Source organism: Dyadobacter sp. HNCC25DJ187, assembly GCF_056895255.1.
Genome location: NZ_JBXHAT010000003.1, coordinates 346,030 through 403,700 on the forward strand (window position 1 = coordinate 346,030; position 57,671 = coordinate 403,700).

Consider the following 57,671-nt stretch of genomic DNA (forward strand, 5'->3'; position numbering starts at 1 on the left):
AAGTTCTGAGGGATTTTACCTATCGAAGAACATATTGCTTCCTGCTGCTTTACTGGTGACAGAAGAGCTGATTTCCTGATAAACCGGTGTGCTTTCAGTAACTCGGCCTCGGGCCAGGGGACTACCTGTGATCATAGATAAAGCTTTGTTCAACAGCGGATCACGTAAACTCCCGTAAGCATATAGTTTTGATCCTTCAATCACAGATGCAGTAGGGGTAAAGCCCACGGAATAGTCAGACTGTTTGAGGCTATTGAAAGATTTTGTAACAATTGGTTGCATGCCCCACTTGATTCCCTTGTCTTTACCAGTAATCGTAATAGATCCCACATTTTTACCATATGTTACGTCACCCACCAGCGTTACGTTCATAAAAGGCTTAAGACCATTGATCAGTAATTCGCTCGCTGATGCAGAGTTTTTGGAAGTGATAATAACCAGATTATTAAGGCTCTGACCTATATTCTGAGATTTAGTCTGAAATTTCTCATAGAAGAAACTAGCGCCGTATTGCTTCTCTAGAGCGGGCGTCACCGTAGCATTATATTCTTTATAATAAAATATATCGTTGTTGGTTACTTTCCCGATCAAACTTGCAAGATTGGTAGCAGAACTCACATAACCTCCTCCATTGTAACGCAAATCCAGGATGAGAGAATTGACACCGGAGCTTTTGAATTTGGCAAAAATGCCATCCAGTTTCTGATCATAAGCCTTGGAACCACTGACGCTGTCAGGACCGGGTACAAACTGATGGTAAACGATGTAGCCGATTTTGTCGGAGCCGTATTGGTAAGTCGTGTCATAGTGTATAGGATCCTCCTGTAAGTCGAGCTTGGCTGCCTCTTTTTGAGTTGTACCCTCCGTAATCACGCCGGCATCACTGATAGAACCGACCGTGAATTTCAGTGGTCCGTCTCCCCTGAGAAGACTATTGTAGTTGGTTGTGGTCAACTTCTGCCCATCAATATGTGTAAAAATATCTCCTCTTTTGAAGCCGGCTTTGGCAGCAGGGGAGCCAGGAAGTGTGTAGAGGACTATTCCGACGACATTGGAGCTGCCGGAAGGATAAATAACTAACCGGTAATCAAGACCAGTTGTTTTTGTATTTCCGTTCAATGATGATGTGAGTTCATCAGCACTTTCCTGTATCCATGAGAAGCGGTCGCCATTCGGGTTTGACGTACGGTCGTATTTAAATAACAGTGAACTGAAAAACGCCGAAGGTCCCTGCGACATATCAGGGCTAGCCGGGATTTTATCGTTCCAGTAATACCAATACTTCATATTTGAAAGGATCCAGTCATTTGTTTGACTGTCAGTAGCCGGCTCTACTGTCTTGTCTTTACATGCATACAGCAGTGGCAATAGTACCAGTGATATAATAATTCTTTTCAATAGCATTTTTCTATGCATTATAATTTATAAAAACCTCAGAAATAATATCGCATGCGTGGTTCATCTGTGCTTCATTGATGACAAGCGGAGGTGCAAATCGGATTTTATTGCCGTGGGTGGGTTTACATAGTAAACCCTGTTCCATCATTTTGTAACATAGATTCATAGCTGTGGGGCTATCTTCTGTATCCCTGATCACGATGGCGTTCAGCAAACCTTTGCCTCTGACCAGTTCAATCAGGTCACATTGCGCCTGAAGTGCCTCCATGCGCGACCTGAAAAGAGTACCCATTGCTTCAGCGTTTTCAGCCAGCTTCTCTTCTTCTACGACTTGCAAAGCAGCTATGGTAACTGCACACGCAAGTGGATTGCCTCCATAGGTTGAGCCGTGCTCGCCGGGCGCGATAGTCAGCATGATCTCGTTATCTGCAAGAGCCGCAGATACAGGCATGGTTCCCCCCGAAAGCGCTTTTCCTAATACCAATATGTCCGGTTTTACATCTTCCCAGTCGCATGCCAGCCTTTTGCCCGTTCTGCCGATTCCGGTCTGTACCTCATCAGCAATAAAAAGGACATTGTATTTTGTGCAAAGTTCACGTACCCCTCTCAGGTAACCTTCCTTTGGAACGACTACTCCGGCTTCTCCCTGGATAGGCTCGACCATGAAACCGGCAATGTCGGGATCGGTACGAAATGCATTTTCCAGCGCATCAAGATCGTCATACGGAATGATCACTACACCGGGTAAAAAGGGGCCATAGTCATCAGTACTGGATGGATCGGTAGAAGATGAAATGGCAGCCAGCGTTCTGCCCCAGAAATTGCCGGAAGCGTATACTGTCTTTGCCTTATCAGGTTCAATACCTTTTACTTTATAAGCCCATTTACGGGTTAGTTTCAGAGCCGTTTCGCCTCCTTCAACCCCGCTGTTCATCATCAGTACCTTATCATAACCAAAATACTTGCAGAGAAACTCTTCACATTCACCAAGCTTGTCGTTATAAAAAGCACGTGACGTCAGCGTCAGTTTTTGCGCCTGGGTTATCATTGCCTGCACAATTTTCGGATGGCAATGTCCCTGGCTCACGGCACTGTATGCAGAAAGGAAATCCAGATATTGCTTTCCATCAACATCCCATACATACACGCCGAGTCCCTTGGAAAGAACCACCGGCATGGGCTTATAATTATGAGCGCCATATCGGTATTCAAGTTCTATTGCCTGTTGAGATGTGTTCATGAATGTATCGGTAGGATGAGCCATTAAATATACGCTTTTGAAATGAAGTTGGATTTGCTAAGTAAAAATACGGAAAAGTTAACGGTTTGAAATGTATGAAAGGTTTTCTAAATCATATAACGAAGCTTCAATATATACAATATCAATTTCAGTGTTGATTCCTCAGCTAATGTAATCTACCTTTGCAACAGAATCTCATAGGGGTGCCCAACCGAACGGGCTGAGATCATACCCATAACACCTGATCCGGGTAATGCCGGCGTAGGGAGAGAAAGCTTAAATGAACAGAAAAAGAAGGTTAAAAACTTTCAGATCAGTACCATTCTTAGCTGTTATCGAATCTTTATTTTAATCATCGAGGATAGGTGGCCCCTGCCTGTTCGTAACCATTATGATCGCTATGCGAAACGTTACGGCCTGTCTGTTTGTGCTGTTATTGACTACAACTACCATTTCACGGGTTTACGCCCAAAAAACCATTGCCGGTAGAATCACTGATGCTGCCGATGGCAAGCCGCTGCCCGGTGCTACCGTTCGTGCAGGAGAGATCCGCGGTACGGCTACAGACAAGCAGGGGAATTTTTCTTTGAAGGATATAGCTGAGAACATTGCAGAACTTCAGGTATCCTATGTAGGGTATCAGTCTGTGAAGCTTGCATTGGAAACAGGGAGCAGAAGTATTGAAATTAAACTAGACAAAAGTACATACCAGGCGGATGAGGTGATCGTCAGTGCTACCCGTGTAAATGACAAGACAGGGATGGCTTACACCAACGTAAGTACAGAATCGATAGAGAAGCAAAACCTCGGTCAGGATTTACCTGTATTGCTGAATTTCACTCCTTCACTGGTCAGTACAAGCGATGCCGGAGCAGGAATAGGATATACGGGAATTCGTATCCGTGGTTCGGATGCGACCCGGATCAACGTTACTGTCAATGGTATTCCTTATAATGATGCAGAAAGTCAGGGTGTATTCTGGGTGAATATGCCTGATTTTGCTTCTTCTGTAAATAGTGTTCAGATACAGCGCGGGGTAGGTACATCTACCAACGGAGCGGGCGCATTCGGTGCCAGTGTTAATATCAGTACCAATACTTTCAGAGAGGAATCCTATGCTGAGCTGAACAACTCTTTCGGTTCGTTCAATACTTTTCGGAATACCATCAAACTGGGCACCGGATTGATGAATAATAAATTTTCCGTAGATGGCAGATTGTCTCGTATTTCATCGGATGGCTTTGTGGACAGGGCATCTTCTAATCTTCATTCGTACTACCTTTCAGGTGCATATTACGGTAAAAAGAGTTTTGTCAGAGCGAATGTGTTTTCCGGAAGAGAAAGAACATATCAGTCCTGGAATGGAGTGCCTGAAGCAAAGCTGAGAGGCGATCGTCAGGGAATTCTGGATTTCATAGAACGTAACGGATTAGGTGAAGCGGATGCTGAAAACCTGCTTACTTCCGGTGATCGGACCTACAATTCCTACACTTATAAAAATGAGGTAGACAATTACCGTCAGGATCATTATCAGCTTGTAACTTCACATACATTGAGTGACAAGGTTACGCTGAACCTGAACGCATTTCTGGTAAGAGGTCTTGGACATTATGAGCAGTTCAGAGCCAATGACGAATACAGTAAATATAATCTGCCTAATGTCATAATCGGAGCCGATACATTGGAAAGTACGGATATCATCAGAAGAAGATGGCTTGATAACTACTTTTATGGGACTACATTCTCCCTGGATTATAACAGTTTCAAAAAGCTGACTGCCAGCTTTGGCGGAGGCCTGAATCACTATGACGGAGATCACTACGGACAGATTATCTGGGCCCGTAATGCAGGTAATGTATCCAGTGAACATCAGTATTATGAAAATAAGGGCATAAAGAAAGACTTTAACCTTTACGGGAAAGTGTACTATCAGTTTACCGATAAGCTGAATGCCTTTGCTGATATCCAGTTCCGTGCTGTAAGTCACTCTATTCATGGCAGAGACAACGATCAACTCTTGCACGATGTGGATCAGCAATATCATTTCCTGAATCCCAAAGCTGGACTTACCTATCAGCTGGCTCCTCAGGCATCGGTATATGCGTCATATAGCCTGGGTAACAGAGAGCCAAACCGGGACGATTTTACATTTGCAACTGCTAATCTTTTTCCGGAGCATGAAACGATGCATAATATAGAAGCAGGTGTGCGTACACAAAAAGGCAAGTGGGCTTTTGCTGCGAATTATTATCTGATGAGCTATAACAATCAGTTGGTGCTCACTGGACAAATTAATGACGTGGGTAATGCAATTCGTGTTAATGTTCCGAAAAGTTACCGTATGGGCCTTGAGCTGGAAGGTGCAGTAGTTTTTAATCAATACCTGAAATGGAATGCCAATGCTACTTTCAGCAGAAATAAGATTAAAGATTTTACCGAATACGTGATTGACTACGATACCTATGAGTACCGCACGATCAGTCATGGTCAGACAGATATTTCTTTTTCTCCGAATGTGATCGTGGGCAGTCAGTTTACTCTCAGTCCCAAAAAGAATGTGGAGCTGGCTTTATTGACTAAATATGTGAGCAAACAATACCTGGATAATACATCGGACGAAACCAGGAAACTGGATGGCTATTTCACCAATGATCTGCGGTTGACCTGGTCGGTTCAGCCGAGCTGGATGAAGGAAATATCTTTCAATTTGCTGGTCAATAATATTTTCAACGAAAGATATGAGTCCAACGGATATACCTACGGATTCTTTTCCGGAGGTGTACAGACCCGGGAAAACTTCTACTTCCCACAGGCCGGGACCAACTTTTTGGTAGGGGTTAATTTTAAATTTTGATTTTTTGGGGTTGAACGCAGAGTAAAGGAGTTTGGCACAGAGTTTCGCAGAGTTTATCATGTATAATTCTGCTGAATTTTAATGTGACTCTGTGTTGTTAAAAACATTTGTGATTCCAACGTATTTTGACTTTTAAGTGTCTGATTGGAAGTATAAGATCAGGCACTTAAATGGATCCAAATGAAAAATCTATTCTTATTTACAGTTTTATTGACTATACTCTCAGCTTGCAAAAAAGATGCAGAACCAGAGGTGGCGAAGTTTGATTCAGAAAAATTTCCACAAAAGTGGCGATTGTATTCTGCACAAGGTAGAAGCATAGCAAATAGTCCGATATTGAAAGGCTCTGATTTAAATATGCAGGAGTTTTACATTCTTTATGCAGATGGTACGGCAAGTAAGACGAGGGAAGCGAATGGAACTGCGAAAACGATACAAGGGAAATTTAGATTTACAGAAGTCGATTCACAGAAATTTTTGGAAGTCACCTACGAAACCAGGGGTGAATTAGTTGATAATTGTTATGCTACGCCCGTTGAACAGTTATATGTCAAATCCAAAAGCGAAATACAAGGAATAACAGCCATGTGTGATAGGGCTCACCTTGTGTATACCCGAACCGAATAAAGCAATAATCTAAATCAGCGAAACTCCGCGCCAAACTCCCTAGAACTCTGCGTTTAAATAAGACACACACTCATTCAAAAAACTTCCTGAACTCTGCGTTTAAATTTTTTCAGCCTACCTTTGCGGCATGAATCTGAAAAATGACCTTTTATTACGTGCTGCACGGGGTGAGAAAACCGAGCGCACTCCTGTTTGGATGATGCGTCAGGCAGGCCGTATTTTGGCTGAATACCGCGCAGTTCGTGAAAAAGCAGGTAGTTTTATCAAACTGGCCACTACACCGGAAATGGCGGCAGAAGTTACCCTTCAGCCTGTAGATTTGCTGGGTGTGGATGCGGCTATTATCTTTTCTGATATCCTGGTGATACCCGAAGCCATGGGATTGCCGTATGAGATGATTGAGCAGCGTGGACCGGTTTTTCCAAGGACGGTACATACGCTTTCTGATCTGGATTCGCTGCATGTGGCCGAGCCGGAAGTGGATCTGAAGTATGTCATTGATGCAATCAAGCTGACCAAACAAGGTCTGGAAAACCGCGTTCCTCTAATTGGTTTCGCCGGAGCACCTTTCACTATTTTCTGTTATATGACAGAAGGAAAGGGATCCAAGACTTTCTCGGTTGCTAAAAAGCATCTGTATGCAGATCCTGAATTCTCGCATTTGCTACTTCAGAAAATAACAGATAGTACGATTGCTTACCTTAAAGCGCAGATTATTGCGGGTGCTGATCTTGTACAGATCTTTGATTCATGGGCAGGTATCCTGTCTCCTGAACAATACAAAATTTTCTCCTTACCCTACATCAAGCAGATCTGTGATGCCATCACAGAAGTACCTGTTACTGTTTTTGCTAAAGGAGCATTCTTCGCCAGAGAAGAGATCGGGCAATTAAGCTGCTCGGTAGTGGGGCTTGACTGGAACATGGATATTGCTGAATCCAGAAAACTGATCCCAAACAAGACACTTCAGGGAAATCTTGATCCGTGCGTATTGTATGCATCTTATGATCAGATCAAGCTGGAAGTGAAGAAGATGGTGAATCAGTTTGGTACACAACGGTACATCGCAAACCTTGGTCACGGAGTATATCCTGATACCGATCCGGATAAAGTACGCTGCTTCATTGAATCTGTGAAGGAGTATTCTTCATAGAGAAAAGGGGACACAGAGAGCCACGGAGTTTAAGGTGAGTTGCACAGAGTATTATTTCTGTATATAATACAACGAAAAAACAACTTTCTCTGTGGCTCTCTTTTTAATAACTCTGTGCTCCTCTGTGTAACCTCAAATTCCAGCCCATGCCCAACTCCCCATCCCCCCAAACAAAATGCGTCTTTCTTGACAGAGATGGCGTATTAAACGAAGAGCTTGGAAATTATATAACCAAAATAGATGACCTCATCATTCCGGAAGGTGTACCTGGGGCATTAAAAGCATTGAAGGCTGCCGGGTATCTGCTTATTGTCATTACCAATCAGGCGGGTATTGCCAAAGGGCTATATGGCCCCGAGCTGGTATATGCCATTCACGAGAAGATGCAGGAAGCTGCGGATTATGTTATGGACGATTTATATTTCTGTCCTTACCATCCCGAATTTTCGGGTAAATCCTTATCCAGGAAACCGGATTCACTGCTGATTGAGAAGGCGATTGCAAAATACAATATAGATGCATCCCAATCCTGGATGGTGGGTGACCGTGGAAGGGATATGCTTGCAGGTAAAAAAGTGGAATTGCACACCATACAGATCTTGTCAGAGCATGAAACGCTGGTTGGAGATCATGGTGTTGCCAATCTGGCCGAAGCCGCTGCAATGATTCTGAAACAGGCTTCTTAAACCCTTTCCGCCTGAGTAGGTGCCGCTTTTTGAACAGACCCGTATGCAGGGCACGCATGTTTTGTACATGAAGCAAAAGCGAAAGTACCAGCAACTGCAAGAAGGAAGAATAATTTTCTCATCAGGTATCAATTGTTAGATGTGACTGTAAAGTTATTAAAAAAGTTCTTTGAATGAGCGTTTTCGCATGACTAATAACGAACTCATTCAAAGAACTTTATATAAGATATCAGATTTTTGTTTCGATCAACTCTTCCTCCTGCTGTTCCGCCTCTTGTTCGGTTCTGTTACGATTTTCTTCTGCTGAAACATACGATTCGTCTTTAAAACCCAAAAGTCTTAGCATTGAATCACTGTTTTGCTCAGTTGCAAAAACACGTGTGGTAATGCGTCCTTCCTCATCACGGTCCACAAGAACATGTTTCGGAGCCGGAATAAGACAATGCTGAATACCACCATATCCACCCAGCGACTCCTGATAAGCACCTGTATGGAAAAACCCAATGTATTGTGGCTCATCATCTTCATAAATCGGAAGATACAAGTCGGCACTGTGCATTTCACTGTTATAGAAATCCTGAGAATCACAGGTTAATCCCCCAAGATTGACTTTCTGATAAGGACTATCCCAGTTGTTGATCGGCATCATGATATACTTCTGATTCATACCCCATGAGTCAGGAAGTTGTGTAATAAATGAGCCGTTGATCATGTACCAAAGCTCTTTATCATTCTGAAGTTTCTTATCGATTACTTCATAAATCACCGCTCCGCTTTCGCCAACCGTATAGCTGCCAAACTCTGTAAAGATGTGAGGAGCCGGCACATTGTTCTTGTTACAGATCCACTGAATATTTTCAACAATCTCATCAATCATCTGTTGATAATCATATCCTGTAGACAAGGATGTCTGAATAGGAAGACCACCACCGATATCAATTGAATCCAGATCCGGACAGATCTTTTTCATTTCACAGTACTTGAACATGAAGCGTGTTAATTCACTCCAGTAATAAGCACTGTCTTTGATACCTGTATTGATAAAGAAGTGAAGCATTTTTAGCTTAAACTTCGGATTAGGCGCTATTTTTTCCTTGTAGAGTTCGTTTACATCGTTGTAGCGGATACCAAGGCGTGATGTATAGAAAGCAAAATTAGGCTCTTCGTCCGTGGCGATGCGGATACCCAAATTCATGGAATCAGCGGTTACCAGGTTTTCATACGCTTCGATTTCCCGAAGGTTATCCAGGATAGGAATGCAATTGAACCCTTCGTTGATCAGTTCACTCAGATATTGCGTATAAAGCGGACGTTTATATCCGTTGGCAAGAATATAAGTCGATTTGCTCACCTTCCCACGCCTGTACAACTCACGAATAATAGGTATGTCGAAAGAAGAAGAAGTTTCCAGGTGGATGTTATGCTTCAGTGCTTCTTCCAGAACAAAACTAAAGTGGGATGACTTGGTACAATAGCAGTAGGTGTAGCTCCCTTTGTAATTATGCCTTTTGAAGGCATTCTTGAAAAACATATTCGCATTTCCGATATGCTCTCCGATTTTGGGGAGATAGTTTAATTTTAACGGCGTACCATGCTCCTTGATGATGTCCATCAATGGTACATTGTTGAACAGCAATTCATTATTGTCAACGTTAAACTCCATAGTCGGGAACTCGAACGTTTGCTGAATCAGGTCAATGTAGCTTTTCATCTATTGTTGTTTGCGGACTGTTTAAAATGGTGAGTTACTGAATACAATATGCCTAGAACTTTTTTTCACTGCTTTTTAGTGCCCTTATACAGTCGATTTATTGAAATGATAATATATGATGGGCCATTTGAGAAAAAGACTGGAAAATTGCTTAGAATATGTGTCAATTCCAAACACCAATTTTTTATAAATCATTCCGAAAAATAAAAGGTTTGTGCAAGGTAGCAACGCACTTATCCCTGAAAACACATGGCTCATCATTTTTCGGTTGTGCCAGATATTCATTCCAAATTACTTTGGCTGTGGCTATCCGATGTTGGTCGAAGTCCGGCTATAGATTTTAAACTTTTCTATAGATGATTATTGACTTATAAATTCTTTATAAAATTATATTTACCTGCTTTTGTATTTGTGAATTGAGTCTTTTCTGTTTTTGCAGATAATACGGTTTATATAAATTTGTTGTCTCAGGAGCAGTCTGTTTCACAGGAGTTTATCTTGTAATAGACGGTAATTTGAGGTTTATGCTTTTGGAATCACATCGCCATTTCAGAAAACTTAAAATATTTTGAAAGTTTCCATAGTTTTTATCATTCGAAAACTACAACTTTGCGAGGTGAAAGAGAGAATTGTAAAATCAGCATTGAACCTGTTTTGGCGTTACGGGATACGCAGCGTAACGATGGATGATATTGCCAAAGATCTGGGCATATCAAAAAGAACCATTTATCAACATTATTCTGACAAGGAAGCTATTCTTAAAGTAGTGATTCAGGAGGAACTCAGCTCGCAAAAATGTGATATGGAACAACTCGATGATATCGGGAATCCCATTGAGCAGATGATCGAGGGTACCAACCAGATGAGAGTAGCCATGGCCAATATGAATCCGGCTTTAATTTATGATTTGAAGAAATATTATCCTGAATCCTGGGCTCTTTTCGAAAGTCATAAAGACGAATTTATTATCAAAGGTATCAGAGATAATATGCAGCAGGGAATGGCGGAAGGTTATTACAGAGCAGATATTGATGTAGATGTGCTTTCTCTTTTACGCATTCAGGAATTTGAAATTGCCTTTGACCCAACCATTTTTCCTCCGGATAAATTTCATATGATGCGTGTACAGATGCAGTTCGTACACCATTTTCTGAGAGGAATTATGACAGAAAAAGGATTTGCTTATTACAACACCATTAAAGAAAAATCAGTAATCGAATTTTAACACCCATGAAAAATGAACAATTAATACGCAGCTGTTTATTCATGCTGGCGATCTGTCTGAGTATCGTCCCATCGCGGGCTCAGGACAACGATTTTACCCTGGAAGAAGCGGTGGATTATGCGATAAAAAACAATATCAACATCAAAAATGCACAGCTGGATGCCGTTTCGGCCGAAGCCAGGATTGGGGAGATCAGGGCTGCGGGGTTGCCCCAGCTGAGTGCCAATGCTAATATTACGGACAATATTATCATTCAGCGCTTCTTCCTTCCCCCCGGTGGTTTTGGTGATCCGTCCGTTCCTGCTACAGGAGAACCTGTTGCTATTGAATTCGGTGTAAAGAAGCAGGGATCTGTATCTGCTACATTGAATCAGCTGATCTTTAATGGCTCCTACTTTATAGGTTTGAAGGCAGCAGCTACCTATCGTGAACTGGCTCAGAAAAGTACGGTTCAATCAAAGGTAAACGTAGCAGAAGCAGTCACAAAAGCTTATTATTCCGTGCAGGTCGCTGTTGAAAAAGCGAAAGTGTTGGATTATAACATCAGTCGGATAGATACCCTGATGCGTGAAACCAAAGCAATGAATGAGAGCGGTTTTGTCGAACTTTTAGATGTGAACAGGCTGGAAGTACAACAGAATAATTTGCTGACAGAACGCCAGAAGGTGCAGAACCTCATTGAACTCAGCTATACACTACTGAAGTATCAGATGGGCATGGCTTTGGATCAGCCTCTGAAACTTTCAGATACGATTGACAGTGTAAATCTGGATCAGCTAAGATCAGAAACGGCTCAGGCAGCGGTTAATTATGAAAACAGGATAGAATACTCGCTGTTGAATACACAGGAAAAGCTGGCAGGCCTGGATATAAGGAATATCCGCGCTGGTTATTTGCCTAGTCTTTCTGCATCTGTAGGGTATGGACACAATGCCGGTGCAAACACCTATGCAGATCTTTTTACTATGAAATGGTTCAATAATTCTGTCGTTGCTCTGAATCTGAACATTCCGATCTTCGATGGCTTTACTAAGCGCTATCAGGTAGAGCAAAAGAAAATAGCATTAGACAGGGTTAAGAATGGTCAGACTTTATTAAAACAATCCATTGACCTTGAAGCAAGCCAGGCGGGAATCAATATCAAAAATGCTTTTGCAACACTGGAAACCCAGAAGCGGAACCTGGATCTGGCTCAGGAAATTGTACGTGTGTCTAAAATCAAGTACAAAGAGGGAGTGGGTTCCAACATTGAAGTGATCAATGCAGAATCTGATTTCAAGGAAGCTCAAACCAATTACTTCGCGGCTTTGTACGATCTGATGATTGCGAAAGTCGATCTGAGTAAAGCAAAAGGAGAACTCTATAATGATTAATTATTAAGGGTTAATTATTAATTCATCATTTACCATTAACACTTAACAATTAAGAAAAGACACTACATATCTATATCATGAAAAGAAATATTCTATTAATCACCACAATAGCTGCTTTTCTGGCGGCATGCTCAGGAGAAAAAAAAGAAGGGCTGGAAGGGAAAAGAGAAGAACTGACCAAGCTTAAAGCGGAACAGAGCGAGAACGATCAGAAGATAAAGGCACTCGAATCTGAAATCGCCAAACTGGATACGACAAAAAGACAAGAAACGAATATTAAGATCGTCACTGTTCAGCCGCTTGCAAAAGGTACGTTGAGCCATTATGTAGAACTGCAAGGATCTATTGATGCCAAAAACAGTGTTTTGGTTACACCAAAATCGGGTGGTTCGGTGACTGCGGTATATGTGCGTGAAGGCGACCAGGTGAAGGCCGGAAGTGTATTGGCGAAAGTGGACGACAGCATTCTGCGTGAAACGATCGAGGAACTTAACAGTTCACTGGCTCTGGCGAACACGGTTTATAACAAACAGAAAAACCTTTGGGATCAGAAAATAGGTACTGAACTGCAGTTCCTGCAGGCACAAAACAACAAAGAAGGACTTGAAAGAAAGCTGGCAACGCTGAATGCACAACTTTCTCAATCCAAAATTGTATCACCTATTTCAGGTGTTGTGGATCAGGTGAATATCAAAATCGGCGAATCGGCTGCGCCGGGAGTTGGGGTGTTCAGGGTTGTCAATCTTGGAAATCTGAAAGTCGTTGCAAAAGTATCGGATACCTACGCGGCGAGTGTGAAACGTGGAGACGAGATTCTGATCGGCTTTCCTGACCTGCAGAAGGATTATAAGGCAAAGGTCTCTTTCGTGAGTACTACGGTTGATCCGCTCAGCCGCACCTTTACCATTGAAGCCAATCTTCCTTCCAATCCTGCTTTGAAACCAAATATGGTTGCCAAAGTGCAGATCAACGATGCAACCAAAAAGGATGCGCTTATTGTGGATCAGAATATCATTCAAGGTACTGAAAAAGGACAAGTGGTATACGTGGCTGTGGAAGAAGGTGGTAAAAAAGTGGCCAAATCGAAGCTGGTTAAAACAGGTTTGATCTACAACGGGAAAATAGAAATTACGGAAGGCTTACAAGAAGGAGACCAAATCATTACTACCGGATATCAGGAAGTTTCTGATGGTCAGACGATCTCGTATTAACGTATAGGGCTTGGGGCACAGGGCAGGGGACCACCTCAGCCCACAGCTCTCTGCACATTCAAACATTTAACTTTCAGTATACTCATGAAATTTGAAGATCATAAAACCCTCAGTTTTACCAACTGGTGCGTAGAGAATCGGACGACGATTTACATCTTTACGTTTATCATCACGTTGACAGGCTTTGTGGTATACAACAACCTGCCCAAGGAGCAGTTTCCGGATATCAAAATACCGCAGATCTATATCAATACGGTGTATTTTGGTACGGCTCCTGCGGATGTGGAGAATACGATTAATAAACCCATTGAAAAGCAGTTAAAATCGATCAATGGTGTCAAGCATATCAAATCCAATGCATTACAGGATGTATCAGTAATTCTGGTAGAATTTACGCCGGATGTGGAGGTCTCGGATGCCTTGCAAAGGGTACGTGATGCCATTGATAAAGCCAAGCAGGATTTGCCGCAGGAACTGGATTCAGGGCCAACAGCTCAGGATGTAAACTTTTCGGAATTCCCGATCATGAACATCAACCTGGCAGGTAATTACTCGCTGAAGCAATTGAAGGAATATGCGGAAGATTTACAGGATGCGATTGAAGCCATGCCGGAGATCAGCCGTGTCGATATTGTGGGAGCGTTGAACCGCGAAATTCAGATCAACCTGGATTTGCCACGTATGCAGTCAACCGGACTTACTTTTTATGACATTCAGACAGCCGTTCAAAGTGAAAACATCAACGTTTCCGGCGGTGATCTAAAAGTGGGTCAGGTGCGTCGTACACTTCGTGTAAAAGGAGAGTTTCTGGACATGACGCAATTGTCAAATCTGCGTATCCGTACGTCTACGGGAGCCGTCGTAAGGCTTGGTGATGTGGCGGAAGTTGTAGACAGCTTTGAGGAACAACTCGACTTTGCCCGTTTGGATGACAAGTCCGTTATCACACTCAATGTGATCAAAAGAGCCGGTGCCAACCTGGTGAAGGCTGCCGACGATATTGAGGTGATTATTGATAAAATGAAAGAAACCGAATTGCCATCCGGACTGGATATTCGGATCACAGCCGATCAGTCGGAGCGTACCCGTGCGGATCTGCACGAGTTGATCAATACCGTTATCATCGGTTTCATCTTTGTGGTATTGGTTCTGATGTTCTTCATGGGTATCCGTGATGCTATTTTCATCGGACTATCGGTGCCCCTTTCTGCCTTGGTGGCCTTTATGCTTATGCCGGTATTAGGTCCTGCGATCGGAACGGCATTTACCTTGAATACAATCGTGCTTTTTGCCTTCCTGCTCGGAATTGGTCTCGTGGTGGATGATGCCATTGTGGTCATTGAAAACACCCACAGGCTATTTAACAATCACAAAGACTGGACAATCCAGCAAGCTGTGAAAGCAGCGGCAGGAGAGGTGTTTGTGCCGGTACTGTCCGGTACGCTTACGACCATTGCACCGTTTTTCCCGTTGTTATTCTGGCCGGGTATCGTAGGGGACTTTATGAAGTTCCTGCCGCTTACGCTGATCCTGACTCTGATGTCGTCTCTTTTCGTGGCTTATGTGATCAATCCGGTTTTTGCGGTATCGTTCATGGGACGTCATGAGGATGAAAAGGAGAAACACGACACCAGTATTAAAGCCATCATGCGGCCTCTCATTATCTTGGGAGTACTGGCGGTGATCGGTTATTTTATAGATCGTGGCGTCGGTAACTTCTTCGTTATCCTGCTTGCTCTGTACGTGTTCAACCATTATATCCTTACACCCAAAATATTGGTTCCTTTCCAGGATAGATTGTTGCCTGCACTTAAGCGCAACTATAAAGGGTTGATTACCTGGCTGATTAAGGGTTACAGACCCGTGGCGGCGATCATATCGATGGTAGTGCTCTTGTTTGCCACTTTTGTGATTGTGGGTATTGCCAAGCCGGAAGTTACTTTCTTCCCAAGCGGAGATCCCGATTACATTTATGTGTACAATAAACTGCCTGCAGGCACCGATGCGCTTACAACAGATTCAGTAACGAGAATCATTGAAAAAAGGGTTTTTACGGTATTGAAAAATGAAAAAGCGATGAATATCGTGAACTCCGTGATTGCCAATGTGGGTAAAAACGCGGGTGATCCTAATAACCCTGACCGTTCTGCTACACCTCACAAATCAAAAGTGACAGTTGCTTTTGTGAAGAGTGAGGACCGTGACGGGCGCTCTACCCAGGAACTGCTTACCAAAGTACGGAATGCTGTGAGCGGCATACCGGGAACGGAAATTTCCGTTGAACGTGAGAGCACAGGTCCGCCAACGGGAAAACCGATTTCGATAGAAATTTCGGGTGACGAATTTGAGACTTTGCAGACACTTGAAAAAGATCTTCTGCAGAAAGTACAGCAGTCGGGTATACAAGGTATTGATCAGCTGAAATCAGATTTGGTAACCAATAAGCCGGAAATCACGATTGATATTGACCGTGAGAAAGCGCAGCGTGAAGGGATTAGTTCTTCACAGATCGCACTCGCCATCCGGACAGCCCTGTTTGGTTTGGAAGTGTCAAAGTTCCGTGACGTGAAAGATGAGTATCCGATCATGGTCCGTTTGAAAAAAGATGACCGTCAGCAGATCGAACAACTATTGAGTTTGAATATTGTGTACCGCGATATGAACTCCGGCGGAGCGTTGCGCCAGGTACCGATTACGTCAGTAGCTAATATCTCCTATACATCTACGTTCAGTCAGATTAACCGGAAAGACCAGCAGCGGATCGTCATTTTGAGCTCAGATGTCTTGCCTGGCTACAATGCCAACGAAATTGTTGCCCAGATACAGACTTTGCTAACTGATGTGAAAGTGCCAAGTGGCTACACTGTTAAAATGGGTGGAGAGCAGGAAGACCAGGCGGAATCTATGAACTTCCTTACCGGTGCATTCGGAGCAGCCATTTTGCTGATCTATCTGATCCTGGCGACACAGTTCAACTCCGTTGTAAAACCGCTTATTATATTCTTTACCATTGTACTGTCGCTGATCGGGGTATTGCTGGGCTTTGTGATTTTTGACAAAACCTTCTCCGTGATCATGTCCGGTGTTGGTATTATTGCCCTGGCTGGTATCGTTGTGAAGAACGGGATTCTGCTCATCGAATTTATTGACGAGCTTCGTGAGCGTGGTTATCCCTTGCGTGACGCCATCATTGAAGGCGGAGCGATACGTCTGACTCCGGTGTTACTTACCGCATCGGCAGCTGTATTGGGACTGATACCACTGGCATTCGGTCTGACGCTTGACTTTGTAGGACTGTTCAGGTATTTTGAGCCGAATTTTGTTACCGGCGGAGCCAGTTCCGTATTCTGGAACATCCTCGCCTGGACTATCATCATGGGTCTTACTTTCTCAACGGTACTGACATTGCTGCTTGTGCCGTGTATGTACTACGTCAACGAGCGGATCAGAGACAAGTGGTTCCGTAAAGGAAAGCAGGAAGTGATTAATCCTAATTGGAGAAACGAGAGTATCTGATGCGGTTTATTGTCTAAACGCAGAGTTTTATGAGCGACCCGGTCTGCGCGACCCGGTCTAGGCGACCCCGTCTAGGCGACGCGGTCTGCATGGCGCAGCCAGGCTGAACGCTAAGCAGAAACCAGATCAGAAATACAGTAAATATCAAAAACGGGAGTTGCTTTATACAGAGCAATTCCCGTTTTTACTTGAACCCTATTTTGTAGCCAAATTTGTGTCAGGAAAATCTTTCGCACAAATAGTCATTTTTCCAAAAGATCATTAGATTTGCAGCCCGGAAGAGAGGAAGCATCTTCTTATCGTTTCTGCTCCTTCAAAATACCACGGGATGTGGCGCAGCTGGGGGCGCCTAGTCGGGGACACCTAGTCCGGTAGCGTGCTTGCATGGGGTGCATGGAATATAATTAGTTAACACGGGATGTGGCGCAGCTCGGTAGCGTGCTTGCATGGGGTGCAAGAGGTCGCAGGTTCAAATCCTGTCATCCCGACACTGATTATCAGACACTTACAAGTTAATTGTAAGTGTCTTTTTTTGTAGTGGGGTTAAAATTACACTTAGCTGCAAGTAAGTACAGATCAAAAAAGTTAACTTGTTTATTTTGCGATTCTGCTATATTTTTGAACAGCCTGATTAAAAACCCGTTTGTACCCTCTAACTTGTCGAATGAGACTTGGTTCATCTAAAATTAAGCTTGCCTTCTTAATATAAGAAATATAATTACTGCGTAAGCTTTTTTCTGATCGTTTAATCTTTATCCGATGATTTCCCAACTGACTTTTAATTAAGAATTTTTTATTCCGTTGGACTTTCGTCTTTTTTAAAGATACCTGCGAGTACAATTTTTTTAACTGGCTTCTGTATAAAATAAAATGCTCATTAGGATTTTCAGTCATTGCATTCTTCGCTCTTCTCGCTTTCCTTTTAACAGAGAATATCATTCTGCGGTAAAATCTGGCAAGGTTCGCTGACTTCACTAATGTCTTATCGCCATAAAACTCAAATCCTAAATAACTTATTGGATAATTCAGTCTAGATCTATCCTTATCAAGTTTAATTGAAGTTAATTTGTTAGTTCCTTGTATGTCAGGCATATAACGAAACATGAATCTGTCAGTTTTTTCTGGGCTAATTTCAACTTTACTTTCTTTGATTGCATCCAAAATGAATTGTTCTAAAAATTCTGCATCAGCAGGTTTACAAACAACAACTATATCATCCGAATACCTCCTGTAAAAACCAGATAATTCACTAACAACCTTTTCTTTCAATTTTAAATCAAAATCCAGAAGATACAGATTTGCTAAAGTAGCACTTATTGGCAGACCTTGTGGGATACCAACTGGTTTGCCTTGCTTATTCCGAAATGGGTACTTGTGAATCTTTAATTTTCCAGACTTTATGTGATCTCGAAATTCCTTTGGTGACTCGTAAAAAGCAAAAACACCATTGTTATTACGAATTTCACTAAGCCTCTTCTCATCGAAACCTTTTCTTTGACCGTTTACTCGACCCTTTAAACGGAGATCATCTAATAAAATATACGAGAAACGCGTAGAAGCTGTAAAAACATTATAATGATCAGATGGAAGCTGAGAAACGCCTATTAAAGTCGCCCATTTCTTTTTCAACAACTCGTGATCGATCGAACTGAAATAACTCTTTATATCAAACATTAAAACAACACACGATTCGGCCCCTGCTTGTTTGATGTGGTCGAAAACCTCTCCAGCAAAGTGTATGGTACTTTTGTTTGTATTGCTAGTTTCAGATTTTATCCGTCTGTAAGCGATTATGCATTTAGATAAACTTAGATCATTTTGTAAGCGACTTTCATATAATGCCTGCAAGCTATCCGCATAATAACCAAAAATTAAAGAGTCGAAATGCGAAGCATAATGCAAAGGCCTAACTTTCTCACTTCGTTTATGCTGGCCTTCCGGTGTGCGATAAGAGTGATAGCGTCCAGCTAAATCATTAATTTTCTTAAATCGCCTTTCCTTTATAACTGAATGGATTAAAGGGAAAAATGCATACTTAGCCACAAACCTAGGGTTCATAACTTTTCCAACTAGCACATGGCGATTAGCAACCACATCGAGTTGTGGGGTAAGGTGGAGATAACCACGCGCCTTTAGCCAAGGAATTTCAGCGCCCTTTTTTAGAAAATAAGGTCTTGCAATCACGGTGTAACAGAGTTTACGACAACATACGCTCCAAAGGAGTTAGACCATTACCCAAGTTCTTGAGTCACACATATTTTGAATTCTGTAACAAAGCTGAAATCAACCAGAAACAAATCATCTAAATCAATGACACATCTCTTATCTTTCGTTATCTTTGCTACCTTTACAATATTCCTCACAGGTTATATTCCTTTAACAGGGATAAATCAATCCGTGCTCAACGCAATACTCACTTTCGTGGTAAACGCTGCTCGGGTGTTCCTTAACCGTTCAGAGTGTAACTGTAATCGGAATTTGTTGCCTGATCAATCTACCACAATTGGCAATTGCCAGTAGCTTTCTACTTCTTAAGCAAATCGCTTTATAGTCCAAACTAGTTGTTGCCTTCTTCATGATTTGCAAGACCAATTACAAATATATTATTTTTTGGATTATATTTGATATGTAACTCATCTATCAGAATAAAATGACTAATACCAGCGGTATACAAAACAGCGATGCTACAGATATCACTATTGGCTCAATAGTAGCTTTACAGACACATCCTTACACCAATTCGGATAGTAGTATTATCATTAGTGGTGATACTACTCACATCTCACCTTTAATGGTTGTGATCGAAATACAAAAGACCTGGAAAACTACGCATGATGAGCATACCGGTGTCAAGCAAGATGAATTGCAGCTTAAATGTCTATACTACTCTAACAAAGATCAGTTAGAAGAGATATGGTTATCTTCTAATTTGCTTAAAGTAATAAAAAAAGAAGAGTGTAAAAACTTTATCGAGGAAAAAAGTAGTAGCGACCTTAAAATACTCAATGGCCTATTTGTGGGGCGACAGGCGGTAATAAGCACTTTGCACTTTGAACTTAAAAAAAGAAAAAGTTATCTACGAACGGAAAGTGATAATCTGGATAGTAAAAAGATTAGCATTGAAGGTCTGCTCACATATCTAAGTCCAGTTATGCAAATAACAGAAATACGAAGGTATGATCATAAAGACGCATTATATGATGCGAGATCTGGAAAGCAAAAACGTTATGTATCAAGTTGGGTTGCAAAATGTAAGTGGTTTAATTCTGAATCCGGTAAATTTCATGAGAAATTCATTTCCGTAGACGCATTACAACTATTACCAGTAATAAATCCGTCCACGATAGAAAATTTACAATTTGATATTTTGGATGGGCTCTATCTCCCTGTTACAAAGGAAAGTGGATCTACACGCGTTATAAAGCCTAAGAACATATACTATCGAAGTGGATTTTATTATTTGGAGTACTATGATTTTATTTCAAATCGTATTAGGGAGTCAAAAATTGAAAAGAATGAACAATACGCGACTAATATGAATACCTACTTTTTAGAGCGCCATCCTGAATTTAGTTTTGCGGACGGAGTGGTTATAACATCTTCACAGCGGAAAGAAAATATGATAAGCTCCATATCGCGGGCAAAGACTAATAAGAACTTTATTAGATTAGAATATAAAAATCACCACGAGATTCTCACCATTCGAACCTTGGATGAATTTGAAGTAATTACAATCGAGGATGATGGTAATCAGATACAGTATTTAACTGGATATTGCTATTTAAGAAAAGAGACAAGAACATTTCGAATCGATAGAATCCAAAAATTAGAAGTCTTAGATGCCAAGTATGTTTAGATAACATTAATCGTTACTCCTTCGTTGGGCGTAGCCTTTAAATTACGTCTGGGGAGCATTGTTACTTTCACAGTTGTGCTTAGTTTTCACACTGGTCACAAGAAATATCTTACCATCTGCGAAAGTAATTCAGAGTAAAATGGATTGTTGAAAACATACTGTAAAATAGGGTTTTAGAAAGATAAAACCAGGCCTACCGCCACAGACTTTAAATTATTCTGATTGGCAGTTTTGCAAACTACGAATAACGGTGTTTCATCTCAATTTTGCTTGCCTGTAAGTATACAATCTGTCTTTTTTAACAGTAGTTTCCTGCTCCTTCTTCTTTTCAGTAGTTCTGTTATTTGTAGCACTAGTAATGTAATTCAGATAAGCTGCAGACAGAAATATAAGCACCAGATTACCAATAACTTTCATATCTCATGTCCAGATTCCTATTGCCCATTATATCACTCTTCATCACGTTCACATCATTCTCCCAAAGCAAAAAATCCACCAACTTTCCTGATGGAACCAAAATTCCGGCCTGGTTTTTGGATTCTACAAAGCTCAAACTGGCCGATCTGGGAGAGCAGTTTGATATTACAAAACATGGTGTTTCCGGTGATAGCAATGTGGTGCAGACCGCCGCGATCCAGAAAGTGATTGATCAGGCGCATGCGCGTGGGGGCGGGGTGATCGTGGTGCCGAAGGGTACTTTTCTGAGCGGAGCCTTGTTCTTTAAACCGAATACACATCTGTATGTTTCGGAAGGTGCGGTGCTGAAGGGCTCGGATAACATCGCCGATTACCCGATCATGCCTTCACGCATGGAAGGGCAAAATCTGGATTATTTCCCTGCTTTGGTGAATGCGTATGGCGTGAATAAGTTTTCTATCTCGGGCACTGGGACGATTGACGGAAACGGATTGAATTACTGGAAGGCGTTCTGGCAGCGTAGAAAAGAAAATCCGAAATGTACCAACCTGGAAGTGTCACGACCGCGACTGGTATTTATCTGGAAAAGCGACGATGTACAGGTACAGGATGTGCGGCTGCAGAACTCCGGTTTCTGGACCAGCCATTACTATCAGTGTAACAATATCAAAATCCTGAATGTACGCATCACTGCCCCACATGAACCGATCAAAGCACCCAGTACGGATGCGATAGACCTGGACGTATGTAACAATGTACTGATTAAGGGTTGCTACCTGGCGGTCAATGACGATGCGATTGCGCTGAAAGGCGGGAAAGGACCTTATGCCGATAAAGATCCGGGTAACGGAGGTAATTCCAATATTATCATTGAAGATTCGGAATTCGGATTTTGCCATGCTGCCCTCACCAGCGGCAGCGAGGCCATTCATAACAAGAACGTGGTGATGCGCGACTGCCATATTACCAATGCAGTACGGGTTCTGTGGCTTAAAATGCGCCCGGATACACCTCAGAAATATGAATATATCAGTGTTGAAAACGTAGATGGTTATGCACAAAGTCTCATTTACGTGAAACCATGGACTCAGTTTTTCGATCTGAAAGGCAGAAAGGATGCACCCCTTTCTTATAGCGATAATATTACGCTAAAGAACATCAAACTTACATGTGATGTATTTTTTGACGTAAAGCCTGGTGAGTACGACCGGTTGTCGAAATTTAACTTTGAAAACCTGGACATTACAGCCAAAAATGATGCGTTCGATAAAGAGGTCGTGCAGGGTTTTAAGGTGAAGAATGTGAAGGTCAATAATAAGCACTTACAGTAGCAGCGAAAGCATGCCCGGAAACACGAAAGCCCCGGATCTGTCATCAAGGACGGCTTCGGGGCTTTTCAATATTGTACGATATGGAATATTATACCAGGGTCACACCTTCAGGTACGGGTGGATCGCCGGCTGCTACCGATGTATATTCGAGCTGCAGTTTCTTTCCGGAAGCCTCTGCTTCTTCCAGCAATTCAAAAGTTTTTCGTTCTCCCAAAATCAACAATGCCTGAAACAACACGCCGGCATAGTTGTACTCTTCGCTTCCGGGACCTTTTTCTTTTCCCAGGTCATTGTAGTGTCCAAACAGGTCTTTTCCTTTTCCCATAGTTGTTCAGGTGATGTTAAAGGTGGATGTATAACTTTCGCTGCTTCAGTCAGTAAAGCAAATCAGCGTGTGGGTTCTACTGCTAACAATGCCTTTTGGCTGCATTCTCCGTTGAGATAGTCAACCGCCATTTTTGCAATGGAGAGCGATTGCCCGGCTTCCAGCATCAGGTCAATCTTTTCATAGCTCTTTACATTTCCTGTGAGAATCTTGATCGCCTCCCGATAACCGTTTTTCATGCCGAGGTTATCCTTATTACTGGTAGTCGGGTGCTGTAATTTGCGAGAAATCATCTGTATGGTTTCCTCGATCTGGTCTTCCGACGGAGTGGTATGTTCGTAATCTTTTTGCTCTGATGAGTTCATAATGCAAAATATCAAAACCGCTGTTATTTCTTCTATAAATCGTAAAAATTCATGCCGTTAAGCTGATTGGCGCAACGAAGGAGCTCAGGGAGAATGGAATTGCTGAAAAATTTAATTTTGTCTAAAAATTGTTTTATTCTATTTATCCGGAATTTTATTTGGTAAATCTTACATTGTCTGATAGTTGTGTTTGATAGAAGTTGGAAGTGAAAAATAGTTACATTTGAGATATTAATTATTTCAACAACTATAGTATTGTATGAAAAGACTTTGTTACGCTTTACTCTTCCTTTATCCCTCCTTATTATTGGCGCAGGATGTCGATCAGGCTGCTCTTGCTAAAATTAAAAAAGAAGGACTTGAAAACTCAAAAGTAAAAGAAATTGCCCACCAGCTCACGGATGTAACAGGCCCAAGGCTTACTAATTCTCCCGGTTTCCAGCGTGCTGCGGAATGGTCTGTCAAACAGCTAAAAGACTGGGGGCTGAAAAATGCAAGTCTTCAGGAATGGGGCGAATTCGGAAAGGGATGGCAGGTGGAGAAAAGTTACCTGGCCATGACCAAACCCTACTACATGCCCTTTATTGGCATTCCGAAAGCGTGGACGGCTGGTACAAACGGTGCGCTTACAGGTGAGGTAGTGGTGGTCGATATCCAGAATGAGGATGACCTGAAAAAGTACGCAGGCGGCAACTTGAAAGGCAAGGTGGTTTTGACCAGAAGTACGGCCGATACCGATCCTACGTTTAGACCTGATGCAACCCGTTACACGGCGGAGGATCTTGAAAAAATGACCAATTCTCAACCTTTTGGGCAAAGTAGTTTCAATCCGGAGCAAATGGAGCGGTTGCTGAAAATGCGTTCGTTCAGAAGCAAGGTGGATAGCACTTTGAAAACGCAGGGAATCAAACTGGAACTGGCTGGTCGTACGGGCAAGCACGGAACCTTCTTTACCAGTAACGGTGCATCGTACAAAGGTGATTCACCCATTGCCGGTCCCGCTTTTGAAATCGCACCTGAACATGCAGGACTGATTGCCCGCCTGGCAGAAAGTGGTATTCCTGTGACGATTGAGGCGGAATCAAAAACCACTTTTTACGATAAAAACCTGAAAACGGGAAATGTGATTGCTGAAATTCCGGGATCAGATCCGAAATTAAAAGATGAAATCGTAATGCTGGGTGGTCATCTCGATTCATGGCATAGTGCTACCGGCGCTACGGACAATGCGGCTGGCTGTACCGTCATGATGGAAGCAGTACGTATTCTTCAGGCATCAGGTCTTAAACCAAAAAGAACCATCCGCATTGCGCTATGGTCTGGCGAAGAGCAAGGTTTGCATGGCTCACGTAATTATGTGAAAAATACGTTTGGCGACCCGCAAACGATGAAATTGCTACCGGCTCACGAAAAGTTGTCGGCTTATTACAATATTGATAACGGTACAGGTCGAATCCGCGGGATTTATCTTCAGGGCAATGAAGGGCCTCGCGCTGTTTTCGAAAAGTGGCTTGGAGAGTTCAAAGATATTATTGACAACCCGACTGTTACTTCGCGCAATACCGGAGGTACCGATCACCAGAGCTTTGATGCAGTAGGATTACCTGGTTTCCAGTTTATTCAGGATGGTATAGAGTACAATACCCGTACACACCATACCAACGTGGATACTTACGAAAGACTCGTTATGGATGACCTGAAACAGATGGCGACAGTAGTAGCAGCGTTTGTTTACAATACTGCACAGATGGATCAGAAAATTCCAAGAAAAGAACTTCCGAAGCCACGCACGGCAACGGGTGTAAGCAGATAAATGATTTTGTTCAACAAAAGAAAAATGGCAACCGGGGTTTTATCTCTCGTTGCCATTTTTTTGTTTTAGGTATTCAGTTTGATTACCTAAATATCCTTCTCAAAATACAAGTGAAAGTAAATCGCAGCACCAAAATTGGTCGAATCGGTTGAAACAAGCCTGTAGCCTGCTGCTGCGTATTCATCCAGCTTGATCTGTATTTCTTCCTTCGATTTCTTTGCAATGTGCTCCGAATCGAGCGTTAATTTGGAATAGAAAATCAGTGACTCTACTTTGTATTCTTTCATTGGTTGGATTGTATGTGGGATATGTAAGTCTATGCTTCTGTTTGGGGTTCTTTTTAGCTCATTACCTCAGCGCCTCAATTTCAGCCACTGATTTTGGCAGATGTTTGCCCAGAATCCTGTGGCCGGTTTCTGTGATGACGATATCATCTTCGATCCTGATGCCCGTAAAATCACGGAATGATTCCAGTTTGTTGTAGTCGATAAACTGAGCAAGTTTATTCTCCGCTTTCCAGCGGTCAATCAGCGTAGGGATAAAGTACAATCCGGGTTCTACGGTAACTACAAAACCAGGTTCTAAGGCGCGACCCAAACGAAGTGATTTCCATCCGAATGTGGTTCCTTTTTTCAGCTCATCGGTATAACCCACATATTGTTCTCCCAGATTCTCCATATCATGTACGTCCATACCCATCATATGTCCGAGTCCGCATTGGAAGAAAAGTGTATGTACATCGTGGGCTACCGCTTCTGCCGGATCTCCCTTAATAATACCCACAGCTTTTAGTCCTTCCAATAATTTGGTAGATGCCAGTGTATGCAGATCTTTGAACAGAACTCCTGGTTTAGCAGCAGCTATCGCCGATTCTTCAGCATTCAGTACAATTTCGTACATCTCTTTCTGAAGTGTCGTAAACGTTTTGCCTGTTGGGATGGTTCTCGTCAGGTCTCCGCAATAGCGCAATGCTGTTTCGGCGCCGGCATCGCACAACGACAATTGTCCGTCGAACATGGCAAGGTCACGCGTATGCGTGTGCAAAATTTCTCCGTTCACCGTCAGGATAATAGGATAGGATATATCTCCGCCTTGGCCGATAGCGATGCTTTGTAGCTGTCCGGCAACTTGTTTTTCAGTCAGGCCTGGTTGGGTGATACGCATGAATTCCAGATGCATATCCACGGAGGTATTCACTGCCTTTTCAATTTCAGCAATTTCTTCCTCCGATTTGTACGAGCGCATTGCTACAACCGCCTTGATAAAAGTCACAGAAGCTTTTTCACTCGCAGCTGCTGGCACAACTCCAAGCCATTCCTGTAATTTCAGATAATGTTCTCCGCGATAGGGGGGGAGGAAATGAACCTGCACAGATTTGGATTTTAGATACCCACCTGTAGCTGCCGAAGGTTTTACCTGGCTGATTCCAACTTTGGCCGCTTTCTCTGCCAGAGGCTCCTTTGGACCTGTCCACACGATATCATCAATGGTCAGTTCGTCACCGAAAATAATCTCCTGATCGTTGTCGATATCAATGACTGCCGTCAGTCCGGCTACATCCAGTCCGAAATAATACAGGAAAGTGCTATCCTGTCTGAAAGGATACACATTGTCGCGGTAGTTCATACCGGATTCATCATTGCCCAGGAAAAGCAGCACGCCGCTGCCTGCTTTTTGTTTTAATAGCCTGCGTCTCTGGATATAGGTTTCAGTTGAAAACATATAGGTTAAATGTTGAAATTCAGTTTAATTAATTTTTGTGTAATACGATGGTCGTCATAGAACGAGCCGGAATCTGAATTCCTTTTGCCACATTCTGCCCTTTTGTATATAACATATTTACATTTTTGTCTGCGGTGGTCAGGTAAGAATCGTATTCTTTACCAACTTTAGAATGGCTGATTTCAGGTTTCAGTTCCCTTGCGTCCGATGTATAGTTAATCGCTACAAGTACAATTTCCTTTTCGCCGTTATAAGCTGTCAGCATCACATCCTGCGCAATGTCAACAGGTTTTAAACTGTCATTTCTATCGATATTCAGCCTGTGCATACCCGGACGAACAAACCGGCTGTAGTGGCCCAGAGCCCATAGGTTCTTTGTGGCTGTTACGGTGCCATCGGTGTATTCTTTGTTGGCCGGATTGAGCGCGATTACATAGTAACGGGTATCAAACTCTGCGCTGCCAGGCTCCCAGCTATTCCAGAGCTGCCACGCTGCAGCATTGCCATACACCAAATCATCGTGGATCACCTTAGACAGGAAAAGTGCGCAATCAATCGCAGGGATTTTGTCTTTTTTACCTTCTTTGTAACCATCAGCAAGCATGGAATATTCGCTTTGCCAGAATGTAACGCCGTATCTGGAAGTGGTATCCGCCACATGTTGACGGACCGCAATACGGGCGCTATCCCCTTTGTCGGTGAAGTAACTGTGACCGGCCATAATCGGAGGAAGGTTTTTGAGATTACCCAAATAAGTTGGGCTGTTTTTTCCAAAGAAGGCCTGTATTTGTTTTGATGCTCCACCTGTTTTTCCATACATATAATCCAGCTGCGCAGCCTCTGATATCAGGATTTTGGATTTAGAATTGATGGCCGTCAAGGCACTGTCGAGCTTGGTAACAACCTGTGCCATTTCTTCATTGCGCCATGGAGACCCTTCCTGTTTGGCAGGTGCTCCTACAGGATGCGACCAGTCCCATTGGGGTTCATTGATCGGGCTAATGTACTTGAAATGAAGCCCTTCTTCATCGAAGTGTTTCAATACCGTTGCCAGAAATCCTGCATAAGCGGCATATTTATCGGGACGAAGATTAGATACATAATCTTTATCCGTTTTATAGCCCAATCCGTTTTTAGTAAACTGAACGGGAGGGGTATTGGAAAATGCAATCAGGTTTTCGACGCCATAAGCTTTTGCCTTTTTGGTAAACCATAAATAACCAGATTGTTTGGTCCAGTCATACCTACCGTCAGGATTCAGAAAGCTTTCAACCCGTTTCCGGAAATCGGAAATACCACTGCTATCGCCTTGCTCGGCGGTACCACCACCGATATTGAAACGCCAGGCCGATAATCCTATACCTTTAGGATTTCCTTTTGGATCCAGCTCCTTGCTGAATAGCCACTCTGCCATTTGCTCCCGGTTGTGTGTCGGCCAGTCTTTACCGATTCCCTCCGAAAACCATGCTCCTGCTGCCCCGAAGTTGTCGATTTTCTGAGCCTTATTATTTACATCAATGCTGATCGTAAGCGATTTCTTATTCTGAGCAAATGAAGAAGTAGAAACAAATAAAAATAAACAGATTTTTAAGTTCTTAAACATTGTAAAGGGGTTAGTTTAAAAGAGATTAATGCCCATAGCTATTAATATAAGTACCACAGCCCAGCCGGCAACTTGCAGTAATACTGAGTGTTTGTAATTTCCCATCAATCTTGATTTTCTACTTACAACAAGAAGTATAGAAAGCGCGATCGGGAGTACAAAACCATTAAGTGTGCCGACGAAGATGAGTATACTTACAGGCTTTCCGACAAATAAGAAAACGAGGGTTGAAACCAGTATGAAAGCAATTGTAAGATAGGTGTGGTATTTTTCAAGAACCGGATGGAACGACCTCACAAATGACACTGAAGTATATGCAGCTCCAACCACCGAAGTAATTGCTGCACACCAGATCATCAATCCGAACATTTGTCGGCCTATACTGCCCGCTGCACTCTCAAAAACGGAGGCTGTGGGATTATCGGGATTTATAGCAACTCCTGACATTACTACACCAAGCGTTGCCAGAAATAGCAAGTAGCGAATGGTTGCTGTGACCAGTATTCCTGTTGAGGCACTTTTGTTCACTGCCGGTAATGCTGCTTCTCCGGTTACGCCGGAATCCAGAAGACGATGAGCGCCGGCAAATGATATATAACCACCCACTGTACCTCCCACGAGTGTCAGGGTTGCGATGGCATCAAATTGTTCAGGAATGAAAGTATGGTGAACCGCCGACAACAGTGGAGGATGCGATGTGAAAGCCACGTATAGTATCAGGATGATCATCAGCAGACCGAGGATTTTGGAAAAACTATCCATCGCTTTTCCTGCTTCTTTGAACAGAAATATTCCGATTGCCATTGCAGCACTGCCCAAAGCGCCAATATGAACGGGTACGCCTGTCATCGCTTCTATACCCAAACCTGCTCCCGCCACATTGCCAATATTAAAAGCCAGTCCGCCGATAACGATCAGGAATGCGAGCAGATAACCCAGACCCGGCAGTAAGCCATTAGCCAGATCCTGCGCGCGTTTGCCAGATACTGTCACAATCTGCCAGATGTTGTATTGCACACAAAGGTCAATGATCACCGAAATCAAAATAATGAATCCGAAACTAGTAGTGAGCTGCTGTGTGAATACGGTGGTTTGCGTCAGAAATCCGGGCCCAACAGCCGAAGTAGCCATCAGGAACGCTGCGCCGAGAAGGGTTTTGGAAGATGATTTAGGCATGGGGGTTGGTTTGGCTTGGGTTTAGGTTTTGGGACACAGAGTTTCACAGAGGTAATATGTAGGTTCACAGAGATTTAATTAAAAAAATCTCTGTGTGTCTCTTATTTAACTCTGTGGTTCTCTGTGTAATCTCCTCAGTTATATTAATAAAAATCTCAGTGTATCTCTTGTTCAACTCTGTGTCTGTCTGTGTAACCTCCTCAATTCGCTGTAACCTTAACTCTCACGACCATATCCACCGCCGCCGGGTGTTTCTATCACTAAAATATCGTTGGCTTCTGCTTCGAAACTGCATATACCGGGTAGCTGAGCAGCTTCTCCTTTGCTGATTAGCGTATGCGTACCACATTTTCCGTTGCCTCCTCCTTCCATTCCATATGGCTCGTGTTTACGGTGCTGGCCCAGAAGCGTGACCTGCAATTTTTCTAAAAACTGTATCTTCCTGCTGATCCCGTCACCTCCTCTGAATTTCCCATCTCCGCCTGATCCTTTCCTGATTCCAAATTCAAGCAAACGTACCGGATACTTTCTTTCCAGCTGTTCCGGGTCGGTGATGCGGGTGTTGGTCATATGCTGGTGAACGGCAGACCGGCCATGGAAATCTGCTCCCGCTCCGGTTCCACCTCCGATGGTCTCATAGTATCCGAAGTTTTGATTTCCGAAAAGAAAGTTATTCATCGTTCCCTGGCTGCATGCGGCCAATCCGAAGGCTTTGAGTAAGGTATCAACCAGCCGCTGGCTCACTTCCGTATTGCCTCCCACTACAGCAGGACATAATAGCGGGTCATCCGAAAATTGCGGATGCAGAAAGCTATTGTCGGGCAGTATGATCTCTACCTGCTTCATCAGGCCATCGTTCAATGGTATTTTTTTGTTGACCAATAATCTCAGTACATACAGAATAGCGCTATGTAATATGGAAATATTGGCATTCAGGTTATGGGGATGAACAGCGGAAGTTTCTGTAAAAACAAAGATTTGCTTATCCGGCTGAATGTGAATTTTGACTGAAATACAATGATCGTCGTCCAGATATTCCTTCGCGCTGAATGTTTTGCCGGAAAAAGACTCCAGTTTTGTTTTAAGTTGAAATGCAGCACTTGTTTTTAGTAATTGCATGTATTTTTTGACTGTATCCAATCCATAGGTACCGGCTAGTTTCAGTAATTGTTCACTGCCATTCCTGAGTGCTGATAAACCGGCAACAATATCTGCTTCATTGGAGAGGAAATTTCTTGTCGGGTAATCTGCTTCGATAAAAAGTCTTTCAAGATTTTCCCGTTGGAATACACCTCCTTTAACCAAATACTGCGGAAGGATTACAACGCCCTCTTCTGCCAGACAAGTTGCATCAGGCGGCATAGAACCCGGCGTTTTTCCGCCTATTTCAGCATGATGAGCGCGATTGATCACATAACCGATACATGCTCCGGCATCTGTAAATACACCGGAGATCAATGTCACATCAGGTAAATGAGAGCCTCCGTATTTTGGATGATTGGTAATGATTACATCACCCGGACCTATGTCTATATAATCCATGACAAGCCTGCCACAAATTCCCATACTACCCAAATGCACAGGTATATGCTGTGCGTTTACCAGCAGATCGCCATCAGCATCCAGCAAAGCACATGAGAAATCGAGTCTTTCTTTTACGTTTACAGAGAAAGCAGTACGCTGCAATTGCGCCCCCATCTCTTCAGCTATCGCCTCAAATCTGTTGGTAAACAATTCCAGTGCTACTTCTTCTTTTTCTTCCGTTTCAGCAGATTGAACAGATGCAATATTAAACGCCGACGCGTCATTATTTTCCTGAATTACCAGCTCCCAGTTAGCAGGTACAAAAACCGTCGATGTTGCATTAAGCAATATGGAAGGCCCGGTGATTTTGTCTCCGGTTTGCAATACATCCCAGTCGAATATACGGACAGCCGTCGTATTGGAAGAAACAAAGGAGCTGACAGCTCGGTCCGAGAAAGCTTCAATTCCATTTGTAAGCTGATGCTGGATTTCAAATGCAGGCGCTTTTTCACAAACCTTTATTTTGATACTTTCCAGCTCGACAACCATATTTTCGGGATAATAGCCAAACTGATCCGTATACAATTTGCGGAAAGCTTCTATGGTGTTTTCTCCCAGCCAGTCTACACGGATTGTATTTTCCTGGCCGGCAAAACGAAGAAACAGAGAAACAAATACTGTTTCATATGCTGTAACCTGTTGTTCTGCCAGTATGTGGATTCCTTGTCTGATCAGCTCATCATTCCATTGTTCAATTTGTTCCGTTACCTCCGTAAACGGTTGCAAAATCTGTTTTGAAACAATGGTGCTGATCAATGATTCTCCTATTCCTGCAGCACTGAACAGACCGGCATCATAAGGAATGATCACATTTCTGATATCCAGCAGATCCGCCAGCTGGCAACAATGCAGACCGCCTGCCCCTCCAAACGTAATTAATGCATAATCGCCTGGATTTACCCCCTTTTCTACTGAAATCTTGCGGATTGCGTCAGCCATTTTCTCATTGGCAATACGTTCAAGTCCGGTCAGAATTTCCAGATCACTAAGGGTATTGCCACTGTTGGACTCGATTTCGTTTTTTAACTTTTGTAATGCTTTTTCAGCATCGTCGGTGCGAATGGGTATTCCGAACCGAGAGGCGTCCAGCTTTCCGAGCAGCAGATTTACATCTGTGATTGTAAGCGGACCGCCTGCTCCGTAACATGCAGGTCCCGGGGAAGCTCCTGCACTATCCGGACCTACTTGCAAAGTGAATCCGTCGAACCAGCATACCGATCCACCGCCAGCAGCTACTGTTTCAATGGCAAGTGTAGGATTATGGAATTCGATCCCGTCAATTTCTGTAATATATTTTAGCTCCGGTTGTCCGTCAATTCTTGCTACATCGGTACTGGTTCCGCCCATATCGAAGGTGAGGGCTTTCTCAATACCCCGCATGGCAGCCAGATTGGCCGCTGCAACCATGCCTCCGGCAGGACCGCTCAGTAAACTATCTTTTGCCGTGAATGCACTTAGTTCTGCCAGGCTTCCGGTACTGGTCATGATCTTTAAATCTCCGGAAAATTTCGATCTGATATTGTTCAGGTACTGATCAAGAATCGGATCCAGATAGGCATTGATGACTGCGGTTTGAGTTCTGCGCAAATAGTGTGAGAATGGAGAAAGTGCTGCTGAGGCAGATACATATTGATGTCCGTGCTGTCTGAATAGATCTGCAATCTGATTTTCATGCTGCTGATTGCGATAGGAGTGAAGCAATGAAATGGCAACCGACTGAAAGTTAATCAGCCTGTTTTCTTGGATCGGATCGAGATCGGGAGCGGTAATCACATGGCCGTCTGCATCCATTCTTTCATCTACTTCCAAAACCTCTGTGTATAACAAGGAAGGCTCTGGTATATGAAGCTGGAAAAGGGATGGTCGTTGCTGATTACCGATGTATAGTAAATCCTTGAAACCTTTTGTAACAACTAAAAGTGTTTTGGCGCCCTTCCTTTCAAGCAGTGCATTGGTTCCGCGCGTGGTTCCAAGTCGCATTTCTAATGGAGGCAACGGCTCGGATAAGGGTGTTTTCGTTAAAAGTCGGGCTGCCAGGACGGGTGCTTCTTCATTGGCATACAATTCAAAATCTGTCGGCTGCTCTATATGGAAGTCCTCACTGGAAGTCAAAATAAAATCCTGATGGGAAAGTGAAATCAGTTTGCTTGTACTTTTCCCGATTTGAAATAGGTAGCCCGCAAGCACATCGCCGCTATAATCCCATGGCGCGCGAAACCGGAATTGGCAAGGGGCTATCTTTTCAGTAATCGTTCCACGTAAACGTGAGGAACTGAGCACTTTGATCCGTATTTTTTCGCCTGCCGGATTGGTGGCCAGGCAGTCTGTGAAAGTTCCTCCGGTATCTATATTGATTTTCCAGACCGGGGTAGTTGAAGTTGACAAAATGGTAAAAATTTAGGATTTTCAGATCAGTCTTGCACGGAAGTCGCGGTGGTATTCTCTGGGCGATTTGCCTATCGTCTTTTTAAATACCCGATTGAAGTTGGTAACGTTGTCGAAACCGGTTTGGTAAGACACTTCGGAAAAACTGTCAAATTTTCCTGAAACAATCATTTTGCATGCTTCATTAACCCTCAGTTCATTCAGGAAACTGACAAAGGTTTTGTCGGTATGTTTTTTAAAATACCGGCAGAATGCCTGGGGTGTCAGGTTCGCTACTTCTGAAATCTCGTTCAGAGAAATATGATTTTTGTAGTTCGTAACCAGGTATTGGAAAATCTGGTCCATTCTTATTCCTTCTACTTCTGAGATAATATGCTCGCTGTTGTTGGTCGAAAGCGGTTGCATATTTCGGGCAATTGAGAATTGATGCAGCAGTGTAATAAACGATGCAACCCGCAAACTGTCTTTTGCCTGCATCACTTCTTTGATGATTGTTTTGATGGACTCAGCAGATTCCTGCGGAATTTGAAATCCGTTATGTAAGCCATCTACAAACTTTCTGATGCCGTTCATTTCCGGCAGATTCAGAATGTTGTTCATCAGCTGATGCGGATTGAAGAATATGGAAACAGAGTGGATTTGCTTCCCTTCTTCCGGATCAAAATAGACTTCATCATTTTTGAAAATATGAGACTGATTGGCTCCGATGATATAGACATCACCAGAGCCAAAGCGTTGCATATAATTTCCAGCAATAAGAATACCTGTTCCTTCAATGACCCATTCAATCTGCACTTCCCTGTGCCTGTGTAAGTGATTGTAGTAGTGCGGTAGAATATCCTCCTGTACTACAATTGTATTCTCTTTGGAAACCGGTATGGTAAACTGTACTACCTTCATTTTCTGAAAGGGGTTACACGGATAGCTTGTAAATCAAGATTGGTTTGTTAAAGTAAACAGTTTGATCAAAATTTACAATGAAATGATAAAACTGGTTTCTGATATGTTAAAAAATGATAAGTAGGGGACTGAGCTTTACCTATTTTGTATCATTTGTTGGTTTGAATGTAGGGCCAGTTCTGTGCATCCCAGCTCAGTTTTTCGATCCGAAGCTTTGATTTTCCTTTGTCTTTAGCATCATATCCGTGGAATACGAGGTAGTCCATATCATCAAAGGTATATACTGAATTATGTCCCACGCCGTGCCATTGCGTGTCGCCTTGTAACAGTAGTGTTCCTCCCCCTTTTTTCATAGGGACATTCTCCTTGTCAAGATAAGGACCTGTCAGTTTTTCCGAACGACCGACACGCATTTTGTAAGTGCTTTTTTCCCCTTTGCAACAATAATCGTAAGAAGCGAAGAGGTAATAAAATTTGCCCTTTTTGAAGATAAATGGTGCCTCAATAGCACCTACACCTGCCGATGAATCTGATTTTGATATGTTGCCTGGCACACTGGCGAGGGTATACCATTTTTGTGGAACTGCGATTTCCATGGCATTCTCATTTAAAGCAACAAGCTTGAGGCCATTCCAAAATGAGCCGAACGATAGCCATGGCTGTTTGTTTTCATCAATGATGAGATTCGGATCAATGGCATTCCATTCGTCTCTTCCGGGAACGGACTCTACCACTTTTCCATGGTCAGTCCACTTAAAGTTCGGATCGAGGGGATTAAGGGTTTTATTTGTTGCCAAACCTATACAAGATCCGTTTTTGCCAAATGTAGATATGGAATAATATAAATAATATTTTCCCTGATAAAAGGAAATATCCGGCGCCCAGATATGCCCCCTGAAACCAGGAACAGCCTTTAGTGCCCATTCAGGAGGTGTACTGAATACTGACTTTTCTTTTTTCCAGCCTTTCATGTCTTTGGACGACCATACACTGATTCCTCTTCCGGTCGCAAAGAGATAGTACGTGCCATTTTGCCTGATCATGACCGGGTCGTGAACAGGGACGTCTGTTAGCAAAGAATCCTGGGCGCGGGAAAAAGTAGCGCCCAGGATTGCAATGAACAGGAGAGCAATTTGCTTCACCATATTATTTCAGCATGATTTTTTGCGGAGTGCCAAATAACATTTCGCCCACGCCGGATGTTTTCACACCTATTCTTGCATATACATACTCGCGTCCGGCCAATGCGGTTGAAAGGGTAGCCGTCAAGGTGATCGGTTGAGACAAATTGATGATCTCTGCCGCCGGCTTTTGTACAGTACCTGCGTTGTTGTTCGGATCCACGATCATCGTCGTTCCGATATACAAATTCACACGTTCCAATGTACGGGAGGCGTCTACTTGTTTCAGATTGAAAGTAGCTGAAACTTTCCCCTCACTTTTGGAATAACTATCATTTTGAAAAACAAAATAAGGCTTCACAGGGACATCCAGCTCCTGCGTTCCGCGAAGCGATACAGCAATGGTGTCCGTGTTATCTACCCATGGACCATTGCCACGAAGGCGAACCAGTTTGTAATCGCCGTCAAACAGCGAAGCAGAGAAAGTCCCATCCTGTGCGATGTAGACAGGAATCTTGGTAAACAATTGGTAACCTCGTTGCCAGATTTCCAGCTGTACGCCGTTGGAACGTACATTCACCGGCTGACCTTCATAAACAACACGTCCCTTGAGAACAGATTTAGGTTCTGCCCGGTTGTCTTTTTCACAGGACGACATCAAGCCTGCTGTGATAACCGCTGCCAGTAACAGCTTTGTCGGAAGTATGAGTTTCTTTATCATGATTCAAGAGGATTAATGGAATGGATTCCGGATAATTTTAGGGTTGTTGTCAATCACAACCTGGTCGATGGATGAATAATAATTGCCCATCTGGAAGAAACGGGGAGCACGGAACCGTGGTGCCACCAGCTTATCATATACATATTTGTTATGTGTGGGATGTCCCGGACGAATTACACGGTAAGGATACAGCGCATAAATCACAGCATCCGGATTATTTGTATTTCCATTCCAGACTTCATGCGCTATTCTCCATCTTTTCAAGTCCCAGACACGATGATCCTCAAAAGCAAGTTCTACACGCCTTTCATTTTGCAACCTTTCGATGGTGAGTGCTTTGAGACTATTGGCACCGAAACCTGCGCGTTCGCGGACAGCGTTGACATACTTTAATGCATCAGCCGTTTTTCCGGTTTCCAGAGCGGCCTCACTCGCATTCAGGTATATTTCACCTAAACGGTAACGAATCCACCACATATCGCTGCGGATACCTCTGGTACTCGACATAGCTGCCTGATCCACGTACTTTCTCAGGTAGAAACCTGTGTTGCTGACTTCCGTCTGCGCGCGCTGTGGTCCTGAAGCACCTGTTAATAATCCTCCGTCATCATAAGTGGAACCAAGCGTATTGGATTCTACATTCTGGAAACTGTTAGTAGCGGCATTCCAAACTTTTACGCCAGCCTGAATCTGAACGGGTGTACCACGGAAGGTCGTGCCAGGATAGATGATTGTCCCATATAGACGCGCATCTTTATTCGCAAATGCTCCCTGCAGATTGTCATAATAAATGTAATCTGTGTTACCTGCATTTCTTGTTTTTAGCTCACCCGAAGTTCCGTCGAGATATTCATAGTCTTCAACAAGGTTCAGGGACGGAGTAATAGACGAGGATGAAAGGTTGTCTTCGCGTACGTTACGGGCGATGTTGTCGTAAGTGAAACCGTGACGTTTGTCTTTACTGATCAAAAAATCCTGTGCAAGAATAACCTCTCTGTTGGCAGACTTCTTGGTGATGGCCTCATAAAAATTCTCTCCGGCGTTCGGGTTGGTATTGTAAAGCTGATAAACCCCGCTATTGATAATTTCTTCAGATGCAGCCAACGACTGTGCATAATATCCGGCTGCTCTGGCAGCAGGTATTCCCACCTCTCCACCCGCAGTAGAAATAGGGGAGGACATACGGTTATTATACTTTGCGATAGAGGCAGCATACAACATCGCCCGGCTTTTCAGTGCCATGGCAGTGTACTTGTTGGCCCGGGTGTTACTGGTTCCGTTGCCTAGTGTCTCTTTAATCGCATCCAGCTCGGAAGCAATGAAATCGTATACTTCCTCTTCCTTATTTCGTGGCTGCTGTAATGCCTGGGGATTCCCATCAAAATTGTATATCAATTGTTTTGTAATGATAGGCACACCGCCCATTCTTTTCACCAGGTCGAAATACACCTGTGCACGCAGAAACCGAAATTCAGACGAAAATTGTGCTTTTTGACCAGCTGACAAAGAGGTGCCAAATTTTTCTATGTTTTCCAGAGCCAGGTTGATATCTCTGATCAGTCCATAATCCCATAGTCTCCATCTTTGAAATGCATAGGAAACTATGTTGTTTCTTGCATCGTCATTGTTGGACCACATCGCTTCGTCATAGGCGGCAAAGTCCTGCCAGCCTTCTTTGTTAGGAATGGCGGGATCCGTTGTGGAACCATTATTTAGATTGGTATGGTATGGGAGACGATCGTAATAGTTGGCCAAAAGCCCCGTGATCATTTTGGAATCGTTCCAAACCTGATCTTCCAGGATGATGTTTTGCGGCTTTCTGTCGAGCCATTCCTCTGCACATCCCGAAAGTGTCAGGATGGAAAAGGCCAGAATATATTTTGAAAATTTACGCATGACTGATTCGAATTAAAAAGTGATATTGAAACCTGCGTTAAACAGACGTTGCTGTGGATATACTAGCGCGTTTCCTGAAGAAATTTCCGGATCGATCTCGTATTTCTTCACATTGTCGATAGAGAACAGATTACTCGCATTGACATAAACACGAAGTCCGTTGCTTCCCAGTTTTTTGAAAATTTTCTGGTCGAAGTTATAACCCAGTTCAATGTTACGCAGGCGGATGTAACGAACGTTGGTAATCCAGAAATCGCTCTTACGGAAGTTGGCATGGCTGGAGTTGTCTTTGCGTAGCGCCGGATAAGTTCCGGGGACCCAAGCACTGTTCGGATCATACGGATCTTCACGGTGCCAGCGGTCTTCCAACATGAAGTGTGGAGAAGTACCATTGTTCTGATAAGGTATTTTTAATTCCCAGTTACGTTGAAAGCTTTGAAGTGATGCTCCGGCAAAATCCATAAATAGTTGGAAGCCTTTATACGAGATGCTGGTATTCAATGCAAAGCTGAGGTATGGGTTTGCTCCTTCTGCATAACCGATCGGACGTTCGTCAAGGACATTGATAATACCGTCTCCGTTTACGTCCTTATAGATAAAGTCTCCCGGAAGCTGTGTACGGTTCCCCTGTTCGTCATTATTGATCGGATGGCTTTCAATTTCCTGCTGCGACTGGAATTGCCCAACCACCTGATAACCCCAGTTGATGTTACCCCAACGATCCACATAGGAATCACGGTACTCATTGTAAGAGTTACCAAAGCGAGGTTTATAGAAATCAAGATCGCGGCGACGTGAAAGTGTTGCGTTGGCTCCGATGGTATAGTCAACCTGGCCTACTGAACTTTTGTAGGTCAAAACTCCCTCTACACCACGGTGTGTATCACTGTTCAGGTTTTCGTTCGGCAAAGTATAACCCACTTCGGAAGGAAGAAGAACGTCATAGCGAGCTGCAGGGAGTCCTTCGCGTTTTCTCTCGAAAATATCAAACTGACCATTCAACTTACCATCCAGGAATCCGAAGTCGATACCGAAGTTGGTAGAAACGTTGGTAATCCACGAAAGTGTCGTGATTGGTAAACCTCTTGGCCTCACACCAATATTATACTGTCCGTCGAAAATCGCGCTTCCCTGAAGGAAGTTATAACCTGGCAGGTAGCTGAATGGGGCAACAATAAACGGATCATTAGGCAGTGTTGCATTTCTGTCACTACCAGTACGTCCATATGAAGCACGTATCTTAAGATTACTAAATACATTCTCCAGTTTGCCTTTAAAAAATTCCTCTTCAGACAGTCTCCATCCTGCGGATACACCCGGGAAAAATCCGAAGCGCTTTCCGGGTGCATACAGGAAGGACCCGTCATATCTCCCTACAGCTTCAAACAGATACTTTTGCTTATAGTTATAGTTTACCCTTCCAATATATCCTGCACGTGCTTCTGTACTCCATTCATCCAGAAGATAATCCTGGTTCGCAAATGACATCAAGGGAATATAATTATTGGGCGGTACGGTGTGCACGATCATGTATGTATTTACATTGTCGGACTGCTCGTAGGCGGCTATGGCAGATATTTCGTGGTCACCAAAACTTTTGTTGTAACTCAGCTGAAACTGGGCGAAGCGGTCTACCACATTACGCTTGCGGCGTTCTCTCCATGGATTTTGGTTTCCTCCGCCCGGCACTACGTTGTAAGTATTCTTTTCTTCGTCGTAGGTATAAGCGTCATAAGTATATTCAAAACCGTCGAAGTCAAAATTACGGAACTGATAGGAGTAAGTACCTTTTGCTTTCAAACCGAACGCGAAATCGTATTCCGCATAAAAGTTCCCTTTTACAACACGATCAATCTCGTCAACGTATCCTGTAATATCTTTTTTGTACGTAGCAGGATTAACGTTTACGTTATGCGTTTGATTGATATAGTTTGGATTATCATTGGCATAAGGGCGCTCGGTAGGCCACATGGTGAAAATACTGAGGAACGGATTGAAGTAATCATCAAGCCCGGGAACACCCGCCTGTTGGCGATCTTCCAAACGGCCACTGATCTGCGCTCCGACTTTTAACTTTTTTGTGACATTGGATTCAATATTCGCCTGAATATTGGTTCTCTTAAATTTAAAATCCTCGATCAGCGCATCCTGACTTAAATGGCCCACAGAAAGGAAATAGCTGATTTTCTCGGTGCCACCGGAAACATTAGCATTCAGTGAATACTGAGGTACATTCGGGCGCATCACCATTTTGTAATAGTCGAAGCTCTGATAACCTTTTTCTGTACCGGCTTTCCATTTGGCCAGTTCTTCAGGTGTAACAGTAGGGGTACGTCCCTGATTTACATCCGATTCTACCAGTCCGCGCATGTGCTGGTAGGCATTGGCAGGTTTTGGATAGCGGGTGAAATTTTGTAAACCATAGTACCCTGAGATATTGATACGGGCAGGGCCATCCCCTGCTTTTCCTCTTTTGGTTGTTACAAGGATTACCCCATTTGCTGCACGCAGACCATAAATGGCAGCCGAAGCATCTTTCAGAATGGAGATACTCTCGATGTCATTCTGGCCCAGGTTGTTAAAGTTGGCTGCATCAGATGGAATACCATCAATGACATACAATGGCGTACCCATGTTACGAATCTGGATGCTGGTAGCATTTCCGGGACGAGCATCTGCTTTTCTTGCTGTGATACCCTGAACCCTGCCAACAAGTGCATCAGATGTTCCGATCGCAGGAGTACGGACAAGATCCCTGGCCTGTACGTTACCGACTGCACCGGTCAGTGTCGCGCTCGACTGCGTTCCGTAACCTACAACCACCACCTCTGTCAGATCCTCAGTACTGGGAACAAGTGTAACATTAAATTGAGTTTGTGTAGCGATATTAACATCCTGCGTGGTGTAACCGATGAAAGAAAATGTCAGCACCTGCGCGTCATCGTTGACGGTAATACTGAAATTTCCTTCGGTCGTAGTAGTGGTCCCCACTGTACTGCCTTTAACAACCACACTGACTCCCGGCAGTGGGTTGTTTTTTTCATCGACCACCTGACCTGTGAGGGTCTTATCAGCGGTACGATGACGTTTTGTAAAGGCAGTTGAAGGATCGGTTGCTGCCAAAGCAGCCGGCGCTTGCGGAAGCAGCATTCCGGATACCGCAATGGCAAGGAGAGGTTTGCAAAATCTCCGTATGGAGGCTTGTCGAATTAGGATCATAAGTTAAGTTTGGTTAGAGTTGATTCATTAAATTTGGTTAGATTACTTCGTTTTATTTCATAAAATATTTATTTAGTTATATTTTAAAAATGATAAGGCAATACGAATCCCAGCCGCCTAAGCAGATGGTTATTTATTGATGGAGGGGTTAAATATTCCGTATATCAGCTTGAACTGATATACGGAATGGTAATCATCGGACTCAAAAACTGCCTTTTCGCAGTAATTTTTGAGGTGTCTTGTTATTGTTTAACGACTTTCATCACACCGGTCATCAGTCTCCAGTGACCAGGGAAAGTACAAACGTATGGATAATCGCCTGCTACATCAGGAACTACAAAACGCAGACGGTATGTCTGGCCTGGGGTTACCAGTGGTGAAGCTGCAATGATCTGAGGAATAGCAGGAACATAGTTTTTCTCTGCTCCGTCCTTCGCAGTGATCATTTTGTCAGCAGCGTTACCGATGATGTTGGTTGATTTTGGCTTTCCAACAACAATGTTATGCTGCATGGCATCCGGGTTTTCGAATACAATTTCGACTGTTTTTCCAGCTACCGCCGTGAACTCAGTGATGTCGAACTTCATTTCCTCGCGAACCGCCTTGATCTTCACAATCTGTACATTAGGATCAACTGCAGCTTCTTCTTTCAAACCGTAAGATTCAAGCAGTGTACCAAAACGTGTGTTCAAGTCTTCCGGAATGTCGCTTTTGATAGATGCCAGAATGGTCTTGTCAGCATCGGTAGGCTTCTCTTTTCTTCTTGGGTTCCATGATCCGATTATACCTTTCAGGATTGCATTACGTCCTTGTGGGTCGAGCGTCTGAGCAGTTTTCATCAGATTGACAACTTCGCTTCCGCTCGCATAAGACGAATATCCACGGATTGCACGTTCAAGAGCAAAGTCTGAAACGCGATCCAAACGAAGTACTTCAAATGATTTACTTAGCGTATTGTTTTTGAAATCGTCTTTTTCAGGAACAACATTGTCCTGATCAATCGTAGCCGTTACATTCACTTTGCCTGCTTCATCAGAAGTAAAGTTGAACATGCTTTTCCATGGGCCATTGTTACCTTCTGTCAGTTTGATGGTTTCACCAGGGGCAATACCATTGGTTAATTGACGGCTGATATAGTTACTGTTCAGAGAACGGCTTCTGATACCTACATTCACCACAGGAACAACTCCCTTAGGAACAGCAACGCTTCCCTGATTAGTAATTTCAATCGTTACACGTGCATTCTCACGTACATAAGGAGTAGCAGGATCAATGGTGATATTGGTGATTGCCAATTCAGCAGTACCCTGTACTGTTACTTTACTTGTACCATGGTTGCTATGATCCATTCCTTCATGCGAAGCAGCAGCTTTGGTATCGGCTTTTGCAGATGACTGAGCAGAACCGGCTTTGCCTGCACGCTGAGCCAGATATTTAGTAAGCAATTTGCCATCTTGTGCATTCAATACCGCAGCAAATGCATCCGGCATCCAACGATCATCAGGTTGTGCGTAGGTATCCAGCAATCCAAGAATGGCAGTTTCTACTTTCGGCGTATATGGGATCTCAGAAAGCGCAAGTAGAGAATTCAATACTACCAGAGGCTCTTTATCGTGCAGTGCGTCTGCCGCCAACAGCAACTGAGCAGAGCCCGCAGTACGTGGTAACACCTGAACTGCAGTCTTACGAACGTCGTTCGATGGGTGCTTCACTGCTTCTGTAACCGCAGCAATTACGCTTGCATCGTCCATTGCGTTCAATCCGTGCAAAGTCCATAGCGCGTGAATAGCAGCCGTATTTAATCCCACTTCGTCAACTGATTTGTCTTTTACAAGCTCAACCAATTTACCCACTACGTCTTTGTTTCCGCGTTCCACAAGCAAACGTTGCGCATGTCTTCTCCAAAGCATATTGGTGTTTTTCAAAGTCGCTACCAGTTCGTCAGGACGACTTTTACTCAGTGCAAGTGGTTTGTAGGCAGGCGCTTTTTTGTAAGCCACCCGGTACAGACGACCATGTGTGAAATCTCTCAAAGGAGTTTCGTAAGCATTTCCTTTTCCATTTTCTGAACCTTTTGGAGTAGGGTTGTGCTGGATAATGTAGCTATACCAGTCAGCGATCCAAACGGCCCCGTCGGGACCAACTTCTGCAAATACAGGAGCTACCCATTCATCAGCGCCGGCAAGAAGGTTGAAACCAAGTTTATCTTCAAAATCGGTTCCTTTTTTCTCCATGATGTTCTGGTGCAGGATGTGTCCTGTTGGTTCTGAAACGAAAGCGACTTTGTTCCAGTACTTTTTAGGATATGCACGGGCAGTGTAGAAGTTATGTCCGGCTGCAGCTGTGAAACCACCGAAAACGTCAACCTGACGCACTTTTTCAGTTATAGGCTGCATGTCTTTATGCGTATCTGTGCTGCGGCTTCCGTTGTCTACACGGCTTTTTCCAAAATAACGGTTAGGAATGGCGCTATACCAACCGTGTGAATTGTTGGCTGTAGAGCCGAACAGATCACCTGCTTCATTGAAGCCCAATCCCCATGTGTTGTTGGAAGTTTTCGCAACTACTTCCATCTCAGTTCCATCCGGTTTGAAACGGAACAATGCTTGCCCGAAATCCAGAGAATCACCTTTCGCTAATTTTCCTTTAAAACCTGAATAACCTACTGAACCATATACCCAGTTGTCAAATCCATAGTGAAGGTTAGATGGTCCTGCATGCGTATCAAAAGTGCCGAATCCGCTAAACAGAATTTTCTTTACATCCGCTTTGTCGTCACCGTCTGTATCTTGTAAGAACAACATGTGAGGAGCTTGAGAAACAATCAGACCGCCATTTGCAAACACCATACCGGTAGGAATGCTCAGGTCATCTGAAAACTTCGTGAATTTATCTGCCTTACCATCACCATTGGTATCTTCGCAAATCAGGATATAGTCACTTCCGCCGGTATCTTTTCTTTCGTTAGGGTAATCCTTTGTGATCAGTACAAATAATCTGCCGCGTTCATCCCATGTCATGGCGATCGGGTGCATTACATCAGGCTCATGGGCAAAAATATCCAGTGTGAAATCAACAGGAATCTGAATGTGCTTTACTGATTCTTCCGGTGAAAGAGGAAGCTGCTGCAACTGCTGACCAGGACGTTGTTCATAGTTGGGAAGTACAGCAGAGCGGTATTCAAATGGCTTTGGAGCCAAAGCAGCCAATGCTTTTTTAGCATCGTCGTTCACCGCCCAGAGAATCCCTTTTTCAAGTAAATCCTGGAAACCTTTTGTCGCCCATGTGCGCTCGTCGTGACCGTAGGCTGTGTAGAAGACACGACCTTTTCCATGCGTACGTACCCAGGTATAAGGTTCGTTAGCACGTCCCGGCTTGTCTTTTTCCTGATCTGCCTGTACAATACGTTCAGTAAGCACGATGTTGTCTGGTTCCAGCAACTTGTGCAAATAGGTTTCATCTACCGTTTTGAATGGCTCAACACCAGCGATAGCCGGGTGGTCGGGCTTAATCCAAACAGGCTGAATGGTGTCGAAGGTATGTCTCCAGAACTGGCCGCCCATCAATTTGACGACGTCAGGGTTGTTACGGAAACAGTAAGATGCGCAATGGACAGGAATAAATCCTTTACCACTCGCTACGAAATCAAGTAATGATTTTGCCTGCTGCGGAGCAATAGAATCCCAGTTTGCAAAAAGCATCAGCGCATCGTATTTGCCCAGGGTTTCAGGGTTCAGGTCTTCCAGATCATCTGTGTAGGTGAAGTTGAAACCCTTAGGTCCCAAAGCTGCCATCAGTTGTGGAAGGCGCTCTGCAGGCTTGTGATGACCCACTTTGTCACCCATGAAGAGAATCTCCAGTCGACGCGCTTTTTTAGCGTCTTTGGAGGATTCTGCCGTCAAAGAAGCCTTTTGGGAAGAAGGTTGTACGGCACAGCCCAGCAGGACGAGACCGAATAAAAAGGATAAGGCTTTGGTTTTCATTTAAATAATTAAAATTGGTTCTTTCGGAATTACCCCATCCCTAACAAAGGAATGGGGTAGAGAATATCAAACGTTCTTAAAATCAGGCAGCTGAATCAAAGCTCCGCCTTGCATTGCCGACTCGTGTGCCAGAATTCCAACGCTTGTCCAGTTAGCAGATTGCGCTGCATTCGGGAAAGGCTCGCGATCTTCTATTAACGCTGTGATAAACTCATGTGCCAAATGTGGGTGTGATCCGCCGTGTCCACCACCTTGTACGAATGACAAGTGAGAATTATCATCTTTGTCGTAAACGCCTTTTCCTGTAAAATGCTGGATTTCCTTTGGTAGCAAATGTGCGTAATCAGGTGTTGGTACACGCTCAGCAATTTCGTGCTCAGGTTTTTTTGCTGTGTGGATCACCGGATTTTCACCTTCGATCAATGGCCATTCAAAAGACTTTTTGCTGCCGTATACTTCAAAGCTTTCGCGGTACTGACGTGCCACATCGAATAATGAACGGTATACATAAGCAGATAAGTCGCTATCCTTGAACTTGATATGAGCGGATTCAACTGCGAAGGGCGAGTTGTGAATCTTAACAAGATCTTCGCTGATTGTTCCTGAGCCAAAGCATGATACATATTCAGCTTCCAGTTTAAGTAATCCTGCAACAGGTCCTACACAGTGTGTAGCATAGTGCATGGGAGGAAGACCAGGCCAGTAGTCAGGCCATCCTTCCATATCCTGCTGGTGACTAGCCTTCAGGAACTGAACTTTACCAAGCTCACCTTTTTCGTATAGTTCTTTGGCAAACAGGAATTCACGTGCGTAAACCACTGTTTCCATCATCATGTATTTTTTGCCGGTTTCTTTAACGGCCTTCACAATTTCAAGGCAATCTTCTACACTGGTTGCCATTGGTACGGTACATGCCACATGTTTGCCGGCACGCAATGCTTTTAATGTCTGCTCTGCGTGGTTAGGAATTGGAGAGTTGATGTGTACCGCATCTACGTTAGGATCGGCCAGAAGGTCGTCGTAGCTGCTGTAACGCACATCGATACCATATTGGTCTCCGACAGCATTCATTTTCGATTCTGTACGCTGGCAAATCGCATACATGTTCGCATGAGGGTGCTGTTGATAAATGGGGATAAATTCGGCTCCGAAACCGAGACCAACAATGGCAACGTTAATTTTCTTAGACATATTTATTTAAGGTTAATGATTCTGGTACTGAGTATTTAGCGTGTGCGGTAGTTGGTAAGAATCCACTTAAATGGGTTGTAATTCTAACCAAATCGAATTTCGAATTTGGTTGTACTGTATAGGGTTGAATGGTAATACAATTTTAAAGCAAAATAGTGCTAAAAACTTTCTTTGTTTTGATTAGTAGTGGCTATATTTTGATCTGTTTTTTTATTCTGCTATTATTTTGGGCAAAATATTGACAGAAAGTAGGACATCATTATAAATTTTCATGAGATTAGCCAACGCAATAAGCCATATTTACTTTCTCGATATGATCAGACAGGGGACTGCCAGTGATGCGCCTCAGGTAGCGCCACTATTTATTCTTGCAATGGGGCATATAGCAGGAATCTTTGCTGATTCGGAACGCTATGAGGATGCCATTCCATTTTTTGAAAGTTTTTACAAAAGGTCTGATAACCAATATAGCTACGTTTTTACGCAGGTCTTTGAAGAAGAGCACATGATCATCGGATCAGTTACCGGCTATAATGGAGCAGATTTGCAGGTTTTGAGAGAGCCGATTCTTGATCAGATACGTAAGACAAAGCCTGGCTTTCTGCCCGATAATGAAACCGAAGCCGGTGAATATTACCTGGACTGCATCAATGTACACCCTGAGCATCAGGGAAAAGGTATAGGGCAGAAACTTATTCAAGCATTTTGTGACAGGGCCAAATCGCTCGGATACAACCGGGTAGGGTTAATAGTAGATATAGATAATCCACGAGCGCGCATGTTTTATGAAAAACAGGGATTTATGGTAGCGGGTCAGAAGCCGTTCATGGATCACTGGTACTTTCATATGGTCAAAGCTTTGTAATAAATTTAATCTGCTCAATCCAGTGACCAGCCATCCGTTAATAAAAATGAGTTGCAATTTTAGGATCAGAAAGCTTAGATCATGTTTTGAAGGTCCATCGGTACAAAAGCCTTATTGTACCGATGAAAGTATGTGCTGAAGCCATTCCGACATTTCAATCGCTGACTGATCTGTATTCCGGCTGTTCCAATCTCCCGTTTCATTCAATAAAATGGGGACATAAGCTTCCCTTTTGGAATCGTATTGATAAGCGTAAAAATGAGTCTGACCGTTATCCTTTCCTGTCTCGACTCTTTTGGTGTAATTGGCCGTTGAAAGCGCCGGAATTTTACTGGCAAAAGTTTTAAACTGTGCTGCATCGACTTTTATATCACTTGCGATCGTCTTTTCGAAATTCTGTCTGATCTGAGAGGAAGTGAGTATTTGACCCTTTGCATTACCTGCATCATTCCACGCAGCCGGGTTCGAATAAGTGCGTATACTGCCGGTATTGTCAACGATGAAACCTTTGCGTACGGGTTGCCAGGCGTTGTTGGTATGTATGACCTCAAAATATACTTCCTGAGTCAACAGATCAGCATCCTTGGTGGCTTCTATATCCTGCTCTGCACAAGCGAATAAAGTGGTCAGGAAAAGGACAAAAGCGTATATTCTTCCGGCTTTCATATCGTACAGCTTTTACACATAGATTTATAGATAGTAGTAGTTCACTCTTAAACATCGTTACAAGTTATTGAATAAAAGAGCAATTTTAAGTATCCGCCAGGCGCTTATTTAGCCAGTTGATGCAAATGTTCAATAATGTCTTTTGACGGAGTAGTTGTTTAAAATATTACAGTCAGGTTAAATCCGGATAGGCCTGAAGTATAATGCACTCCGTTCATCATTTTTTTGAAGTTACAGATGATTTTTTTAATTCAATAAATCCTTCCTAAAACTATTTTTGTAAAATATTATTGACCTGATTTGTAGATAGTTGTGTAGTATTGATTCTAATTTATTACAACTAGTTATTCTGAAGTAGAACAACTATGTAGGTTCTTAGCTTGATTAGTAGCTACATAGCACAGTTGCTATTGCTGTATTTATTTCTAATTTGGCGGTGTTACGCTTAGCCAAATTCTATGAGATACACTTTACAACTGACTTTAATACTATTACTGATTGCAGGAAAATCCTTCTCTCAGGATGCCGTACAAAATGAGATCAATGCCTTTGCTTCAAAAACAGGCGCTGTACCCACTATCGGTAAAGCTACGCAGTCTCTTAGCTTTATGCGCTTTCCGGCTACCAGAGCCATGAAGGTAAGTAGCAGCGGAGTGCCGAAAGACAAAGCCATGATTTTTTTGAAAGAGAATGCAGGATTATTCAAGGCCAAATGGGAAAATGAGGCATTTGTAGTAAAAGATAGTAAAAAAGATAAGCACGGCAGAGAACATGTGATCATGCAACAGCATGTGAACGGCGTTCCGGTTTTTGATGGCGTTCTGAAGTTTCACTTTAACCAGAGCTCCGATCTTACCTCACTTAACGGGAATTTCGTTGGCGTTTCCAAACTGAATACCGTTCCGTCAGTCAAATCTACTGAAGCTGAACAGCTGGCGATCAAACACGTTACAGGGCAGAAACTCGGAAATTTTACAGTACCTCTGCAAAGCAGTAAAAGTACACTGTATGTATTTCAAAAGGGACTGGCTCAAGGTTACAGGGGAGCGGTACATCTGGTATATGAGGTGGAAGTGGCGAATGGAGTTGATATCCGGGAGTTTGTCTATATAGATGCTCATACAAGGGAGATCGTGGAGCAGTTTGCCGGTATGCATAGTATTGACAGGAAATTGTATGAAACGTCCATATCTTCTGCTAACCTGAAATGGAAGGAATCTGATGGCATGGATGGTGCTGCATTTGCTTCATTAGATCAATGGCAAAAGTCGGAGGTGAAAAGTGCAGGACACATTTATAATCTGATGAAAAATACATTCGGATTTGTTTCCTATAATAATGCAGATGCAAGTATGATTACCATCAACAACAATCCGGATGTGAATTGTCCTAATGCAACCTGGAATGGCAGAGCAGCGAGTTTTTGTACAGGAACTGCATCCGATGATATTGTGGCACACGAATGGGCTCATGCTTACACGGAAAATACAAGTGGGCTGATCTATGCCTGGCAAACTGGTGCTATGAACGAATCCTACTCAGATATATGGGGTGAAACGGTAGATATGCTCAACAATTATATGGATGAGGATGAGAGTAGTGATTTCAGAACGGGTTGCGGAAGTTCTGCAAGATGGAAAATCGGAGAAAATGCTCCTGCCTTTAATCATGGATTACGTGATATGTGGAATCCTAACTGCTATGGTGATCCAGGTAAAGTGTCTGATCCTCAATATTGGTGTGCTTCTACTGACAATGGAGGGGTACATATCAATTCCGGTATTCTCAATCATGCTTTTGCGCTCCTTGTGGATGGCGGAACTTACAATGGACAAACGATAACGGGACTGGGACTGACGAAGGCTGCACACATTTTCTGGCGTGCTCAGTCGGAATACATGACGAGTACTACCGACTTTGCCGCTCAGGCGGATATTCTGGAAGCATCATTGGCTGATCTGATCGGTATCAATTTGCAGGGACTTTCGCTTAGTGAGGTACCAGCAGGGCCGTCAGGAGAGATCCTGACCGAAGCTGATGCTATCCAATTGAGTCGTGTGATTGCAGCAGTAGAGTTAAGAGGAACGAATGCCTGCGGATTCCAGGTGATGCTCAAGCCGGTATCGACACTGTGTTCGGGCGCAAATCAGGGTAATGCTATTTTTTTCGAAAACTTTGAATCAGGATTGGGTGAGTGGGCTGTATCAGCTACGGCTTCTAATCCGGCACAGTGGACAGAACGCCAATGGTTAATTCGTAACGGATTGCCCGGAGGACGTGAGGGAAAAGGTGCTTATGCAGTCAATTTTAAAGGAGGAGATTGTGTCAATAATTTTCAAAATGGGGTAATTAGTCTCAGAAGTCCGGTGATTACCATTCCTGCCAATACTGTTGGGCCGATTATGGCCGCTTTCGATCATTATGTGGCAACGGAGACCAATTACGACGGAGGTAATGTGAAGTATCGGATTAATAATGGAGAATGGCTTTTGGTGCCCTACACTGCTTTTACCGATAATCCTTACAATATCACTTTAGCTACTACAGGAGACAATCCGCTGAGAGGGCAACCTGGCTTTTCAGGCGCTAATCAGGGTTCTGTGGGCGGAAGCTGGGGGCAGAGCCGTATTAATCTCAGTGCGTTGAATCTTGTATCCGGGCAAACCATACAATTACGCTGGGACTTTGGAACTGATGGCTGCGGAGGATTGGACGGCTGGTATATTGATGATTTCAGAATTTATAACTGTTCAGCTCCATCGGTTCAGTTTGTGACAACAGCTACAACGGTGAATGAAGGAGAAGCCAATACGCCATCCGCATATCCCAATGAATGTCTGGAATATATAGAGAAAACGGTCAGTGTACAGATTAATGGCGTTCCGTCGCAACCTGTCACTGTAACGATTCATGCCCAGGGTACAGCGAAAATGGGTGAAACGGCCGATTATAGCTATTATCCAACCAGCTTTGTTTTGGAGGCTGGACGTCTTTCGCAGGATATTAAAGTCCGGATCTATAACGATGCATACATCGAAGACAACGAAACCTTTGTGCTCACCTATACACTCACAAGCCCGAATGGAGGAGATGCATTTCCTGAAACGTTTGGGCAAAGTCACACTTTTACTATTATAGACAATGATAAAATTCCGACATCAGTGAACAGTGTCCTGATGTCGGAGGATTTTGAAAGGGGCTTACCGGAAGGCTGGAATGTAGTAGGAGGAGGAGTATATCCTCAAACCTGGGCAGTCGTGAATCTGGGTACAGTGTGGCTGGACGCACTGAAACCTAAACTGCTATTTATCAACAGCGATGCTGCCGGTAGTGTCAATATGGATAAGGTTGTGGAGTCTGCTTCGTTCAATACTGCAGGGATGAGCAATATTGAATTATCTTTTCTGGAATATTTCTATGTATGGAAGATGGGATTTGCTGAAAAAGCGCTGGTGGATGTCTGGGATGGTACCACGTGGCGTAACATACTGACACAAACTGAAGCAAGCGGTACATCAGGCTCATGGACTTCTCCTGCAAAAAGAACCCTGCAAATTCCCGCTGAATATGGGAATCCTGGTATGAAAATAAGATTCAGGTATATAGCCAACTATGATTATTGGTGGGCAATAGATAATGTAAAACTTACAGCTGATTCTCCAAAACGGGTACAAACTGCCGTCATGGTTACACCCGATGTGCAGTATATGGGTGCAGGAGAAACTGTACAGTTTTTTGATCCGGGTACCGGAAATCTGGTGGCCCGTATCAATAATTTTGGTGATCATAACTATGGCTGTACGGCTGTTGCAGTCGACAGATCCGGGACAGATGCTGTGAGTTGGATGGGTGCTTATCAGGTGACCAACAAAACATTTAAGGTAACACCTAGGAATAATAATCCGGTAGGAAGTTATGAAATTACACTTTTTTATGGAGCTGCAGAACTTCCGAATTTTAATGGAAGCCATATCCGGTCAATGAGTAAAAGTAGTGATGGTATTGCGTCTGCAACCATCGATGGCATTGCTTATGCGCAGGTAAACGCTACTTATGTATTTAATACCGACTATGCTTTTACGTCTGTATTCCATACCGGTTTTTCCGGTTTCGCACTTTCAGACAGAGATTACAAAGAGACATCATTGCCGGTAACACTTTCTCATTTCTCCGGCAAGAATACAATTGAGGGGAACAGGCTGATCTGGGAAACGACATCCGAACAGCAAAATGATCGATTTGAGGTGGAGCGCTCCACGGATGGACGCATTTTCGAGCGCATAAGTGTAGTATCAGGTATCGGCAATTCAGCAATAACTCAGACTTATAAATTCATTGATCAGTATTTTAAATCTGCTTCCAATTATTACAGATTACGCCAGGTGGATAAGGATGGTAGTTTCACGCACAGCAAAATTATTTCAATAGATAATCAACAGCAGTCTGCCGTGGTGAAGTACTTTCCCAATCCGGTACAGTCGATTCTTTATATTGATGTAACAGATAGGGAAACAGCCTATTGGCATGTAAAACTGGTAGGTGTAACCGGGAGAGTTGTTTTAGATCATTCCAACGTGAAAGTGGTTAATGGCCAAATTACAGAGAACCTGGAAAAGTTGCCCACAGGCATGTATCAGGTGATTTTCTCAAACCATACTACTTCCCGTACTTTCTCAGTATTTAAACTTTAAACCCGACCCGAAGCGCTGCGCCGGCTTATCCATGAATGATGGATGAGCCGGCGCATTTTTTGCTTTTTTATGTCTAAATTGCTTTTTTAAATTTATTTAATTATTCCCTGTAAGATCCTTAACCTCATGATAAAAAGAAGAGATTTTATAAAAGCAGGCACTCTTGCTGTAGCAGGTATGGCAGTTCCCAATTGGTCGTTTTCACGCAATGCCCAGGATTTTCCGGTAGTGCGTATTGCGGCAGACCAGCGAAGTTTTAAGAGTGCAGCGGTAGAAGCTACAATTACGAGAATGAAAAAAGTAATCAAAGACCCGGAGCTTGCCTGGTTATTTGAAAACTGTTTCCCCAATACCATTGATACCACCGTTCATTATAAGCCTATCGATGGTAAACCTGACACATTTGTTATTACAGGTGATATTGATGCGATGTGGTTAAGAGATAGTACTGCCCAGGTTTGGCCGTATTTGCCATTGTTAAAAGAAGATCAGCAACTGAAGGATATGGTGGCAGGGCTTGTCCATCGCCAAACCAAATGCATTATTATTGATCCCTATGCCAATGCTTTTTATGACAAACCCAAAAAAAGCGAGTGGACTTCCGACCATACTGAAATGAAGCCTATGCTTCATGAAAGAAAATGGGAGTTGGATTCATTGTGTTATGCCATACGACTTGCATATCACTATTGGAAAACAACCGGAGATACCTCACCCTTCGACGAGGAGTGGTTGAAAGCAATGCGTTTGGTTTTGCAAACATGCAAAGAGCAACAAAGAAAAGAGAACCGCGGCCCATATAAGTTCGGTCGCACTACAGCATGGTCTACAGATACGGTTCCAGGCAACGGCTATGGTAATCCTATCAAGCCAAATGGGTTGATAGCAAGTACATTCAGGCCGTCAGATGATGCATCTCAATATCTGTTTTTTATACCTTCTAACTTTTTCGCGGTAGTTTCATTCAGACAGGTTGCCGAAATCCTGGATAAAACCGGGAAGGATGCGAAGTTATCTGCCGATTTCAAAGCACTTGCTACAGACGTAGAAAATGCACTTAAAAAGTATGCAGTTTACAACCACCCACAGTTTGGCAAAATTTATCCGTTTGAAGTGGATGGCTTTGGTAACTATCTGCTGATGGACGATGCCGGGATACCAGGGCTGATCAGTATGCCCTATCTGGGTGCGATGTCTGTAAAAGATCCTATCTATATCAACACTAGAAAATTTGTTCTGAGCGACTCTAATCCTTATTTCTTTAAAGGAAAAGCAGGGGAGGGTTTGGGTAGTCCGCATACGCTGGTCGATCAGATATGGCCAATGGGCATCATTGCCCGTGCGATCACATCTACAGATGAAAAGGAGATTGAAGCGCAACTTAAATTACTCAAGACAACGCATAATCATACCGGCTTTATGCATGAGTCATTTGATAAGGATGATCAGGCTAAATTTACCCGTAAATGGTTTGCATGGGTGAATACATTGTTCGGTGAACTGATCCTGAAACTGGAAAAAGAGCGCCCGCATTTACTGGCGAAGGTGTATTGATTTGCTAAGTAAAGATGCGCCTGGTTTTGCCACAGATACACAGATACGCACGAATTTCAGAATTCAATGCATTGGTGCTCATTCGTGTATCCGTGGCAAATTTTTTACTTCTAAGTATTTGCTACACAGAGATAGGCAGAGTTTACAAGAGAGCCATGGAGAAATAAACTAATCTCTGTGTCTCTCTTTTTTGTCTCCTTGGTTCTCTGTGTAATTTTTGCCCACGGAATCTATGACACCGAGTTCAAGTTCTAGCCACAGATACGCACGAATTTCAGAACTCAATGCATTGGTGCTCATTCGTGTATCCGTGGCAAATTTTCTTACCTAAAATCTCTGCGTCTCGTGGTTCTCTGTGTGAGCTCAAATACAAATATCATATAGAGTTTGCCACCTGACAGGTTGCACAGAGTATCTTGTCAGGATTGTATTTTTACTGTTTATGAAGGTGAAACTTTGCTTTTTCGCAGAAATTTTTTGGTTTCGGATGAAAGCAAACCCATTAAAGGTATCGGGAGAATTTGGACAGAGACATCGGCGTATTCAACTCAGGTCATCTTGAATAAAAATCCTGAAAAGGTTAGTGTTAAGAAAGGACAGGTATTTTACGCAGATCCGAAGCCATGGATTTTCGGAGGAAAATACGGAGAGGGCAGTGCGGATAAGAAGATGCCCGATCTGGAATTGAAAACGGGAGATAAGGTAGTAGTTATACCTGCTAAACGCAGGGTAGATAGTTCCTATGGCCAGGGAAGTGCACCATTGTACTATTGCGAATACAAACTTCCTGCGGATGTAGTTTCAGGTAATTATCAAGCGAGAATGATCTACGAAAATGGAGAAAGGTCGGCGCCGTGGTGGGCTTTGGTAAAGGTGAATTGATCGGGCGTAAGTAAAAGGAGCATAAATGCGGAGTGATATTTTCGCGTTCATGCTCATTCATTTTTTGAATAATAGTTATATCACACTTTTCTTCACAAGTATTTCAGGCTTGATCCTGTCAATTTTTATCAATCTCTTTTTCGCTTTCTTCTTTCCTTTCTTTTTACGTCCGAGCCATATAATTATTCCCGTTACTGGTAGACTCGCTGCTATAAATGAGGCGATGAAAGCAATGATTTTGGTCGGTAATCCCCACAGACTACCTGTGTGTATCGGGAACACAACCCTTCGCGCTTTAAATCCGGGTGTCTCATCTTTGTACAATCGGGTGGAAACCAGTAAGCCATCTGTTTTACTGAAATACAGAAAACTCACCACATTACTGATTGCCGCTGCATCATCTGTTTTGGCTATTGTGATACTGAGACTGTCTGCATCTAAAGTAGTGAAAGTTACTTTGCCAGGATTGGGCAGCAGTTTATGTGTTTCATTCAGTATTTGTTGATAGTGCGTAACAGACTTTCCTGTTAAAGGAAGTTGCGCAGGAGCCTCACGCTTTTGTTGGGGTTTGCCATCAAATGCGAGATAAATCAAATTGTTGACCCACTTGTAACTCCATACAAGTCCGGTCAACGCGATGAGAAATACGAATGGAAGCACATAAAAACCAAATACGGCATGCAAATCCCAGTTGAGACGTTTTGGTGAAGCATCCCATTTCACGGTAAATCGCTGCTTACGATTTTTGCGATTTGGCCACCACAATACCAATCCGGTGATCATAATCACCAGAAAACAAACGCATGATATTCCGGTGATAACTTTTCCTGTATCACCCATACATAAATACCGATGAAGCCGGAGAACCACTTCAAAAAAAGTATCATGTTCAGCGCGCGACCCGATTACTTGGCCGGTATAAGGATTGATTGCAACGGTGAGTAACTCCTTTTCCTTTTTACCCGGTTTGAATCCGAATAGAATACTCCTGTCGGCTTCTTTTTCAACAATGATACGGCTTAGTTTATTTTCAGGGAATTGTGCCTGAGCAAGATGGGTAAGTGTGTCGAGCGGCAGCCGGTTTTTGTTGTCAGGAACCGTCACAACATGGAACGACCTGTTAATCATCGGCTCCAGTTCTTCTTCAAAAACCAGAACGCAGCCGGTGAGCGCCACTGTAAAAACCACAAGGCTGGAGGAAATCCCCAGCCAAAGATGCAGTTGTGATGATATTTTTTTCAAAATGTTCTTCACAATATTGAGTTGTTCAATGGTGATAATTCCTGATCCCCTGTTTAAGAAGGATCAGGTTTTTGCTGCATTACCTAAAATGTATAGGAAACGGTCGCCATAAAGTTGCGTGGTGCTCCCGGGAATAACCTCAGGTAATCATATCCACCCACCCAGTATGTTTTATTAGCCAGGTTATTCAGGTTTACCTGAAATTTGAATTTATCAATATTGTAATAGATCCCTCCATTCAATATTACATAGCCGGGTAATGTTTGAGTCGTACTAATAGATACATTTCGCTCGGTTACAAAATTACCTCCCAACGCCAATCCAAAACCATTGAGTACCACGTTTGTAAATGTGTATTTGGTCCAGATACTTCCCTGATTCTTTGGCGCGTTGGGTTTTTGCTTACCAACCAGAACCTGATCTGCGGCCCGGGTGCCGGCATCGGTCAACTTTGCATTATTATAGCTGTAAGCTAATATCAGGCTCCAGTTTGGAAGGATATTCCCGGTTATATCAAATTCGGCACCTTTGGCTTTCTCTTCTCCAATCTGCACCAGAAGTTCAGGGCGCTCTGCCTCGTTAGCATTGTAAAGGGTGTTAGTTTGCGTGATGTTGTATACTGCAAGATTAGCAGTCAGTCGTCCATCGAACCATTCCGATTTCACACCTCCTTCAACCAGGCTGCTTCTGATCGGATCAAAAGGTCCTCCTGTAAGCGGATTGGCTTGCACCGCAGCATCCTGAGGGTTATATCCTTTTGTATAGGTTCCGTATAAATTGACGTTTTTATTAATCGTATATACCGCACCGATACGTGGAAGCAAAGCATGCTGAGCTACGTTGGTTTCATTGTTAGTGGTATATCCCTTTTTGTCGATGTAGGTGTCATAACGCAGTGCAAGTAAAATCTGCAGACGGTCGATTTTGACTTGCTCCTGCAGATACAAACCATGTAACTGATAGAAAACCGGAGTTGTGGCTGCATTGGCAACTACATTGTAAGTGTATTTGCTTGGATCTTCCATCTGATTATTCTGGAGTGTCAGATCGTAATGCGAGATATTTGGTCTCGGAATACTTCTAGTTACCCCATTCTCAACATAATTATAGAACAAATACTTTTCAGGTGTTTTAGCATTGTAGGCAGCAGCTCCTCCAGCTTTCAATAG

36 protein-coding genes, 1 tRNA gene and 1 riboswitch (1 of these 38 running past the window's edge) are annotated in these 57,671 nt (G+C 43.3%); of the genes, 16 read left to right on the top strand and 21 right to left on the bottom strand.

Going from position 1 to position 57,671, the window contains the following annotated elements:
• Positions 1-15 precede the first annotated feature (15 nt).
• On the bottom strand, positions 16-1,404 hold the full coding sequence (locus tag AC1XUE_RS22710; protein WP_483358301.1) for a S41 family peptidase: 1,389 nt from the start codon (positions 1,402-1,404) through the stop codon (positions 16-18).
• Between the two features lie 4 nt (positions 1,405-1,408).
• Positions 1,409-2,662: an ornithine--oxo-acid transaminase gene (gene rocD, locus AC1XUE_RS22715; RefSeq protein WP_483358302.1), complete on the bottom strand. Its 1,254-nt coding sequence runs from the start codon at positions 2,660-2,662 to the stop codon at positions 1,409-1,411.
• A gap of 165 nt (positions 2,663-2,827) precedes the next feature.
• Positions 2,828-2,923, top strand: a riboswitch (TPP riboswitch).
• Positions 2,924-3,038: 115 nt separating this feature from the next.
• Between rocD and AC1XUE_RS22720 the strand changes: the two genes are divergently transcribed.
• The 4 genes from AC1XUE_RS22720 to AC1XUE_RS22735 all read left to right on the top strand — a co-directional run bounded on the left by AC1XUE_RS22720 (position 3,039) and on the right by AC1XUE_RS22735 (position 7,958).
• On the top strand, positions 3,039-5,492 hold the full coding sequence (locus AC1XUE_RS22720; protein WP_483358303.1) for a TonB-dependent receptor: 2,454 nt from the start codon (positions 3,039-3,041) through the stop codon (positions 5,490-5,492).
• 180 nt (positions 5,493-5,672) lie between these two features.
• On the top strand, positions 5,673-6,119 hold the full coding sequence (locus AC1XUE_RS22725) for a hypothetical protein (RefSeq protein ID WP_483358304.1): 447 nt from the start codon (positions 5,673-5,675) through the stop codon (positions 6,117-6,119).
• A 127-nt stretch (positions 6,120-6,246) separates the two neighbouring features.
• Positions 6,247-7,272, top strand: a complete 1,026-nt coding sequence (hemE, locus tag AC1XUE_RS22730) for a uroporphyrinogen decarboxylase (protein ID WP_483358305.1) — start codon at positions 6,247-6,249, stop codon at positions 7,270-7,272.
• A gap of 146 nt (positions 7,273-7,418) precedes the next feature.
• On the top strand, positions 7,419-7,958 hold the full coding sequence (locus tag AC1XUE_RS22735) for a D-glycero-alpha-D-manno-heptose-1,7-bisphosphate 7-phosphatase (protein WP_483358306.1): 540 nt from the start codon (positions 7,419-7,421) through the stop codon (positions 7,956-7,958).
• A gap of 229 nt (positions 7,959-8,187) precedes the next feature.
• Here AC1XUE_RS22735 and AC1XUE_RS22740 read toward each other — a convergent pair whose 3' ends face one another.
• Positions 8,188-9,669, bottom strand: coding sequence for a type III PLP-dependent enzyme domain-containing protein (locus AC1XUE_RS22740; protein ID WP_483358307.1), 1,482 nt, complete (start codon positions 9,667-9,669; stop codon positions 8,188-8,190).
• A gap of 568 nt (positions 9,670-10,237) precedes the next feature.
• Here AC1XUE_RS22740 and AC1XUE_RS22745 point away from each other — a divergent pair.
• The 5 genes from AC1XUE_RS22745 to AC1XUE_RS22765 all read left to right on the top strand — a co-directional run bounded on the left by AC1XUE_RS22745 (position 10,238) and on the right by AC1XUE_RS22765 (position 17,482).
• Positions 10,238-10,894, top strand: a complete 657-nt coding sequence (locus tag AC1XUE_RS22745; RefSeq protein WP_483358308.1) for a TetR/AcrR family transcriptional regulator — start codon at positions 10,238-10,240, stop codon at positions 10,892-10,894.
• A 5-nt stretch (positions 10,895-10,899) separates the two neighbouring features.
• Entirely contained in the window at positions 10,900-12,267 is a 1,368-nt protein-coding gene (locus tag AC1XUE_RS22750) for a TolC family protein (RefSeq protein ID WP_483358309.1), read from the top strand.
• A 77-nt stretch (positions 12,268-12,344) separates the two neighbouring features.
• A complete protein-coding gene (locus tag AC1XUE_RS22755; RefSeq protein ID WP_483358310.1) occupies positions 12,345-13,478 on the top strand; it encodes an efflux RND transporter periplasmic adaptor subunit in 1,134 nt (377 codons plus the stop codon).
• Between the two features lie 84 nt (positions 13,479-13,562).
• Positions 13,563-16,994 carry an efflux RND transporter permease subunit gene (locus AC1XUE_RS22760; protein ID WP_483358311.1) on the top strand — a complete coding sequence of 1,144 codons (3,432 nt, stop codon included), beginning with the start codon at positions 13,563-13,565 and terminating at the stop codon, positions 16,992-16,994.
• Positions 16,995-17,408: 414 nt separating this feature from the next.
• Positions 17,409-17,482, top strand: a tRNA-Pro gene (locus AC1XUE_RS22765).
• Between the two features lie 106 nt (positions 17,483-17,588).
• On the opposite strand, the gene AC1XUE_RS22770 is transcribed toward AC1XUE_RS22765, so the two are convergent.
• Entirely contained in the window at positions 17,589-19,178 is a 1,590-nt protein-coding gene (locus AC1XUE_RS22770) for a reverse transcriptase domain-containing protein (RefSeq protein WP_483358312.1), read from the bottom strand.
• A gap of 466 nt (positions 19,179-19,644) precedes the next feature.
• Here AC1XUE_RS22770 and AC1XUE_RS22775 point away from each other — a divergent pair, with 466 nt between their 5' ends.
• Together AC1XUE_RS22775 and AC1XUE_RS22780 are read left to right on the top strand one after the other, a co-directional pair.
• Complete coding sequence (locus AC1XUE_RS22775; protein ID WP_483358313.1) at positions 19,645-20,850, top strand: WYL domain-containing protein; 1,206 nt, start codon at positions 19,645-19,647, stop codon at positions 20,848-20,850.
• A gap of 422 nt (positions 20,851-21,272) precedes the next feature.
• Positions 21,273-22,598: a rhamnogalacturonidase gene (locus AC1XUE_RS22780; RefSeq protein ID WP_483358314.1), complete on the top strand. Its 1,326-nt coding sequence runs from the start codon at positions 21,273-21,275 to the stop codon at positions 22,596-22,598.
• Positions 22,599-22,686: 88 nt separating this feature from the next.
• Here AC1XUE_RS22780 and AC1XUE_RS22785 read toward each other — a convergent pair whose 3' ends face one another.
• Together AC1XUE_RS22785 and AC1XUE_RS22790 are read right to left on the bottom strand one after the other, a co-directional pair.
• Positions 22,687-22,923 (bottom strand): hypothetical protein, encoded by a 237-nt coding sequence (locus AC1XUE_RS22785; RefSeq protein WP_483358315.1) that lies wholly within the window; start codon positions 22,921-22,923, stop codon positions 22,687-22,689.
• Positions 22,924-22,985: 62 nt separating this feature from the next.
• Positions 22,986-23,288 (bottom strand): hypothetical protein, encoded by a 303-nt coding sequence (locus tag AC1XUE_RS22790; protein ID WP_483358316.1) that lies wholly within the window; start codon positions 23,286-23,288, stop codon positions 22,986-22,988.
• Between the two features lie 259 nt (positions 23,289-23,547).
• Between AC1XUE_RS22790 and AC1XUE_RS22795 the strand changes: the two genes are divergently transcribed.
• Entirely contained in the window at positions 23,548-25,101 is a 1,554-nt protein-coding gene (locus AC1XUE_RS22795) for a M20/M25/M40 family metallo-hydrolase (RefSeq protein ID WP_483358317.1), read from the top strand.
• 86 nt (positions 25,102-25,187) lie between these two features.
• On the opposite strand, the gene AC1XUE_RS22800 is transcribed toward AC1XUE_RS22795, so the two are convergent.
• The 12 genes from AC1XUE_RS22800 to AC1XUE_RS22855 form a co-directional block, all read right to left on the bottom strand.
• A complete protein-coding gene (locus AC1XUE_RS22800; RefSeq protein ID WP_115830708.1) occupies positions 25,188-25,388 on the bottom strand; it encodes a DUF4177 domain-containing protein in 201 nt (66 codons plus the stop codon).
• A 61-nt stretch (positions 25,389-25,449) separates the two neighbouring features.
• A complete protein-coding gene (locus tag AC1XUE_RS22805; RefSeq protein ID WP_483358318.1) occupies positions 25,450-26,823 on the bottom strand; it encodes an aminopeptidase P family protein in 1,374 nt (457 codons plus the stop codon).
• A 28-nt stretch (positions 26,824-26,851) separates the two neighbouring features.
• The gene (locus tag AC1XUE_RS22810; protein ID WP_483358319.1) at positions 26,852-28,426 is read right to left on the bottom strand and encodes a glycoside hydrolase; all 1,575 of its coding nucleotides are present in this window, start codon (positions 28,424-28,426) and stop codon (positions 26,852-26,854) included.
• A 15-nt stretch (positions 28,427-28,441) separates the two neighbouring features.
• Complete coding sequence (locus AC1XUE_RS22815) at positions 28,442-29,602, bottom strand: NRAMP family divalent metal transporter (protein WP_483358320.1); 1,161 nt, start codon at positions 29,600-29,602, stop codon at positions 28,442-28,444.
• A 216-nt stretch (positions 29,603-29,818) separates the two neighbouring features.
• Positions 29,819-33,571, bottom strand: a complete 3,753-nt coding sequence (locus AC1XUE_RS22820; RefSeq protein WP_483358321.1) for a hydantoinase B/oxoprolinase family protein — start codon at positions 33,569-33,571, stop codon at positions 29,819-29,821.
• 21 nt (positions 33,572-33,592) lie between these two features.
• The gene (locus tag AC1XUE_RS22825; protein ID WP_483358322.1) at positions 33,593-34,471 is read right to left on the bottom strand and encodes an AraC family transcriptional regulator; all 879 of its coding nucleotides are present in this window, start codon (positions 34,469-34,471) and stop codon (positions 33,593-33,595) included.
• A 149-nt stretch (positions 34,472-34,620) separates the two neighbouring features.
• Positions 34,621-35,616 (bottom strand): family 43 glycosylhydrolase, encoded by a 996-nt coding sequence (locus AC1XUE_RS22830; RefSeq protein WP_483358323.1) that lies wholly within the window; start codon positions 35,614-35,616, stop codon positions 34,621-34,623.
• Position 35,617: 1 nt separating this feature from the next.
• Positions 35,618-36,313, bottom strand: a complete 696-nt coding sequence (locus AC1XUE_RS22835) for a DUF3823 domain-containing protein (protein WP_483358324.1) — start codon at positions 36,311-36,313, stop codon at positions 35,618-35,620.
• A gap of 12 nt (positions 36,314-36,325) precedes the next feature.
• The gene (locus tag AC1XUE_RS22840) at positions 36,326-38,209 is read right to left on the bottom strand and encodes a RagB/SusD family nutrient uptake outer membrane protein (protein WP_483358325.1); all 1,884 of its coding nucleotides are present in this window, start codon (positions 38,207-38,209) and stop codon (positions 36,326-36,328) included.
• Between the two features lie 12 nt (positions 38,210-38,221).
• Positions 38,222-41,428, bottom strand: coding sequence for a SusC/RagA family TonB-linked outer membrane protein (locus tag AC1XUE_RS22845; RefSeq protein WP_483358326.1), 3,207 nt, complete (start codon positions 41,426-41,428; stop codon positions 38,222-38,224).
• Positions 41,429-41,670: 242 nt separating this feature from the next.
• Entirely contained in the window at positions 41,671-45,411 is a 3,741-nt protein-coding gene (locus AC1XUE_RS22850) for a PVC-type heme-binding CxxCH protein (protein ID WP_483358327.1), read from the bottom strand.
• A 66-nt stretch (positions 45,412-45,477) separates the two neighbouring features.
• The gene (locus AC1XUE_RS22855) at positions 45,478-46,602 is read right to left on the bottom strand and encodes a Gfo/Idh/MocA family protein (RefSeq protein ID WP_483358328.1); all 1,125 of its coding nucleotides are present in this window, start codon (positions 46,600-46,602) and stop codon (positions 45,478-45,480) included.
• A 271-nt stretch (positions 46,603-46,873) separates the two neighbouring features.
• Here AC1XUE_RS22855 and AC1XUE_RS22860 point away from each other — a divergent pair, with 271 nt between their 5' ends.
• The gene (locus AC1XUE_RS22860; RefSeq protein ID WP_483358329.1) at positions 46,874-47,467 is read left to right on the top strand and encodes a GNAT family N-acetyltransferase; all 594 of its coding nucleotides are present in this window, start codon (positions 46,874-46,876) and stop codon (positions 47,465-47,467) included.
• A gap of 111 nt (positions 47,468-47,578) precedes the next feature.
• Here the strand turns inward: AC1XUE_RS22860 and AC1XUE_RS22865 are convergent, their stop codons facing one another.
• Entirely contained in the window at positions 47,579-48,133 is a 555-nt protein-coding gene (locus tag AC1XUE_RS22865) for a hypothetical protein (RefSeq protein WP_483358330.1), read from the bottom strand.
• Between the two features lie 458 nt (positions 48,134-48,591).
• On the opposite strand from AC1XUE_RS22865, the gene AC1XUE_RS22870 reads away from it, so the two are divergent.
• The 3 genes from AC1XUE_RS22870 to AC1XUE_RS22880 all read left to right on the top strand — a co-directional run bounded on the left by AC1XUE_RS22870 (position 48,592) and on the right by AC1XUE_RS22880 (position 55,260).
• Entirely contained in the window at positions 48,592-52,824 is a 4,233-nt protein-coding gene (locus AC1XUE_RS22870; protein WP_483358331.1) for a M4 family metallopeptidase, read from the top strand.
• Between the two features lie 126 nt (positions 52,825-52,950).
• On the top strand, positions 52,951-54,378 hold the full coding sequence (locus tag AC1XUE_RS22875; protein WP_483358332.1) for a glycoside hydrolase family 125 protein: 1,428 nt from the start codon (positions 52,951-52,953) through the stop codon (positions 54,376-54,378).
• A 558-nt stretch (positions 54,379-54,936) separates the two neighbouring features.
• A complete protein-coding gene (locus AC1XUE_RS22880; protein WP_483358333.1) occupies positions 54,937-55,260 on the top strand; it encodes a hypothetical protein in 324 nt (107 codons plus the stop codon).
• A gap of 75 nt (positions 55,261-55,335) precedes the next feature.
• On the opposite strand, the gene AC1XUE_RS22885 is transcribed toward AC1XUE_RS22880, so the two are convergent.
• Positions 55,336-56,502, bottom strand: coding sequence for a PepSY-associated TM helix domain-containing protein (locus tag AC1XUE_RS22885; protein ID WP_483358334.1), 1,167 nt, complete (start codon positions 56,500-56,502; stop codon positions 55,336-55,338).
• A gap of 83 nt (positions 56,503-56,585) precedes the next feature.
• Positions 56,586-57,671, bottom strand: the 3' end of a protein-coding gene (locus tag AC1XUE_RS22890; RefSeq protein ID WP_483358335.1) for a TonB-dependent siderophore receptor. Its footprint extends 1,389 nt past the window's final position; only the last 1,086 of its 2,475 coding nucleotides appear in the window; its start codon lies beyond the right edge, outside the window; it ends in the stop codon at positions 56,586-56,588.

Excerpts from the sequence above, each read along its gene's own strand:
- AC1XUE_RS22710 (WP_483358301.1), bottom strand. The coding sequence starts at position 1,404 with ATGCTATTGAAAAGAATTATTATATCACTGGTACTATTGCCACTGCTG.
- rocD (WP_483358302.1), bottom strand. The coding sequence starts at position 2,662 with ATGGCTCATCCTACCGATACATTCATGAACACATCTCAACAGGCAATA.
- AC1XUE_RS22720 (WP_483358303.1), top strand. The coding sequence starts at position 3,039 with ATGCGAAACGTTACGGCCTGTCTGTTTGTGCTGTTATTGACTACAACT.
- AC1XUE_RS22725 (WP_483358304.1), top strand. The coding sequence starts at position 5,673 with ATGAAAAATCTATTCTTATTTACAGTTTTATTGACTATACTCTCAGCT.
- hemE (WP_483358305.1), top strand. The coding sequence starts at position 6,247 with ATGAATCTGAAAAATGACCTTTTATTACGTGCTGCACGGGGTGAGAAA.
- AC1XUE_RS22735 (WP_483358306.1), top strand. The coding sequence starts at position 7,419 with ATGCCCAACTCCCCATCCCCCCAAACAAAATGCGTCTTTCTTGACAGA.
- AC1XUE_RS22740 (WP_483358307.1), bottom strand. The coding sequence starts at position 9,669 with ATGAAAAGCTACATTGACCTGATTCAGCAAACGTTCGAGTTCCCGACT.
- AC1XUE_RS22750 (WP_483358309.1), top strand. The coding sequence starts at position 10,900 with ATGAAAAATGAACAATTAATACGCAGCTGTTTATTCATGCTGGCGATC.
- AC1XUE_RS22755 (WP_483358310.1), top strand. The coding sequence starts at position 12,345 with ATGAAAAGAAATATTCTATTAATCACCACAATAGCTGCTTTTCTGGCG.
- AC1XUE_RS22760 (WP_483358311.1), top strand. The coding sequence starts at position 13,563 with ATGAAATTTGAAGATCATAAAACCCTCAGTTTTACCAACTGGTGCGTA.
- AC1XUE_RS22775 (WP_483358313.1), top strand. The coding sequence starts at position 19,645 with ATGACTAATACCAGCGGTATACAAAACAGCGATGCTACAGATATCACT.
- AC1XUE_RS22780 (WP_483358314.1), top strand. The coding sequence starts at position 21,273 with ATGTCCAGATTCCTATTGCCCATTATATCACTCTTCATCACGTTCACA.
- AC1XUE_RS22785 (WP_483358315.1), bottom strand. The coding sequence starts at position 22,923 with ATGGGAAAAGGAAAAGACCTGTTTGGACACTACAATGACCTGGGAAAA.
- AC1XUE_RS22790 (WP_483358316.1), bottom strand. The coding sequence starts at position 23,288 with ATGAACTCATCAGAGCAAAAAGATTACGAACATACCACTCCGTCGGAA.
- AC1XUE_RS22795 (WP_483358317.1), top strand. The coding sequence starts at position 23,548 with ATGAAAAGACTTTGTTACGCTTTACTCTTCCTTTATCCCTCCTTATTA.
- AC1XUE_RS22800 (WP_115830708.1), bottom strand. The coding sequence starts at position 25,388 with ATGAAAGAATACAAAGTAGAGTCACTGATTTTCTATTCCAAATTAACG.
- AC1XUE_RS22805 (WP_483358318.1), bottom strand. The coding sequence starts at position 26,823 with ATGTTTTCAACTGAAACCTATATCCAGAGACGCAGGCTATTAAAACAA.
- AC1XUE_RS22810 (WP_483358319.1), bottom strand. The coding sequence starts at position 28,426 with ATGTTTAAGAACTTAAAAATCTGTTTATTTTTATTTGTTTCTACTTCT.
- AC1XUE_RS22815 (WP_483358320.1), bottom strand. The coding sequence starts at position 29,602 with ATGCCTAAATCATCTTCCAAAACCCTTCTCGGCGCAGCGTTCCTGATG.
- AC1XUE_RS22825 (WP_483358322.1), bottom strand. The coding sequence starts at position 34,471 with ATGAAGGTAGTACAGTTTACCATACCGGTTTCCAAAGAGAATACAATT.
- AC1XUE_RS22830 (WP_483358323.1), bottom strand. The coding sequence starts at position 35,616 with ATGGTGAAGCAAATTGCTCTCCTGTTCATTGCAATCCTGGGCGCTACT.
- AC1XUE_RS22835 (WP_483358324.1), bottom strand. The coding sequence starts at position 36,313 with ATGATAAAGAAACTCATACTTCCGACAAAGCTGTTACTGGCAGCGGTT.
- AC1XUE_RS22840 (WP_483358325.1), bottom strand. The coding sequence starts at position 38,209 with ATGCGTAAATTTTCAAAATATATTCTGGCCTTTTCCATCCTGACACTT.
- AC1XUE_RS22845 (WP_483358326.1), bottom strand. The coding sequence starts at position 41,428 with ATGATCCTAATTCGACAAGCCTCCATACGGAGATTTTGCAAACCTCTC.
- AC1XUE_RS22850 (WP_483358327.1), bottom strand. The coding sequence starts at position 45,411 with ATGAAAACCAAAGCCTTATCCTTTTTATTCGGTCTCGTCCTGCTGGGC.
- AC1XUE_RS22855 (WP_483358328.1), bottom strand. The coding sequence starts at position 46,602 with ATGTCTAAGAAAATTAACGTTGCCATTGTTGGTCTCGGTTTCGGAGCC.
- AC1XUE_RS22860 (WP_483358329.1), top strand. The coding sequence starts at position 46,874 with ATGAGATTAGCCAACGCAATAAGCCATATTTACTTTCTCGATATGATC.
- AC1XUE_RS22865 (WP_483358330.1), bottom strand. The coding sequence starts at position 48,133 with ATGAAAGCCGGAAGAATATACGCTTTTGTCCTTTTCCTGACCACTTTA.
- AC1XUE_RS22870 (WP_483358331.1), top strand. The coding sequence starts at position 48,592 with ATGAGATACACTTTACAACTGACTTTAATACTATTACTGATTGCAGGA.
- AC1XUE_RS22875 (WP_483358332.1), top strand. The coding sequence starts at position 52,951 with ATGATAAAAAGAAGAGATTTTATAAAAGCAGGCACTCTTGCTGTAGCA.